45 protein-coding genes, 1 tRNA gene and 1 pseudogene (1 of these 47 cut by a window edge) are annotated in these 57,671 nt (G+C 71.7%); 30 read left to right on the forward strand and 17 right to left on the reverse strand.

What is annotated here, in order from left to right; translation table 11 throughout:
* A partial coding sequence (locus AZE13_RS16595; RefSeq protein WP_066931997.1) for a Gfo/Idh/MocA family oxidoreductase occupies positions 1 to 740 on the reverse strand: 740 nt, incomplete at its 3' end.
* Positions 741 to 987: 247 nt separating this feature from the next.
* On the opposite strand from AZE13_RS16595, the gene AZE13_RS16600 reads away from it, so the two are divergent.
* On the forward strand, positions 988 to 2,082 hold the full coding sequence (locus AZE13_RS16600) for a LacI family DNA-binding transcriptional regulator (protein ID WP_066931762.1): 1,095 nt from the start codon (positions 988 to 990) through the stop codon (positions 2,080 to 2,082).
* An 11-nt stretch (positions 2,083 to 2,093) separates the two neighbouring features.
* Here the strand turns inward: AZE13_RS16600 and AZE13_RS16605 are convergent, their stop codons facing one another.
* From AZE13_RS16605 to AZE13_RS16625, 5 genes are all read right to left on the reverse strand, one after another.
* The gene (locus tag AZE13_RS16605; RefSeq protein WP_066931764.1) at positions 2,094 to 3,020 is read right to left on the reverse strand and encodes a 2-dehydropantoate 2-reductase; all 927 of its coding nucleotides are present in this window, start codon (positions 3,018 to 3,020) and stop codon (positions 2,094 to 2,096) included.
* 130 nt (positions 3,021 to 3,150) lie between these two features.
* Positions 3,151 to 3,345 (reverse strand): helix-turn-helix transcriptional regulator, encoded by a 195-nt coding sequence (locus AZE13_RS16610; RefSeq protein ID WP_066931766.1) that lies wholly within the window; start codon positions 3,343 to 3,345, stop codon positions 3,151 to 3,153.
* Between the two features lie 169 nt (positions 3,346 to 3,514).
* Positions 3,515 to 4,936, reverse strand: a complete 1,422-nt coding sequence (locus AZE13_RS16615) for a sugar porter family MFS transporter (protein ID WP_066931767.1) — start codon at positions 4,934 to 4,936, stop codon at positions 3,515 to 3,517.
* 2 nt (positions 4,937 to 4,938) lie between these two features.
* A complete protein-coding gene (locus tag AZE13_RS16620) occupies positions 4,939 to 5,967 on the reverse strand; it encodes a Gfo/Idh/MocA family protein (protein ID WP_066931769.1) in 1,029 nt (342 codons plus the stop codon).
* 56 nt (positions 5,968 to 6,023) lie between these two features.
* Positions 6,024 to 6,944, reverse strand: coding sequence for a sugar phosphate isomerase/epimerase family protein (locus tag AZE13_RS16625; RefSeq protein WP_066931772.1), 921 nt, complete (start codon positions 6,942 to 6,944; stop codon positions 6,024 to 6,026).
* A gap of 304 nt (positions 6,945 to 7,248) precedes the next feature.
* Here AZE13_RS16625 and iolC point away from each other — a divergent pair, with 304 nt between their 5' ends.
* The 8 genes from iolC (at position 7,249) to AZE13_RS16665 (ending at position 18,812) form a co-directional block, all read left to right on the forward strand.
* Positions 7,249 to 8,244, forward strand: coding sequence for a 5-dehydro-2-deoxygluconokinase (gene iolC / locus AZE13_RS16630; protein WP_066931774.1), 996 nt, complete (start codon positions 7,249 to 7,251; stop codon positions 8,242 to 8,244).
* A gap of 43 nt (positions 8,245 to 8,287) precedes the next feature.
* Positions 8,288 to 9,175, forward strand: coding sequence for a deoxyribose-phosphate aldolase (locus AZE13_RS16635; RefSeq protein WP_066931776.1), 888 nt, complete (start codon positions 8,288 to 8,290; stop codon positions 9,173 to 9,175).
* Positions 9,176 to 9,244: 69 nt separating this feature from the next.
* Entirely contained in the window at positions 9,245 to 10,165 is a 921-nt protein-coding gene (gene iolB, locus AZE13_RS16640) for a 5-deoxy-glucuronate isomerase (RefSeq protein WP_066931778.1), read from the forward strand.
* Entirely contained in the window at positions 10,162 to 12,039 is a 1,878-nt protein-coding gene (gene iolD / locus AZE13_RS16645) for a 3D-(3,5/4)-trihydroxycyclohexane-1,2-dione acylhydrolase (decyclizing) (protein ID WP_066931780.1), read from the forward strand. Before iolB ends, iolD begins: the two co-directional genes overlap by 4 nt.
* Positions 12,040 to 12,132: 93 nt before the next feature.
* Positions 12,133 to 13,626, forward strand: a complete 1,494-nt coding sequence (locus AZE13_RS16650; RefSeq protein WP_066931782.1) for a CoA-acylating methylmalonate-semialdehyde dehydrogenase — start codon at positions 12,133 to 12,135, stop codon at positions 13,624 to 13,626.
* A 246-nt stretch (positions 13,627 to 13,872) separates the two neighbouring features.
* A complete protein-coding gene (locus AZE13_RS16655) occupies positions 13,873 to 15,024 on the forward strand; it encodes a hypothetical protein (RefSeq protein WP_258527838.1) in 1,152 nt (383 codons plus the stop codon).
* A 123-nt stretch (positions 15,025 to 15,147) separates the two neighbouring features.
* Positions 15,148 to 17,955, forward strand: a complete 2,808-nt coding sequence (locus tag AZE13_RS16660; protein WP_066931999.1) for an alpha/beta fold hydrolase — start codon at positions 15,148 to 15,150, stop codon at positions 17,953 to 17,955.
* Positions 17,952 to 18,812: an ABC transporter permease gene (locus tag AZE13_RS16665; RefSeq protein WP_066931786.1), complete on the forward strand. Its 861-nt coding sequence runs from the start codon at positions 17,952 to 17,954 to the stop codon at positions 18,810 to 18,812. Before AZE13_RS16660 ends, AZE13_RS16665 begins: the two co-directional genes overlap by 4 nt.
* A gap of 94 nt (positions 18,813 to 18,906) precedes the next feature.
* Here AZE13_RS16665 and AZE13_RS16670 read toward each other — a convergent pair whose 3' ends face one another.
* A complete protein-coding gene (locus AZE13_RS16670; protein ID WP_066931788.1) occupies positions 18,907 to 19,944 on the reverse strand; it encodes an alpha/beta hydrolase in 1,038 nt (345 codons plus the stop codon).
* 308 nt (positions 19,945 to 20,252) lie between these two features.
* On the opposite strand from AZE13_RS16670, the gene AZE13_RS16675 reads away from it, so the two are divergent.
* The 3 genes from AZE13_RS16675 (at position 20,253) to AZE13_RS16685 (ending at position 24,863) form a co-directional block, all read left to right on the forward strand.
* Positions 20,253 to 22,397 (forward strand): FUSC family protein, encoded by a 2,145-nt coding sequence (locus AZE13_RS16675; protein WP_066931790.1) that lies wholly within the window; start codon positions 20,253 to 20,255, stop codon positions 22,395 to 22,397.
* Positions 22,398 to 22,590: 193 nt separating this feature from the next.
* Positions 22,591 to 23,670 (forward strand): rod shape-determining protein, encoded by a 1,080-nt coding sequence (locus tag AZE13_RS16680; protein ID WP_066931792.1) that lies wholly within the window; start codon positions 22,591 to 22,593, stop codon positions 23,668 to 23,670.
* A 143-nt stretch (positions 23,671 to 23,813) separates the two neighbouring features.
* On the forward strand, positions 23,814 to 24,863 hold the full coding sequence (locus tag AZE13_RS16685; protein ID WP_066931794.1) for an alpha/beta fold hydrolase: 1,050 nt from the start codon (positions 23,814 to 23,816) through the stop codon (positions 24,861 to 24,863).
* Here AZE13_RS16685 and AZE13_RS16690 read toward each other — a convergent pair.
* Positions 24,850 to 25,419: a CGNR zinc finger domain-containing protein gene (locus AZE13_RS16690; RefSeq protein ID WP_066931796.1), complete on the reverse strand. Its 570-nt coding sequence runs from the start codon at positions 25,417 to 25,419 to the stop codon at positions 24,850 to 24,852. The genes AZE13_RS16685 and AZE13_RS16690 overlap by 14 nt on opposite strands.
* Before the next feature lie 148 nt (positions 25,420 to 25,567).
* Between AZE13_RS16690 and AZE13_RS16695 the strand changes: the two genes are divergently transcribed.
* Positions 25,568 to 26,959: an MFS transporter gene (locus AZE13_RS16695; protein ID WP_258527839.1), complete on the forward strand. Its 1,392-nt coding sequence runs from the start codon at positions 25,568 to 25,570 to the stop codon at positions 26,957 to 26,959.
* On the opposite strand, the gene AZE13_RS16700 is transcribed toward AZE13_RS16695, so the two are convergent.
* Positions 26,928 to 29,510: an ATP-binding protein gene (locus AZE13_RS16700; RefSeq protein WP_309302198.1), complete on the reverse strand. Its 2,583-nt coding sequence runs from the start codon at positions 29,508 to 29,510 to the stop codon at positions 26,928 to 26,930. The genes AZE13_RS16695 and AZE13_RS16700 overlap by 32 nt on opposite strands.
* Positions 29,398 to 29,934 (reverse strand): annotated as a pseudogene (locus AZE13_RS38160) (AfsR/SARP family transcriptional regulator); the annotation flags it as partial. The gene AZE13_RS16700 and the pseudogene AZE13_RS38160, both read right to left, overlap by 113 nt.
* A gap of 258 nt (positions 29,935 to 30,192) precedes the next feature.
* On the opposite strand from AZE13_RS38160, the gene AZE13_RS16705 reads away from it, so the two are divergent.
* The 4 genes from AZE13_RS16705 (at position 30,193) to AZE13_RS16720 (ending at position 33,744) form a co-directional block, all read left to right on the forward strand.
* Positions 30,193 to 30,732 carry a histidine kinase gene (locus tag AZE13_RS16705; protein WP_066931798.1) on the forward strand — a complete coding sequence of 180 codons (540 nt, stop codon included), beginning with the start codon at positions 30,193 to 30,195 and terminating at the stop codon, positions 30,730 to 30,732.
* A gap of 99 nt (positions 30,733 to 30,831) precedes the next feature.
* Positions 30,832 to 31,668, forward strand: coding sequence for a DUF4097 family beta strand repeat-containing protein (locus AZE13_RS16710; RefSeq protein ID WP_066931800.1), 837 nt, complete (start codon positions 30,832 to 30,834; stop codon positions 31,666 to 31,668).
* Between the two features lie 117 nt (positions 31,669 to 31,785).
* Positions 31,786 to 33,018, forward strand: coding sequence for a cytochrome P450 (locus tag AZE13_RS16715; protein WP_066931802.1), 1,233 nt, complete (start codon positions 31,786 to 31,788; stop codon positions 33,016 to 33,018).
* A 93-nt stretch (positions 33,019 to 33,111) separates the two neighbouring features.
* Positions 33,112 to 33,744: a response regulator gene (locus AZE13_RS16720; RefSeq protein WP_107288365.1), complete on the forward strand. Its 633-nt coding sequence runs from the start codon at positions 33,112 to 33,114 to the stop codon at positions 33,742 to 33,744.
* Between the two features lie 65 nt (positions 33,745 to 33,809).
* On the opposite strand, the gene AZE13_RS16725 is transcribed toward AZE13_RS16720, so the two are convergent.
* From AZE13_RS16725 to AZE13_RS16735, 3 genes are all read right to left on the reverse strand, one after another.
* Positions 33,810 to 34,988 (reverse strand): acyltransferase family protein, encoded by a 1,179-nt coding sequence (locus AZE13_RS16725; RefSeq protein WP_079124077.1) that lies wholly within the window; start codon positions 34,986 to 34,988, stop codon positions 33,810 to 33,812.
* Between the two features lie 410 nt (positions 34,989 to 35,398).
* Positions 35,399 to 36,601 carry a hypothetical protein gene (locus AZE13_RS16730; protein ID WP_066932005.1) on the reverse strand — a complete coding sequence of 401 codons (1,203 nt, stop codon included), beginning with the start codon at positions 36,599 to 36,601 and terminating at the stop codon, positions 35,399 to 35,401.
* A 174-nt stretch (positions 36,602 to 36,775) separates the two neighbouring features.
* Positions 36,776 to 37,372, reverse strand: a complete 597-nt coding sequence (locus AZE13_RS16735) for a CGNR zinc finger domain-containing protein (RefSeq protein WP_258527841.1) — start codon at positions 37,370 to 37,372, stop codon at positions 36,776 to 36,778.
* Between the two features lie 265 nt (positions 37,373 to 37,637).
* On the opposite strand from AZE13_RS16735, the gene AZE13_RS16740 reads away from it, so the two are divergent.
* Together AZE13_RS16740 and AZE13_RS16745 are read left to right on the forward strand one after the other, a co-directional pair.
* Complete coding sequence (locus AZE13_RS16740; protein ID WP_220127582.1) at positions 37,638 to 38,348, forward strand: hypothetical protein; 711 nt, start codon at positions 37,638 to 37,640, stop codon at positions 38,346 to 38,348.
* Positions 38,345 to 39,784 (forward strand): sensor histidine kinase, encoded by a 1,440-nt coding sequence (locus AZE13_RS16745; protein WP_079124078.1) that lies wholly within the window; start codon positions 38,345 to 38,347, stop codon positions 39,782 to 39,784. The genes AZE13_RS16740 and AZE13_RS16745 overlap by 4 nt, the downstream gene beginning before the upstream one ends.
* A 545-nt stretch (positions 39,785 to 40,329) precedes the next feature.
* Here the strand turns inward: AZE13_RS16745 and AZE13_RS16750 are convergent.
* The gene (locus AZE13_RS16750; protein ID WP_147264674.1) at positions 40,330 to 40,695 is read right to left on the reverse strand and encodes a hypothetical protein; all 366 of its coding nucleotides are present in this window, start codon (positions 40,693 to 40,695) and stop codon (positions 40,330 to 40,332) included.
* 187 nt (positions 40,696 to 40,882) lie between these two features.
* Here AZE13_RS16750 and AZE13_RS34115 point away from each other — a divergent pair, with 187 nt between their 5' ends.
* The 4 genes from AZE13_RS34115 (at position 40,883) to AZE13_RS16770 (ending at position 45,230) form a co-directional block, all read left to right on the forward strand.
* The gene (locus AZE13_RS34115) at positions 40,883 to 42,871 is read left to right on the forward strand and encodes an MFS transporter (protein ID WP_079124079.1); all 1,989 of its coding nucleotides are present in this window, start codon (positions 40,883 to 40,885) and stop codon (positions 42,869 to 42,871) included.
* Entirely contained in the window at positions 42,868 to 43,794 is a 927-nt protein-coding gene (locus tag AZE13_RS16760; RefSeq protein ID WP_066931812.1) for an NADP-dependent oxidoreductase, read from the forward strand. Before AZE13_RS34115 ends, AZE13_RS16760 begins: the two co-directional genes overlap by 4 nt.
* A gap of 292 nt (positions 43,795 to 44,086) precedes the next feature.
* Positions 44,087 to 44,728, forward strand: coding sequence for an alpha/beta hydrolase (locus AZE13_RS16765; RefSeq protein WP_066931814.1), 642 nt, complete (start codon positions 44,087 to 44,089; stop codon positions 44,726 to 44,728).
* Between the two features lie 169 nt (positions 44,729 to 44,897).
* Complete coding sequence (locus AZE13_RS16770; protein ID WP_066931816.1) at positions 44,898 to 45,230, forward strand: ArsR/SmtB family transcription factor; 333 nt, start codon at positions 44,898 to 44,900, stop codon at positions 45,228 to 45,230.
* 236 nt (positions 45,231 to 45,466) lie between these two features.
* On the opposite strand, the gene AZE13_RS16775 is transcribed toward AZE13_RS16770, so the two are convergent.
* A tRNA-Arg gene (locus AZE13_RS16775) sits at positions 45,467 to 45,539 on the reverse strand.
* Between the two features lie 311 nt (positions 45,540 to 45,850).
* Here AZE13_RS16775 and AZE13_RS16780 point away from each other — a divergent pair.
* From AZE13_RS16780 to AZE13_RS16810, 7 genes are all read left to right on the forward strand, one after another.
* The gene (locus AZE13_RS16780) at positions 45,851 to 47,698 is read left to right on the forward strand and encodes a dynamin family protein (protein ID WP_258527842.1); all 1,848 of its coding nucleotides are present in this window, start codon (positions 45,851 to 45,853) and stop codon (positions 47,696 to 47,698) included.
* A 167-nt stretch (positions 47,699 to 47,865) separates the two neighbouring features.
* Positions 47,866 to 49,968 (forward strand): YfjP family GTPase, encoded by a 2,103-nt coding sequence (locus tag AZE13_RS16785; RefSeq protein WP_258527843.1) that lies wholly within the window; start codon positions 47,866 to 47,868, stop codon positions 49,966 to 49,968.
* 286 nt (positions 49,969 to 50,254) lie between these two features.
* Entirely contained in the window at positions 50,255 to 50,833 is a 579-nt protein-coding gene (locus AZE13_RS38165; protein WP_079124083.1) for a single-stranded DNA-binding protein, read from the forward strand.
* A gap of 368 nt (positions 50,834 to 51,201) precedes the next feature.
* On the forward strand, positions 51,202 to 52,605 hold the full coding sequence (locus tag AZE13_RS16795; protein WP_079124084.1) for a Cys-Gln thioester bond-forming surface protein: 1,404 nt from the start codon (positions 51,202 to 51,204) through the stop codon (positions 52,603 to 52,605).
* A gap of 340 nt (positions 52,606 to 52,945) precedes the next feature.
* The gene (ettA, locus tag AZE13_RS16800) at positions 52,946 to 54,610 is read left to right on the forward strand and encodes an energy-dependent translational throttle protein EttA (protein WP_066931822.1); all 1,665 of its coding nucleotides are present in this window, start codon (positions 52,946 to 52,948) and stop codon (positions 54,608 to 54,610) included.
* Positions 54,611 to 54,615: 5 nt separating this feature from the next.
* Complete coding sequence (locus AZE13_RS16805) at positions 54,616 to 55,089, forward strand: acyl-CoA thioesterase (RefSeq protein WP_398780153.1); 474 nt, start codon at positions 54,616 to 54,618, stop codon at positions 55,087 to 55,089.
* The gene (locus AZE13_RS16810; protein ID WP_066931824.1) at positions 55,086 to 55,877 is read left to right on the forward strand and encodes a hypothetical protein; all 792 of its coding nucleotides are present in this window, start codon (positions 55,086 to 55,088) and stop codon (positions 55,875 to 55,877) included. Before AZE13_RS16805 ends, AZE13_RS16810 begins: the two co-directional genes overlap by 4 nt.
* A 71-nt stretch (positions 55,878 to 55,948) precedes the next feature.
* Here the strand turns inward: AZE13_RS16810 and AZE13_RS16815 are convergent, their stop codons facing one another.
* Both AZE13_RS16815 and AZE13_RS16820 read right to left on the reverse strand, forming a co-directional pair.
* Positions 55,949 to 56,353: a globin gene (locus tag AZE13_RS16815; RefSeq protein WP_066931826.1), complete on the reverse strand. Its 405-nt coding sequence runs from the start codon at positions 56,351 to 56,353 to the stop codon at positions 55,949 to 55,951.
* Between the two features lie 187 nt (positions 56,354 to 56,540).
* Positions 56,541 to 57,671, reverse strand: the 3' portion of a protein-coding gene (locus AZE13_RS16820) for an FHA domain-containing protein (protein WP_309302200.1). It continues 93 nt past the right edge of the window; only the last 1,131 of its 1,224 coding nucleotides appear in the window; its start codon lies beyond the right edge, outside the window; its stop codon occupies positions 56,541 to 56,543.

The raw sequence follows: 57,671 nt of genomic DNA on the forward strand, positions 1-57,671 counted from the left end.
AAGCGCGCGCCCTCGGAGCCGCAGACCTCCAGCCGCACATCGTGGCCCGCCCCGTTGTAACGCGTCGCGGTAACGGTCGCCAGGGTGTCGTCGTCGAAGCGCAGCAGCGCCGCGCAGGTGTCCACATCGTCGGCCTCGGCGAAGAAGGGCGCACCACGGTTGCCGCCCTGGGCGTAGACCGAGACCACCTCGCGGCCGGTCAGCCAGCGCAGGATGTCGAAGTCGTGGATGGAACAGTCCCGGAACAGCCCGCCGGAGGTGGGGAGGAAGGCCGGCGGCGGCGGGGTCCGGTCGCTGGTGCAGGCGCGCAGGGTGTGCAGCCAGCCCAGTTCGCCCGACCGCAGGGCCGCACGGGCGGCGCGGTATCCGGCGTCGAAGCGGCGCTGGAAGCCGATCTGCACCGGCACGGTGCCCGCCCGCGCCCGTTCCGCGACGGCGATGGTGCCGGGTACGTCCAGGGCGACCGGCTTTTCGCAGAAGACCGGTACCCCGGCATCCAGGGCCTGGTGGATCAGCGTGGCGTGCGCGCTGGTCGCGGCGGTGATCACCACGCCGTCCAGGCGCTCCGCGTACAGCGCCTCGATGCTCGCGGCGGCCCGTACGCCGAGGGTGTCCGCCAGCGAGGCGGCGCGCACGGTGTCGGTATCGGCCACCACGAGATCGGTGACGCCCTGGATGCTCTGGAGGGTCCGGGTGTGGAACGCGCCGATGCGCCCGGTGCCGATGAGGCCGATCTTCATACTCGGTCCTTCCGGGGGAGGGGACGGAGAGGGGAGGGGAGGTGAGAGGAGGGCGGAGAGGGGGCCGTCCTGCCCTCCTGGGAGCGGCAGGGGAAGGCGGGCGGGAATGATTGGAACGGTCCAAAGCTCCGCTTTCCCGGGAACCCTGCATGTCCGGATGTCGGCATGTCAACCCTTATGCGGAGAGCGGGACGTGCGTGGAGACGGGCGTTGACGTCGACCTGCGCCGATGGAAGGATTCCCGCCCATGGAACGGTCCAATGGTTCGGCCGCTTCGGCTGGTCCGGCCGGCGAGCGGCTGGGCGCTGTGGCGCGGCCCCCGACGATCCGTGGCGTCGCCGAGCGTGCCGGGGTCTCCAAATCGCTGGTCTCCCTCGTGCTCCAGGGCTCGCCACGGGTCAGTGACGCCAAGCGGCAGGCCGTTCTGGACGCCATCGACGAGCTGGGCTACCGGCCGAACGCCGCGGCCCGGAGCCTGGTCGCGCGGCGCACGCACACCGTCGGCGTACTGCTGAACGACATGCGCAACCCCTGGTTCGTCGAGCTCCTCGACGGCCTCGGCTCGGTGCTCCAGGCGCACGGGCTCCGCATGCTGATGGCCGACGGCCGGCTCGACCGGCGGGCCGGACAGGATTTCGCCCGGACGTTCCAGGAGCTGCGCGTCGACGGCCTGGTCGTCGTCGGCATGCTCCCCGACACCGACGGGCTCGCCGAGGTCGCCGAGCGGCTGCCGACGGTCATCGCGGGCAACCATGAACCCCGGTTGCCGCACGCCGACATCGTCGCCAACGACGACGAGCGCGGCGCCCGCCTCGCCACCGAGCACCTCATCGCCCTCGGCCACCGCCGGATCGCCCATATCGCCGGTCAGGGCCTGGTCGGTGAGCTGCGCCGGCGCGGCTTCGAGGCCGCCGTACGGGCCCACGGCCTGGCGGCGGAGGCCGTGGTGGAGAACGGTGACGGGACGGAGGAGGGCGGCTACCGCGCCGCGGTCCGGCTGCTCACCGCGCCCCCGAACCCCTCGCCCGATGGCTCAGGCGGCGCTCGACGCCCCACCGCGGTCTTCGCGTTCAACGACATCTCCTGCGTCGGCGCGCTCTCCGCCGCGCAGGAACTGGGCCTGGACGTGCCCGCCGGCCTCTCCCTCGTCGGCTACGACAACACCTACCTCGCCCGTATCCGGCACCTCTGGCTGACCTCGGTCGACAACGCCAGCTACGAGGTCGGCCGCCGCGCGGCGCGCTGCCTCCTGGACCGTATGGAGCGCCCCGACGCCCCCGCCGTCCGTCAACGCGTCGCCCCGGAACTGGAGATCAGGGGCTCGACCGCGCCCCCGGCCTGACCGGACGTGCCCTACGCCGCCTGCCCGCCCCGCAGCTCGCGGTCCACCGCCCGCAACAGCGTCAGCAGCATCCGGTTCAACGGGGTGGCGATGCCGTGCCGGTCACCCGCCCGTACCACCGCCCCGGTGATGAACTCATGCTCCATCGGACGGCCCGCGAGACGGTCGTAGAGCATCGAGGAACCGCCGTCCGGAGGCGCCTGGGCGTACAGCTCCAGCGTCCTGGAGACGTCCTCCTCGCCGATGTCCGCACCCTCCGCCCGCGCCACGGCGGCGGCCTCGCGCAGCAGATCGCGGGTGAGCGCGGCCATCTCCGGGTCGGCGAAGATCCCTATCCGCTGCTGGAGGAGGGCGGTGATCGGGTTGGCCGCGATGTTGGTGAACAGCTTGCGCCAGGCCGTCGTCGCGAAGTTCTGGGCGCGGTGCACCCGCAGGCCGGTACCGTCCAGCAGTGCCGCGAAGCGGTCCGCCAACGCCCCTGCGGGGACGTGGAGTTCACTGGCGACGTGGTGGCGGATCCGGCCGGGCGCCACGCGCTCCGCCGAGATGTAGACGGCCGTGGGAAGGACCGGGGTGCCCTCGGGTACGAACGGGGCGACGCGTTCCTCCTGGTGGATACCGTTCTGCAGGACCGCGACCGCCGTGCCCGGACCGCACAGCCGCCGCAGCCAGCCTTCGGCGCCCGCGGTGTCCTGCGCCTTCGTGGTCAGCAGCACCCAGTCCACCGGTGTCACCTGAGCCGGGTCGCTGACGATACGTACCGCCGCGGTCCGGACCTCGCTGCCGCTCTCGACGCGGAGGCCGTCCAGCGGGCTGCGCACGCAGAGGGTGACGTCGAGGCCGGCCCAGTGGGCGAGTGCGGCGGTGTAGCCGCCGATCGCGCCGGCGCCGATGACCGCGATCCGGGCGGGCGCTGCGGCCCGTATTTCCTGGGACATACCACGATCGTAGAGCCGTGGCGGGAGGGCATCACCGGGTCCACAGGGGGGGCGGGCACGCCCGGGCCCCGGCGCCGGAGCGGACGCCGGGGCCCGGAGCCCGTTCAGGCGGCTTCAGCTTCGGGCGGCTTCAGCGCCGGCCACGTGCGCCGGGCCGCTGGGCCACCCATGTTCTGACGGTGTCGGCGAACCAGTACGGTCTTCCGCCCTCCACCAGGTCCGGTTCCGGCAGCAGCCCGTGCTTGCGGTACGAGCGCACGGTGTCCGGCTGCACCTGGATGTGTGCGGCGATCTCCTTGTACGACCAGAGCCTGCGGTCGGTCATCTCTGTCACCTCCATGGACAGGGGAGCACTCAGCCTGTGCCCGGACAACGACGCTGAGTGACCATGAGGGAGGGGCTGTTGACCGGCTGTGACGGAAGGCTCGCCTGACCGTGACAGCCGTGATGGGGAGCGGACAGCTGTGACAGGAGGTGAACGCACGGCCGGCCGGTCAGTCGTCCGCCCGGCCCGCCCCGGCCGCCCTCCGCAGCTCCTGTTCCAGATCCTCCAGCGCCAGCCCCTTCGTCTCCGGCGCGTACCGCTTGCAGAAGGCCAGGGACAGTACGCACATCACGCCGAAGCACCAGAAGGTCGTACTCGCCCCGACCGCGTCCAGCAGCACCGGGAAGACCAGCGCGACCGCGAAGTTGACCATCCACATCACGAACACCGCGGCGCCCATGGCCAGCCCGCGCACCGTCAGCGGGAACATCTCGGCGAGCAGCAGCCATACGCCCGTGTTCAGCGTGCCCTGCATGAACGCCATGTACAGCACCATCAGGACGAGGACGAGAACACTGACGGCGGTGGAGTGCGGGAGGTGGAACGACGCGCCGAGCAGCGCGAGCGAGACGGCCATCCCGGCCAGCCCCGCGATCAGCATCGGCCGCCGCCCGACCCGGTCGATCAAGGACATCCCGATCGCGGTGGCGAGGACCGAGACCGCGCCCACGGCGATGGTGGCGGTGATCGAGGCGCTGGTACCCAGCCCCGTCGAGGCCAGGATCTTGGGTGCGAAGTACACCACGGCGTTGACGCCGGTGATCTGCTGGACGGCCGCCAGACCGATGCCGACCAGCAGCAACCGCCGTACCCACGGTGTGCGCAGCTGCCGCCATGCGCCGCGCTGCGCGTCCGCCTCCAGGCCACGGGCGTGGTCGATACGGGCCAGCTCGGCGGGTACGTCCTCGGCCGGCAGCGTACGGCGCAGCACGCGCCCGGCCTCGTCCTGCCGCCCCTTGCTGATGTACCAGCGAGGCGTGTCGGGAAGGAAGAAGAGGCCGATGAACAGCGCCACCGCGGGGAGCGCCGCCAGGCCCAGCATCCAGCGCCAGGCCTCCCAGTGCGCCAGGGCCGCGTTGACGAGGTAGGCGAGCAGCTGGCCGCTGACGATCATCAGCGAGTTGAAGGACACCAGCCGGCCGCGGATGTGCGGAGGGGCGATCTCGGAGAGGTAGAGCGGGGTGATCACGGAGGCGCTGCCGACGGCGAGGCCGAGCACGAAGCGCGCCATCGTCATGAACGGGACGGTGGGCGAGACCGCCACGGCCACCGCGCCGCCGATGAACACCGCACCCGCCCACAGCAGGGAGTTGCGCCGCCCCAGCGCATCGGACATCCGGCCGCCGGCCAGGGACCCGAAGGCGGCACCGATCAGCAGTGCGCTGGTGATGATGCCCTCGCCCAGGGAGGTGAGCCCGAAGTGGGCCTCCATGAAGGGGAGAGCGCCGGATATCACTCCGGTGTCGTAGCCGAAGAGGGCGCCGCCGAGTGCGGCGATGGCGGCGATGCCGACGATGAAGCGCTTGGCGCCGGGGGCCTGCGGACCGATACGCGGGCGGGCGGACGCCTCCTGGCTGGTCGGGGCAGCCATCGTCAGCCCCGGCTCCGGTACAGGTCCGGCCGCTCGACCAGCTCGACCGTGACCCGCTCACCGCTCTCCTGGGCGCGCACCCCCGCCTCGCACACCGCGGCCGCCGCATAGCCGTCCCAGCAGCTCGGGCCCTCGACCTCGCCGCGCCGGGTGGCGTCCACCCAGCGCTGCACCTGCCGGTCGTACGCCTCCTCGAAGCGCTCCACGAAACCGGGGGTGATCGAACCGCCCCACTGTCCGGCGGAGTTGACGAACACTCCGTGGTCGTCGCCGATGCGGGCGGTGCCGCGCTCGCCGACCGCCTCGCAGCCGACCTGGTAGCCGAAGGAGCAGTTCTGGAAGAGCTCGGTGTCCACGACCTGCCCGGCGGCGGTCTCGAAGAGGAACAGCTGCGGGTCGCTCAGCCCCTCGGGGGCGTTGCCGCTGGGTGCCGGCCGCAGCACCCGCACCGCCGTGATCTCCTCGTCCAGCAGCCAGCGGGTGGTGTCGATCTCGTGGACGACCGAGTCGTTGACGAGCATGGCGTTGGTGAAGCCGGGCGGGGTGGCGGGGCTGCGGTGCTTGTTGTGCAGCATCAGCGTCCGTCCGTAGGTCCCGGCGTCCAGAAGGGACTTGAGCTTCAGGTATCCGGAGTCGTAGCGCCGCATGAAGCCGACCTGGACGCGCCGGTGGCCGAGTGCTTCCTCGGCGCGCAGCACCCGCAGCGCCGACGCCGCGTCGGGGGTCAGCGGTTTTTCGCACAGCACGGGCAGATCGCGCTCGAAGGCGGTGAGCAGGGCGGCCTCGTGGGCCGGTCCGGGGGAGGCGATCAGTACGGCGTCCACGGCCGGGTCGGCCATCGCGGCGGCCGGGTCGGTGCAGGGCGTACAGTCCTCGATCCCTGCGGCGACGGCCTCCGCCCGGTCGGCGTCGATGTCGGCGACCGCCGCCACCCGTGCCCCGCTGATCACCTCGTTGATCCGGCGCACGTGGTCGGCGCCCATCCGCCCGGTCCCGATGACGGCGACGCCGAGGGTTCCCTTCAGGCTCATGTCCGGTATCTCCTTGTTGCGTGGGGGTGTTGGCTGAGGGGGAGGGAGGGGTCGGCTCAGGCGCCGCAGGAGCGCAGGAAGCGGCGGGTGCGCTCGGCGATGGGGAGCGGCTGGTCGGGCGGGCAGGGGTACATGTCCTGCTCGACGATGGCGAAGAGGTCGACGTCCAGCTGCTGTGCGGCCTCCAGTACGGGCGGCAGCGCGGGCACCCCGAGCGGCGGTTCGCACATCACGCCCTGCCGGACGGCCGGGCCGAACGGCGTGCCCTTGGCGACGACATCGCGGAGGATGTCCGGGTCGACCTGCTTGAGGTGCAGATAGCCGATCCGCTCACCGTAGGTGCGGATCAGCTTGACGCTGTCGCCGCCGCAGTACGCGTAATGCCCGGTGTCCAGGCAGAGGTTGACCAGGCCGGGGTCGGTCACGTGCAGGAACCGCTCGACGTGCTCCTCGGTGTCGATGTGGGTGTCCGCGTGCGGGTGGACGACGATCTCCAGCCCGAACTCGTCCTGTACGCGCGTGCCCAGCCGCTCCATGCCGGTGGTCAGGTGCTTCCACTGCTCGATGGTGAGCTCGCGCGGCTCGATCTCCTCGGCGGTCTTGTCGTCGCGCCAGAAGGAGGGGATGACGACCAGGTGCTTGGCGCCCATGGCCTGGGTGAGGGTGGCGACCTCCGAGACCTGCGCCCAGGTCTTGTCCCATACGGACGGGCCGTGGTGCATCGAGGTGAAGATCGTGCCGGCCGAGACCTTCAGGCCGCGGCGGGCGATCTCGTCGTGCAGGACGGCGGGGTCGGTGGGCAGGTAGCCGTACGGCCCGAGTTCGATCCACTCGTATCCGGCCTCGGTGACCTCGTCCAGGAACCGCTGCCAGGGGACCTGCTGGTCGTCGTCCGGGAACCATACGCCCCACGAGTCGGGGGCGGAGCCGACGCGAATGCGGTCCAGGGCGGGCGGGGCGGCATGGGGCAGAGACATGCTGCGGCTCTCCTCTCGCCGGTCGACGGTGACCGGGAGGCGCTGTGCTGGGTTGGTGGGCACAGCCTGTCTGCCGCCCCGGGGAGTGTCAAGACTTCGTCCTGACATAAGGACTTAAGGACTTTGTCGCGATCGGGGCGGGCGGCGACGGCCGGTGGCGGCGTCGGATGGTGACGTCAGAATGTAAGGACAAACTGTTGACAGGGGTTGATGGTCGGCGTTAGACCTTTCCCCAGGGCGGAAGCCTTCGACGGACCATCCTCCGGGGGATACCCCCACCATCGGCCGACCCGAAGGGGCGTATATGACCGAGCCGTACGACCTGATCACCATGGGCCGTATCGGAGTGGATATCTATCCGCTGCAGACCGGCGTGCCGCTGGCGCAGGTGGAGACGTTCGGGAAGTTCCTGGGGGGCTCGGCCACCAACGTCGCGGTCGCCGCCGCCCGCCTAGGGCGCCGCACCGCCGTCATCAGCCGCACCGGGCATGACCCGTTCGGCGACTACCTCCATCAGGCGCTGCGCGAGTTCGGCGTGGACGACCGCTGGGTGAGCCCGGTCGAGGAGTATCCGACTCCGGTCACCTTCTGCGAGATCTTCCCGCCGGACGACTTCCCGCTCTACTTCTACCGTCGGCCGAAGGCTCCCGACCTGGTCATCCACCCGGAGGAACTGGACCGGGACGCCATCGCGGCCGCGCGGATCTTCTGGATCACCGGGACGGGGCTGTGCGAGGAGCCGAGCCGGGGCGCCACCCTCGCCGCCCTGGAGGCCCGGGCCAAGGCGGGCCCGACCGTCTTCGACCTCGACTGGCGGCCGATGTTCTGGGGCGGCGAGGGCGGTGCCTCCAAGGACGGCGGGGCGACCGGCGCCGCGGCGATGGACACCGCCCGCCCGTACTACGAAGCCGCGCTGCGGTACGCCACCGTGGCCGTCGGCAATGTGGACGAGGCCGAGGTGGCGACCGGGCTGCGGGAGCCGAAGGCCTGCGCACAGGCGCTGCTGGAGCTGGGCGTGGAGCTGGCCGTCATCAAGCAGGGGCCGAAGGGCGTCCTGGCCGTGCACCGTGACGGGCGGGTCGCCGAGGTTCCGCCCACGCCCGTCGAGGTCGTCAACGGGCTGGGCGCCGGGGACTCGTTCGGCGGGGCGCTGTGCCACGGCCTGCTCTCCGGCTGGGACCTGGAGCCGATGATGCGTTACGCCAACGCGGCCGGCGCCATCGTCGCCTCCCGCCTCGCCTGTTCGTCCGCGATGCCCACGGCGGACGAGGTCGACGCCTTCCTCGCGGACCGTCGCTGACCACCCCCACCCCACCGGTGCACTCAAGAAGGTGAGTTGAGCCTTGAACCCTCGGATCAGTGACCTCGTGACGCTGCGGGCCCGGCGGCCCGGAGCCGTCGCGGAGGCCGCCGCCCGCCGCACCCGTCGTCCGCTCATCGGCGACAGCGGCCGGCTGATGATCATCGCCGCCGACCATCCGGCCCGCGGTGCGCTCGCCGTCGGCGACCGCCGGCTCGCCATGGCCAACCGCCTCGATCTGCTGGAGCGCCTGGTCCTGGCGCTGTCCCGGCCCGGCGTGGACGGGGTGCTGGCCACCGCCGACATCCTGGAGGACCTGCTGCTGCTCGGCGCCCTCGACGGCAAGGTGGTGATGGGCTCCATGAACCGGGGCGGCATCGCGGGCGCCTCGTTCGAGATGGACGACCGGTTCACCGGGTACCGGCCGCAGGACCTCGCCCGGCTCGGGTTCGACGCGGGGAAGCTGCTGCTGCGCATCGACTACGACGACGCCGGGTCGCTGTCCACGCTGGAGGCCACCGCCCGCGCCATCGACGCCATGGCCGAGCGGGAACTCCCGGTCTTCGTCGAGCCGTTCCTCTCCTCCCGGATAGAGGGCAAGGTCCGTAACGACCTCAGCCCCGAGGCCGTCACCCGCTCCGTCGCCATCGCCTCCGGCCTCGGCGGCACCTCCGCGTACACCTGGCTCAAGCTGCCGGTGACCGACGACCCCGCGGCCATGGCGCGGGTCTGCGAGACCACCACCCTGCCCACGGTGCTGCTCGGCGGCGACATCGGCAGCACCGTCCAGGACCAGCAGGCCGCCTACGAGAAGTGGCACAAGGCGCTGCGGCTGCCGACCGTGCAGGGGCTGGTCGTCGGGCGCTCCCTGCTCTACCCCGCCGACGGGGATGTCGCGGCCGCCGTGGACACCGCCGTCGGCCTGCTGTGACCGCCGGACCGACGGCCGCTGATCACCCGACGTCGATGACTGTCAGTGGTGAGTAGGAGACTTGTAGTTATGGGTGCTGAGGACATGAACTTCACCGACTTCCACGTCAAGGCGGGGCAGGCGGACGGCGGACCGTACGCCGTCTCCATCGATCCCGAGCGGGCCGGCTGGGGATACTCCTCCCTCCACGTCCTGGAGCTGCCCGCCGGCGGTCACCACTCCTTCGCCACCGGCGACAGCGAGTGGATCGTGCTGCCGCTCTCCGGTGGCTGCACGGTCGTGACCGACGGCGGTGAGACCTTCGAACTGGCCGGACGGGAGAGCGTGTTCCGCGGCGTCACGGACTTCGCGTACGTACCGAGGGACGCGCATGTGCAGATCGCCAGCGGGGCGGGCGGCCGGTTCGCGCTGACCGGGGCGCGCTGCGAGCGGCGGCTGCCGGCCCGTTACGGGCCCGCGTCGTCCGTCCCGGTGGAGCTGCGCGGCAGGGGCAACTGCTCCCGCCAGGTCAACAACTTCGGGGCGGCGGACGCCTTCGAGTGCGACAAGCTCATCGCCGTCGAGGTGCTCACCCCCGGCGGCAACTGGTCCTCCTACCCGCCGCACAAGCACGACGAGTGCCGCCCGGGGGAGGAGAGCGAGCTGGAGGAGATCTACTACTTCGAGATCGAGCCCGCGCACGGCACGGACGGGGTGGGGTATCAGCGCGTCAGCCCGTCTGGGCACGGCCGGGGCACCGATGTCCTCGCCGAGGTGCGCAGCGGCGACGCCGTCCTGATCCCCGACGGCTGGCACGGCCCGTCCATCGCCGCACCCGGCCACACCATGTACTACCTCAACGTGATGGCCGGGCCGGGGGACGAACGCCAGTGGCTGATCTGCGACCACCCGGACCATGCCTGGATCCGCGGCACCTGGCCCGATCAGCCCGTGGACCCCCGCCTCCCCCTCTACCAAGCCCCCACCGCCCCTTCCGGAGACGCCCGATGACGACTCGACGGCTCACCGTCGCCCAGGCCCTGGTCGAGTTCCTGGGTCACCAGTACACCGAGCGCGACGGCAGGCGCCACCGGCTGATCACCGCCTGCTGGGGCATCTTCGGCCACGGCAACGTCGCCGGCCTCGGCCAGGCCCTGCTGGAGTCGGGCCCGGACACCCTGCCGTACCTCCAGGGCCGTAACGAACAGGCCATGGTGCACGCCGCGGTCGGCTACGCCCGGCAGTGCGACCGGCTCTCCGCGCAGGCCGTCACCACCTCCGTCGGCCCCGGCGCCACCAACCTCGTCACCGGCGCCGCGCTGGCCACCGTCAACCGCCTGCCGGTGCTGCTGCTGCCCGGCGACGTCTTCGCCACCCGGCCGGCGGAGCCGGTCCTCCAGCAGCTGGAGGTCCCGTACGCGGGCGACGTGTCGGTGAACGACGCGCTGCGTCCGGTCTCCCGCTACTTCGACCGGGTCACCCGCCCCGAGGCGCTGATCCCGGCCGCCCTGCAGGCGATGCGGGTGCTCGCCGACCCCGTCGACACCGGCGCGGTCACCCTGGCGCTGCCGCAGGACGTGCAGGCCGAGGCGTACGACTGGCCGGCGGAGTTCTTCGCCGACCGGGTGTGGCGCGTCCCCCGGCCCGCCCCCGACGCCGGTGCGCTCGCCGCCGCCGTCCGCGCCGTCCGCGGTGCCCGCCGGCCGCTGCTGATCGCGGGCGGCGGGGTCCACCACTCCGAGGCGGAGGACGCGCTGCGCGCCTTCGCCGACACCACCGGCATCCCGGTCGCCTCGACCCAGGCGGGCAAGGGCTCGCTGCGCCACGACCACCCCGCGGACGTCGGCGGGATCGGCCACACCGGCACCGCGACCGCCGACGCGCTGGCCCGCGAGGCCGACCTGATCATCGGCGTCGGGACCCGCTACACCGACTTCACCACCGCCTCCGCGACCCTGTTCGCCGAGCCCGGTGTCCGTTTCGTCAACCTCAACATCGCCCCGTTCGACTCCCACAAGCTGGGTGCGGCCTCGCTGGTCGCCGACGCCCGCGCCGGGCTCGAAGCGCTCACCATGGCGCTGTCCGGCCACCGCGTCGCGGCGGAGTACGAGGCCGGTTACGCGGCGGCGAAGGCGGACTGGGAGCGGCGGGTGGACGCCGCGTACGGGGCGGACGACGACTCCGCGCGGCCGTCCCAGACGCAGGTGCTCGGTGCGCTGGACGCCCTGGCCGACGACACCGACGTGATCGTCAACGCGGCCGGGTCACTCCCCGGCGACCTGCACAAACTCTGGCGCGCCCGGTCCCGTCGGCAGTACCACCTGGAGTACGGATACTCCTGCATGGGCTATGAGATCCCCGCCGCGATCGGCGTGCGGATGGCCGCCCCGGACCGGCCGGTGTGGGCGCTGGTCGGCGACGGTACGTACCTGATGAACCCCACCGAGATCGTCACCGCGGTCCAGGAGGGCATCAATATCAACATCGTGCTCATCCAGAACCATGGGTATGCGTCCATCGGAGGCCTCTCCGAGCAGACCGGCGGTGAACGGTTCGGCACGGCGTACCGCTTCCGCGCCGGGGACGGTACGTACACCGGCGCGCCGCTGCCGGTGGACCTGGCCGCCAACGCCGCCTCGCTGGGCATGGCCGTCCTCCGCGCCGGCACGGTCGGCGAGCTGCGCGCCGCGCTCGCCGAGGCGCGTGGCGCGAACCGGCCCACATGTGTCTATGTCGAGACCGAATCGGCTGACACTGTGCCGGGCGCGCCGGAGGCCCAGGCCTGGTGGGATGTGCCTGTTGCCGAGACCGCGACCCGTCCGGCGGCGGTCGCCGCCCGTGAGGAGTACGAACGGTACGCCGCCGGGCGCCGCCGCCACCTCTGACCCGTTGCCCCGTCCGGGTCCCACCGACCCGTCCGGGACCGCCACCTCTGAAGTCGTCACCTCTGAAGTCGTCACCCCAGAAAGGCCCCCAGAATGAAGACCATCAGCCACTGGATCGGCGGCAAGCCCGTCGAGGGTGTCTCCGGCAACTTCGGCCCGGTCTACAACCCGGCCACCGGCGCCCAGGAGAAGCAGGTCGCCTTCGCGTCGGCCGAGGAGGTCGACGCGGCCGTCCGCGCGGCCCGGGAGGCGTACCGGACCTGGGGCACCAGCTCGCTGGCCAAGCGCACCGCGGTGCTCTTCAAGTACCGCGAGCTGGTCGACGCGCACCGCGAGGAGCTCGCCCGGCTGATCACCGCCGAGCACGGCAAGGTGCACTCCGACGCGCTCGGGGAGGTCGCCCGCGGGCTGGAGATCATCGAGCTGGCCTGCGGCATCCCCGAGAAGCTCAAGGGCGAGCTGTCCACCCAGGTCTCCACCCGGGTCGATGTCGCCGCCATCCGGCAGTCCCTGGGCGTGGTGGCCGGTATCACGCCGTTCAACTTCCCGGCGATGGTGCCGATGTGGATGTTCCCCCTCGCCATCGCCTGCGGTAACACCTTCGTCCTCAAGCCGAGCGAGAAGGTGCCCGGCGCCGCGTTCAAGCTGGCCGAGCTGGCCGCCGAGGCGGGCCTGCCGGACGGGGTGCTGAACATCGTCAACGGTGACAAGGTGGCCGTCGACGCCCTCCTCACGCACCCGGACGTCGCCGCGGTCTCCTTCGTGGGCTCCACCCCCATCGCCCGGTACATCCACACCACGGGTACCGCGCACGGCAAGCGGGTGCAGGCGCTGGGCGGCGCCAAGAACCACATGCTGGTGCTGCCGGACGCCGACCTGGACCTGGCCGCGGACTCCGCGATCAACGCCGCGTACGGCTCGGCCGGTGAGCGCTGCATGGCCATCTCCGTCGTCGTCGCCGTCGGTGAGACCGCCGACCCGCTGATCGGCAAGATCAAGGAGCGCGCCGACCAGCTGCGGATCGGCCCCGGCGACGACCCGGCGTCCGAGATGGGCCCGCTGATCACCAAGGCCCACCGCGACAAGGTCGCCTCGTACGTCACCGGTGCCGCGGCCCAGGGCGCCGACGTCGTCATCGACGGCACCGGATTCACCGTCGACGGGTACGAGGACGGCCACTGGATCGGCATCTCGCTGCTGGACCACGTCACACCCGAGATGGACGCCTACCGCGACGAGATCTTCGGCCCGGTGCTGTCGGTCGTCCGTGTGGAGACGTACGAGCAGGCCATCGAGCTGATGAACAGCTCGCCGTGGGGCAACGGCACCGCGATCTTCACCCGGGACGGCGGCGCGGCCCGCCGCTTCCAGCTGGAGGTCGAGGCGGGCATGGTCGGCGTGAACGTCCCGATCCCCGTGCCGGTCGGCTACCACTCCTTCGGCGGCTGGAAGGACTCGCTCTTCGGCGATCACCACATCTACGGCAACGACGGCGTGCACTTCTACACCCGGGGGAAGGTCGTCACCACCCGGTGGCCCGACCCGGCGGACGGCGGGATCAACCTGGGCTTCCCGCGTAACCACTGACGTCCGAACCCTGACGTCCATCACCCCTGACGTCCATCACCACTGGCGTCCGTAATCACTGACGTCCACGCCGGGCTCCCCGTCGGCCGATATCCGGCGGGGAGCCCGGCATGTCCGCTTCCGGGGCGCGGAGTGCGGGGCGTGGAGCGCGGGGTGCGGGAGACCGGGCGGCGGCGCGTTGCTACCGTGCTCCTTCGCCGGGCGACGACTTCGCCGAGCAACGACACCACGGGGGACACCGACGTCATGGCACAACCGATGGCGCTCGCCAAGGGCGCCCGCATCACCGGCGGGGCGTTCTGCCTGCTGTTCTTCCTCTTCACGGCCTACTGGCTGGCCGTCGACCTCGGCGAGTTCGGCCTCGACGGCGTCTGGGAGTCGTGGACGTTCCAGCGGTCCGACGGGGTCAACCAGGTCATCGGCCCGCTCCAGTTCGGCCTCGCCCTCCTGCAGTTGATCGCGGCGCTGGCGGCGTTCACCGGGATCCGGGCGGCCGGCGGGATGCTCGCGGTCGCCACCACGTTCACCTTCGCGACCGCTCTGCAGGCCCTCGTCAGTGTCGGCAACCACACCAGCACCAACCGGTGGTTCCGGCACGCCGAGACGGCCACCGACACCTTCGACGGTGTCTTCATCAGCAGCGGCCTGCTGTTCCTGCTGACCCTCCCCGCCGGGATCGTGCTGCTGGCCGGTATGCGCCCGTGGCCGCGTGCCACGCCCAGCGACCCGCCGATGCGCCCGGCCCGGGTGGCCGGTGTGGTGTGCGGTCTGGTGCTCGGTGCGATGGCCCTCGTCAACGTGGTCTGGCAGCTCTACATGCTGGTGGAGGGCGGCACCGGCTCCTTCGAGATGCTCTACCTCGGCAAGGGATCCCTCAGCACTCTGCTGAGCCTGGCTCCCGGCTGGTCGGCGCTGGTCTTCCTGCTGCTGACCGTGCCGGCCGGGCTCAACACCCTGATGCGCGGCGGCGCGGCCCGCGGTCTGGTCATCGGGCTGTCGATCGTGACGCTGCCCAGTGCCCTCGTCGCGATCGTCGGGATGGCCGCCAACGGCGCCCTGTTCTCCTTCAACGGGCCCATGCCGGGCCTGACCGTCATCAGCCATATCCAGCTGCTGCTCGACACGCTCGGCTCGGCGGCGCTGCTCGCCCTGATGGCCCGCGGTGAGCCGGCCGCCCCGGCGTGGTACCCGCCGTCCCCGGCCCCGCAGTTCGCCGCCCCCGGGTTCGTCCCGCCGCCCGGTCCCGGTGCGCAGATGCCGCCGGCTCCTGGCTGGCAGCCGCCGCCCGGGCCTGCTGTGCCGCCCGTCCCGCCGGGGCCTTCCGCGCCTCCCGCGCCTCCCGCGCCTCCTGTGCCTCCCGCGCCTCCGCAGGGTGGATTCGGGCCGCCGCAGTACTGACCGCCGGCCACCTGTGTACCGCGTCCGTGGTACGCGGCGGGCGGTCCCTACTCCCAGCGGAGACCCCCGGGTTCAGACCGGAGGACGGGCCGATTGTCAGAGGCCGTACTTAAGATGCGCGGTATGGATCTCGGAGGTCTCGGACTGCGCGCGAGCAAGCGCGGCGGGCTGCGCGGCCGGCGACGGTACGCCGTCGTGGGCGCGCTGGCCGCGCTGGCCGTGTTGATCGGGGGCGGCGCCTGGGCGGCCGCCTCCGCCGAGGCGGCGCCGCCCGTGCACCGCGAGGACCGGCTGCTGAGCATGCCGGAGCGGCCCGGCAGCGAACAGCGGGTGGGGATCGACACGTCCTTCTTCACCGCGCCGGGCGGCTCCGGCGGGCGGCGGCCCGCGGTGCTGCTCGGGCATGGTTTCGGCGGCAGCAAGGCCGACCTCCGGGCGGAGGCCGAGCAGTTGGCCCGGGACGGGTACGCGGTGCTGACGTGGTCGGCGCGCGGTTTCGGGAAGTCCACCGGGAAGATCGGGCTGAACGACCCGGAGGGCGAGGTCGCCGATGTGAGCCGGCTGATCGACTGGCTGGCCAAACGCCCCGAGGTGCAGCTCGACAAGGCCGGTGACCCCAGGGTGGGCGTCGCCGGCGCCTCGTACGGTGGGGCGGCCGCACTGCTGGCGGCCGGCCACGACCGGCGGGTCGACGCCATCGCCCCGCAGATCACGTACTGGAACCTCGCCGACGCCCTGTTCCCGAACGGGGTGTTCAAGAAGCTGTGGGCGGGGATCTTCTTCACCACGGGCTCCGACACAGGCTCCGGCACGGGCTCCGACCCGCGCTCCGGCACGGGAGCCGGCACAGGCTCGGGTGCGGGCAGTGGTACGGGCCCGGGTGCCGGCCCGGCCGGTGCGTCCACCGGCGGCTGCGGGAGGTTCGAGCCCGCGCTGTGCCGGATGTACGAGCGGGTCGCGGTCGGCGGCAGACCGGACGAGGCGGCGCGCCGGCTGCTGGCGGCCCGCAGCCCGTCCGCCGTGGGCGACCGCATCACGGTGCCGACGCTGATCATGCAGGGGCAGAGCGACTCGCTGTTCCCGCTCGACCAGGGCGATGCGATGCAGCGGGCGATCCGTAAGAACGGGGCGCCGGTCGACGTCGACTGGATCGCCGGCGGGCACGACGGCGGGGATCGCGAGACGGCCCGCCTCCAGGCCCGTACGACGGCGTGGTTCGACCGGTACCTGAAGGGCGAGAAGGGGGCCGACACCGGGCCGGCGTTCCGGATCAGCCGGACCGGGGGAGTGGACTCCACCAACGGCGCGATGCGACTGCGCGGCGCCGGGGCGGATCGCTACCCCGGCCTGGAGAACGCACCCCGGACGGTCCGGCTGTCCGGCCGCACCCAGACGTTCCACAACCCGCCCGGCGGCGGACCGCCCGCCCTCTCCGCGGTGCCCGGCGCCGGTGCGCTGGGCAGCCTCTCCGCCCTCGGCACCGGCGGTCTGTCGCTGGACTTCCCCGGCCAGCACGCCCGTTTCGAGTCGGCGCCGCTGGCCGACTCCGTCCATGTCACCGGCCGTCCCGCCGTCACGGTGCGGGTACGGTCCGGCTCCCGGGACGCGGTGCTCTTCGCCAAGCTCTACGACGTGGCCCCGGACGGCCGCCGTCAGGTCCTGCCGTCCCAGCTCGTCACGCCGTACCGCGTCGAGGACGCCCGCGAGGGCCGGACCGTACGGCTGCGGCTGCCCGCCGTCGACCATGAGGTCGCGGCCGGGCACCGGCTCCGGCTGGTGCTCGCCGCGACCGACCTCGGATACGCCTCACCGGCCGAGCCGGCCAGGTACACCGTCTCCCTGGAGGACGGCGCCCTGAGCGTGCCCACCGCACCCGAGGTGCGCGGTGCGGCCGCCCCGCTGCCGGCCTGGACCTGGGCGCTGCCCGCCGGTGCGGCGGTGCTCGCCGCGCTGCTGCTGTGCACCGCCCGTCGCCGCCGGGCCGCGGCACCGGCGCCCGATCCGGCGCTCGCCGCCGTTCCGTTGGAGATCAGCGGCCTGAGCAAGCGGTACGCCGGGTCCCCGGACAGGTTCGCCGTACGGGAGTTGTCCTTCCGGGTGGAGCCGGGGCAGGTGCTCGGCCTGCTCGGGCCCAACGGCGCCGGCAAGACCACCACACTGCGGATGCTGATGGGCCTGATCACTCCGGACGCCGGTGAGATACGGATCTTCGGGGAGCCGGTCCGGCCGGGCGCGCCGGTGCTGTCGCGGGTCGGGGCCTTCGTCGAGGGCGCCGGTTTCCTGCCACATCTGTCCGGCCGCGCCAACCTCGACCTGTACTGGCAGGCCACCGGCAGGCCCGCCGCCGACGCCCATCTCGACGAGGCGCTGGAGATCGCCGGCCTCGGTGACGCCCTGGACCGTGCGGTGCGTACATACTCCCAGGGCATGCGGCAGCGCCTGGCCATCGCCCAGGCCATGCTCGGCCTGCCGGATCTGCTGATACTCGACGAGCCGACGAACGGGCTGGATCCGCCGCAGATACGCGAGATGCGCGAGGTGATGATCCGTTACGCGGCCGCCGGGCGCACCGTCATCGTCTCCAGCCATCTGCTGTCCGAGGTCGAACAGAGCTGTACGCATCTGGTCGTCATGGACCGTGGGCAGCTGGTGCGGGGCGGGCCGGTCGCCGAGATCATCGGCTCCGGCGACACCGTGCTGGTGGGTGTGGCGGAGCCGGTCGGTGACGCCGTCGTGGAGAAGGTGGCCGCGCTGCCGGGTGTCGCCTCGGCGGTCCGCGCCGAGGACGGCCTCCTGGTCCGGCTCGACGGTGCCACGACCACCCAACTGCTCACCGAACTCCTGCGGTTGGAGGTCGCGGTGGACCGTATCGGACCGCACCGGCGTCTGGAGGACGCCTTCCTCACCCTGATCGGAGGTGACGCCCGATGACCGCGACCGCCGGCGCGGCGGCGCCCGGATACCGGCCGCGCCGCACCCTGCCGCTGCGGGTGGAGGCCCGCCGTCAGCTGCGGCGCCGCCGCACTCTCGTCGTCGGCACGATCCTGACGCTGCTGCCGTTCGTGCTGGTGGTGGCGTTCGCGATCGGCGGCGATCCGGACGGCCGCGGCAACGGCCGGATATCGCTGATGGACACCGCCACCGCCTCCGGCGGCAACTTCGCCGCCACCACGCTGTTCGTCTCCGCGGGGTTCCTGCTGGTGATTCCGGTGGCGCTGTTCTGCGGTGACACGGTCGCCGCGGAGGCGAGCTGGTCCTCGCTGCGCTATCTGCTCGCCGCGCCGGTGCCCCGGTCCCGGCTGCTGCTGAGCAAGCTCACCGTCGCGCTGCTGTTCAGTGCCGCCGCGATGCTGCTGCTGCCGCTTGTCGCGCTGGCCGTGGGCACCGCCGCGTACGGCTGGGGGCCGCTGCAGCTGCCCACGGGCGGGGCGCTGCCGGCGGGGGAGACGGTGGTGCGGCTGGCGGTCGTGGTCGGCTATGTCTTCGTCAGCCAGCTGGTGACCGCGGCGCTGGCGTTCTGGCTGTCGACGGTGACGGACGCACCGCTGGGCGCGGTCGGCGGCGCCGTCGGGCTGACCATCGTCGGCAATGTCCTCGACCAGGTCACCGCCCTCGGTGACTGGCGGGACGTGCTGCCCACCCACTGGCAGTACGCCTGGGCGGACGCCCTGCAGCCCCGGATGGAGTGGTCCGGGATGATCCAGGGCGCGTCGGTGTCGGTGGCGTACGCACTGGTACTGGGCGCGCTGGCGTTCCGGGGGTTCGCACGGAAGGACGTGGTGTCATGACGGCGATACGGCCCTGACGGCCATCACGGCCGCCGCCCCTGCCGGCGGGGGAGCGGCGGGACCGGCCGCCGCCGCTGTCAGGTGGCCGCCGCTGTCACGTGGTCGGCCCCTGCATGTGTGCGCTGACCCAGCGCATGGTGCCCTCGCTCATACCCTTCACATACGTCGCCGCGCTGTGCGTGCCGCCCGGCACGATCTGCAGCCGGGTGTGCACCGGCCCGTGCCCGTACCGCGCGATGAACTTCCGCACCTTCGGCAGCACCGTGTACTCCTGGGACCCGTCCTGGAAGGCGAGGTCGACCTCGGGGCCGCCGCGTGCGGCCAGCCGACGGGCCAGTACCTCCGGGTTGTTCGCGCGCTCCGCCGCGGCGTGGCCGTTCCACAGCGGCGAGTCGGGCACGATGTCCGGCCCGTTGGGGATCGCCACCTTGAACGTTCCCGGGTTCTGCAGCGCGTTCTTCAGCGCCGCGAAACCGCCCGAGGAGGAGCCCATGATGGCCCAGGCATCGCGGGTCCCGAGGGTGCGGAAGTTCTGCCGTACGAGGTCGGGCACGTCCCGGCTGAGCCAGGTGCCGATCTTCGGCTGGCCGGGTATGTCGCTGCCGTCGTAGTACTGCCGGTCATCGGGGTTGAGCACCGGCATGACGACGATGAACGGCAGGCTGGTGCCGTTCCTGGACCACTGCGCGAGGTTCTCCTCCAGCTTGAGGTCGGCGCCGATCCAGTAGTTGACGGGGTAGCCGTAGGAGCCGGGCAGCGCCAGCATCACCGGGAAGCCCTTGTCCGCGTTGCGCTTCTCGTAGTACTCCGGCGGCGCCCACACCCACACCTTGCCGGTGAAGCCCGACTTCGGGCCGTGCAGGGTGGTCACGCCGATCGGGGTGTTCCCGCCGTCCCCGCCGACCCGGCGCTGTTCGGTGAAGGTGATCGGGTGGGTGGGCCACCGCACCAGTGGCTGCTTCCCGGGCGCCGTGGCGTGCAGCGCGCCGCCCGGCCCCCCGCCGTCGCCGAACCGTACGGGGGAGGAGGCGTGGGAGGAGGCATGGGAGGCGGCGGTGCCGCAGCCCGCGGTGGCGGCGAGCACGGTGAGGGTGACCAGCCCGGTCACCGAACGGAACAGGGCTTTGCGCACGGGCCTTCTCCTTGCCGACACACCGAACACGGCGGACTCACCGGCCGCCTTCCGGCCGGCCGGGAGCTGTGCTGTCCCGGCCGATCCGTCAGAGGGGGCCGGGACGGGCCGGGGTTTCGCTCCCGGGGTGTCGGATTGCTCGCACCGACCGTCCGGAATCCGGACGTCTCCTCGGTGACCTGGGGGGTTTACGTACGGAGGAAGGCGGGTTTACCGGGATTTTCCCAGTGGGAGCCGGAGACAGGGTGCCGGGGAGACGCACGTACGGCCGCCCCGGAACGCCCGCCTCCGCCCCGTATCCTCTGGCTATGACCTGGTCGCGTGCGCTGAGAGAAGCCGCCCGCTCCGGGCTGGCCATCGAGCGGACCAAGCTCACCCCGCTCATCGCGGTGCGCGGCACGGCCGGCGTCGCGATCGTCATCGGGCTCTGCCTGTGGTTCGGTGACGCGACGCTCGCGGTCTCCTCCGCCTTCGGCGCGTTCTCCTCCGGCCTCGTCACCTTCCAGCGCAGTATGCGGCCCCGTCCGGTGCTGGCGCTGGCGGTCGCCGGTGCCCTGGCGGTCTCCACCTTCCTCGGCTACCTGGCCGCCGCCCATGTCGTCGTCTTCGTCCTGCTGCTCACCGGCTGGACCCTGATGGCCGGGATGGCCTGGGCGATCGGCCCGGTCTCCGGCCTGGCCGGCACCCAGACCGTGGCGATGATGCTGGTCACCGTCACCCTCCCGACCTCGGTTCCGGGCGCGCTGGAGCACGCCGCCCTGATTTTCTTCGGCGGCGTCGTCCAGGCCACGCTCATCGTCGTCTTCCCGGTCCGCCCCTGGGGCATCCAGCGCGATGCGCTCGCCGACGCCCTGGCCGCCGAGGCCGACTACGCCCGCCGGCTGCGGCACAACCCCGTCGCCCCCTTCGACCCGGTGCCCCTGATGGACGCCCGGATCGCCGCCACGGTGACACCGCGTCAGGCCCGGCACCGGCCCGTTCAGCTGCACGGCCCCCGAGGCCTCGCCGAACGTGTCCGGCCGGTCCTCGCCTCGCTCGCCGACCCGGTCGTCGGCGCTCCCGCGGACGGCCCCGAACGCGACCGCGCCCGCGCGCTGCTGGCCGCCGCGGCGACCGTCCTGGACGCCGTCGCCCACGCCGTACGGCACGCCAAGCCGGTACGGCTGCCCCCGGAGGCGATGGCCACCCTGGAAGTTCCGGCCACCGGGCCGATGCTGAACGGCGCCGCCCGCCGCTCGGCCTACCGGCTGATCTCGCTGCTCGCCGACGCCGTCGAGTTCACCGACGAGCCGGTCCGGGCCACCCGCCCCACCACCGAGGCGGAACGAGGGCGGGGCGGGCGGGAAGAGGGCAGTCATCTGCTGCGCCCCAGCGTGCCCAGGCTGGTACCGGTCGCGCTGCGTGCCCTGCGGCGCGAGACCCGCTGGTCCTCGCACGTCTTCCGGCACGCGGTGCGGGTCGCGGTGGTCGCCGCGGTCGGCTATCTGCTCGGCACGGGGATGCCGTTCGGACACGGCTACTGGGCACCGCTCGCCTCCGTGATGGTGATGCGCCCCGATTTCGCCCAGACGTACTCCCGGGGCGTGGCCCGTTTCAGCGGCACGCTCGTCGGCGTCGCCATCGGGGGCACTCTGATGGCGCTGGCGCACCCCGGCGCGTACGCCAGCGCCGTGCTCGCCGTGGTCTGCGTCTGGCTGATGTACCTGCTGATGCGCACCGGCTTCGCGGTGACGTCGGCCTGTGTGACCGCGTACGTCGTCTTCCTGCTGGGCATCGCGGGGGCGGGCTGGGAACAGACCGTCGCGGAACGCATCGTGCTCACCCTCGTCGGCGGACTGCTCGCGATGCTGTCGTACGCGCTGTTCCCCGCCTGGGAGACGCCCCGGCTGCGCGACCGCCTCGCCGAGTGGCTGGCGGCCAACGGGCAGTACGCACTGGCCGTGCTGGACCGCTATGCCCGTCCCGCCGAGGGCCGTCCGCGGCAGGTCCGGGAGGCCCTGCTGGATACCCGGGCGGCCCGTGTGGCCTGGGAGGAGAGCGAGGCCCGTGCCGAGAAGGAGCCTGTACGGCACCGCGGCCTGTCGCTCGGTGCGGCGAAGGCGGCCAGCGCCGCGCTGGCCACGATGGGCCGGGTCACCATGATCATGGAGGCCCACCTACCCGACCGGAACGCCGAACCGGTCATCGGCGCCGCCGCGTTCGCCGGCGAGCTGCGCCCGTCCCTGGAGCGCGCCGTGCAGGCCGTACGCGACGGGGGCGACCTGGACTGGAGCGCGCTGCGCACCGTATGGGAACGGTGGGACGCGGCGGAGGAGAACCAGGGGGTCGCGCTGCGCGCCTCCGATCTGCTGCTCGACGCGCTCGACGAACTGGCGGAGGCACTGTCGGGCGAGCCGGGCGATCCTGGCGACCCGGGCGATCCTGGCCAACCGGGGGTACGGGATGTCGCGTGAGCCGGCGTACGGGATACCGCATAGGTTGGGCGTACGGGATGCCGTATAAGCCGGGGGCACACAACGGCGCGAAGCCGGGAACCATCTCGCGCCCCCAGTAGTCTTATTAATTGCCCGCATTGAACCCCATTGGTGCCCGATGGGGATTTCTGCGGCAATCCCACCCCGTCGCGAGAGAGCACACGAACTCCCCATGGCGTCCAGCACTTCGTCCGGTACGTACGACATAGGCATCGACCTCGGCACCGCCAACACCCTGGTGTACGCCCGTGGCAAGGGTGTGGTGCTGAACGAGCCGTCCGTCGTCGCCGTCAACGCCTCCGGTGACGTCGTCGCCGTGGGCCTGGAGGCCAAACGGACCATCGGCCGCACGCCGTCCGGGATCACCGCGATGCGCCCCCTGAGGGAGGGCGTGATCGCCGACTTCGAGGCCGCCGAGCAGATGCTGCGCGCCCTGATGAAGAAGGCCCTGCCCAGCCGCCGGTTCAGCAAGCCGAGAGTGGTCATCTGCGTCCCCTCCGGGATCACCGGTGTCGAACGGCGCGCGGTCATCGACTCCGCCCGGGGCGCCGGAGCCCGCGAGGTGCACCTGATCGAGGAGCCGATGGCCGCCGCGATCGGCGCGGGCCTCCCGGTGGACGAACCGGTCGGCTGCATGGTGGTGGACATCGGCGGCGGTACGACCGAGGTCGCCGTCGTCTCCATGGGCGGCCTGGTCACCTCCCAGTCCGTACGGGTCGCCGGTGACGCCATGGACGCCGCCATCTCTGGCTACGTCAAGAAGAAGCACTCCCTGGCCATCGGTGAACGCACCGCCGAGGACATCAAGATCGCCATCGGCTCGGCGGCCTGGACCCCCGTGGACGTCGACGAGGACGGCGAACCGGAACGCCCCGGCTCCTACACCGTCCGCGGCCGCGACCACGTCAACGGCCTGCCCCGGATCCAGGAGGTCACCGAGGAAGAGGTCCGCGAGGCCCTCGCCGAACCGGTCGAGGCGATCGTCCAGGCCGTCCACCGCACCCTCGACGAGTGCCCCCCGGAGCTGTCCGGCGACATCATCGAGCGCGGTATCGCGCTCACCGGAGGCGGCGCGCTGCTGCGCGGCCTGGACCGGCGGCTGCGCCAGGAGATGGGTGTGCCCGTGTCCGTCGCCGACGAGCCCCTGGACTGTGTGGTCAACGGCACCGCCAAGTGCGTCGACGAATTCGCCACACTGCACGGACTGTTGACGGGGGCGAAGGAACAACCGAGGAAGAGCGTGCGTTTGTAAGGGGGAAAGGCCGGAACGGGCGCCGGGGCAGCGAGCGGGGTGATGATCACTCGCACGGGGTGATGACCCCCGCACGGGGGTGATCGTCACTCGCAGCCGCCCCGGCCGCCCTCCCGGGCCGTCTCACACCTTTCGGAGGACGCATGCCGCAGTCGTCGCCCGTCACACCACCGCCCCAGCAGCGGCCTCAGGACCCGCTGCCGGATGCCACCCACCGCACGGTGGAGGTCCCCGGCGGCCGTATCCATCTGGTGGAGCAGGGCACCGGACCGCTCGTCCTCATGGTCCACGGCTTCCCCGAGTCCTGGTACTCCTGGCGCTACCAGCTCCCCGCGCTCGCCGCCGCCGGTTACCGGGCGGTCGCCATCGACGTCCGCGGCTACGGCCGCTCGTCGAAGCCCCGCGACATCACGGCCTACGGGATGCTGGCCCATGTCGGTGACAACGTCGGGGTGTTGCGCGCCCTCGGCGAGGAGACCGCGACCATCGTGGGCCACGACTGGGGCGCGCCGATCGCCGCCCATTCGGCGCTGCTGCGTCCCGACCTGTTCACCGCCGTGGCGCTGCTGAGCGTGCCCTACTCACCCCCGGGCGGCCCCCTGCGGCCCACCGAGGTCTTCCGGCAACTCGGCGGTGCGGAGGAGTTCTACATCAACTATTTCCAGGAGCCGGGCCGGGCCGAGGCGGAGATCGAACCGGACGTCCGGGGCTGGCTCGCGGGCGTCTACGCCGGACTCGCGGGCGAGACCAGGGCCGCGTCGGTCACGGGCGGCGCGCGCGGCGCTGCCCCCGTCCTGACCGTCCCTCCGGGCGGCAAGCTCTCCGACCGCTTCCCGGCCGACACCGGCCCGTTCCCCTGGCTCACCGATGCCGACCTCGACTTCTACGCGAGCGAGTTCGAGCGGACCGGCCTGACCGGTGGCCTCAACCGCTACCGCAACGTCGACCGCGACTGGGCCGACCTGGCCGCCTGGCACGGCGCCCCGATCACTCAGCCCGCCCTCTTCATCGGCGGCGAACTCGACGCGCCCACCGCCTGGTTGGCGGACGCCATCAAGGCGTTCCCGGCCACCCTCCCCGCCCTGTCCGGCTCCCACGTCCTCGACGGCTGCGGCCACTGGGTCCAGCAGGAACGCCCCGAAGAGGTCAACCGCCTCCTGCTCGACTGGCTGGGATCACTCACCCACCGCTGACCGGCGCTTCCCCGCCCGGATCCGCCGACGTGGCCCGGCCCGCGCGGCGGGCCCGGTGCCGGCGCACCGCATCGCGGTTGGCGCAGCCGGGTGAGCAGTAGCGCTGGCGGCCTGCCCGGCTGAAGTCGGCGTACGCGTTGCCGCATTCGGCCAGCGCGCACCGTCCCAGGCGGTGCATCCCCAGCCCGGTCAGATGCAGCGCCGTGCCCACGGCACCGATCGCCCTCAGGACGCCGCCCAGCCCGATCCCGTCCTCCCGGTAGTGGATGTGCCAGCCGCCGTCGGCGTGGTCCGTGAGCCGGGGGTAGGTGGAAGCCTCGGCGAGCAGCACATTGAGCAGCTCGGCGCGCCGTGCGTCCGTAGGGGCGTCCACTACCTCGGCCCATCGCCGTACGAACCTCAGCACCTGGGTGAGGTCTTCCTCCGTAACGGGCCGGTCGATCGCCATCCCCGCGGCCAGGCACCGCTCGACGAGCTCGGGGACGTCGACCGGCGGGGTGTTGGTGAGCTCCACCACAAACCGGACCAGGTCTTCCCCGTAAGGGTTCAGCTGCATAAGACCATTACAGCAGGCTGAGGCCATGGACAAGGGCCTGAACAGGATCAAGAGCCAGTGCAAGAGCAACAGCGGGAGTGGCAGAGAGGGCAGGGCGAAGGACGTAAGCAAGGGGTCATTACCGGGCCTCCGTAAGTGGCTTCCGCTGGTGGCCACTTGCCTGGGCACCTTCATGCTGCTGGTCTACGCGACGATCGTGACCGTGGCGCTGCCGAGCATGGCGGACGGCCTCCACGCCGGTTTCGGCTCGCTCCAGTGGATCGTCGACGTCTATACCCTCGCGCTCGCCGGTCTGCTCCTCGGCATGGGCTCGCTCGGCGACAGCCTGGGCCGCAAGCGCCTCTACGTCCTCGGCCTGGCCTTCTTCACGGCCGCCACCCTCGTGTGCGGTCTGGCGCCCGACGTCCAGGTGCTCATCGCGGCCCGGGCGGTCCAAGGGGTCGCCGGCGCCGCCATGTTCGCCACGCTGCTGCCGTTGATCGGCCTCACCTACACCGGCCGTGACCGGCCCAAGGCGTTCGCCATCTGGGGCGCGGTCGCCGGTGCCGCGGGCTGTGCGGGAAACGTCGCCGGCGGGATCCTCACGCGCTTCCTCTCCTGGCAGTGGATCTTCTTCGGCGCGGTCCCGCTGTGCGTCGCCACGCTCGCCCTCTCCGTCAAGGTGCTCGCCCGCGACGCCGGCAGCCCCACCCCCATCGACTGGTGGGGTATCGCCACCTTCACCCTGGCCGCGCTCAGCCTCACCTTCGCCGTCATCCAGGGCGGCGAGAGCACCTGGTCGTCCCCCGCGACCCTGCTCGCCTTCACCCTGGCCGCCGTCCTCCTCGCGGCCTTCCTCCTCATCGAGCGGGCGATCGCCCACCCCATGCTCCCCCTCTCCCTCTTCCGCAAGCCCGCCGTCAACGGCATGCTCATCGCCGCGGGCGTCTACTACTTCTCCGCCTTCGGCTTCCTGCCCGTTCTCGCCCTCTGGCTCCACGACGCGGCCGGCCTCAGCTCCTTGGAGACCTCGCTGGTCATCACCGTCCAACCCGCCGCCTTCTTCGCCACCTCCGCGCTCGTCGGCAGCGCCCTGCACCGCATGCCCGCCCGCTGGTCCCTGGGCGGCGGCACCCTCGTCGTCGCGCTCGGCAACTTCTCCTTCCTCGCCCTCGCTCCCGCCTCCTCCTGGCCGGCCCTCCTCCCCGGCCTCGTGCTCACCGGCCTCGGCGCGGGGCTGGTCTCACCCGTCCTCCCCGCCACCGCCATGGCCTCCGCACCCGCCACCCACACCGGCACGGCCGCCGCCGCGGCCAACAGCGCCCGCCAACTGGGCCTGGCTCTCGGCATAGCCCTGCTGGGCACCGTCTTCCACCAGCACGCCGCCGCCACCGCCCCCACCTCGCGGACGGCGTACGCCGATGCCCTGCACGCCGTCTTCCTCACCGCGGGAGCCATCGCCCTGGCCGGCGGCCTGGCCGCGTTCCTCCTCCTGGGCCGGCACGACCGCACCCGACCGGAGTTCACCGTCAGCGGAGTCCGCCGTCCTCGCACTCCCTGAGTCCCGCGACCGCCAGCGCGTGTTCCTGGGGGTGCTCATCGGCTCCGGGCAGGGCGAGCGCGGTCCGGAACTGCTCCCGCGCTTCGGTGAAGCGGCCGGCCGTGGCGTAGGTGCGGCCCAGCCGGCAGCGAATGTGCATCTCCAGCCGGTCGCGATGGGGTTCCGTGACCGGGGAGAGCGCCTGCTGCCGGGAGAGGGCCTGGCGGTGGAGGGCTTCGGCGGCGCGCAGGTTTCCGCCGCCCTCCTCGGCCGTGCCCAGCCGGGTCAGGATGAGCGCGTGCATGAGGACGTCCCCGACCCGCTGGGCCAGGTCGGCCGCCTGGCGGTACAGGGGGCCAGCTTCACCGTACCGACCGAGGCCGAGGTGGACGTCGCCGGCGCAGGCCAGGACCCTGCTGATCATGCGAGGTCGGCCGTTCTTCTCGGCGTGGACGAGCGCCTCGGAGAGGCGGGCCAGCGCCTGCTCGCCGTGCCCTTGCGTGTGATGGACGATGCCGAGTGTGCAGAGCCCGGCCGCGGCGAGCCAGTTGTCGTCGGACCGCTGGGCCAGCTCCACCGCCGTGGTCAGCGAGGGAACGGCCGACTCGGCGCGGCCCAGGTTGAGGTCGGCGGCTCCGAGGCCGGCCAGGGCCCGCGCCTCTTCGCCCTGGTCCGCGCGGCGGCGGCTGAGGTGCAGTGCCTCGGTGAACCAGGTGCGCCCGAAGGGGTGGCGGCCCTGGTAGAGGTCGTTGAGGCCCATGCAGTTCCGCAGCGCGGCGGCCATCCGGCCGTCGGTGGCCTGGTCCGCATGCGCGAGCGCGGTCTCCAGGGCCGTGCGGCACTCGTGGTAACGGCTCTGCCGGGTGAAGTAGTCGCTCAGGGCCTCGGCGATCCAGCACGCGTAGTCGGCCTCGCCGAGCGCTGCGGCGTACCCGACGACGTCGACGAGTTCCCCGCCGGCCGAGTCCAGCCAGCCATCCGCGTTCTCCCAGTCCGTGAACGGCGCTGCGGCGGACGGGGACCCGGCGGACTGCGGCCCGGTGGGCCGGGACCCGGCGGGCTGCGGCCCGGTGGGGAATCCGCCCGCGCCCACATCGCCGGCGGTCCGGGCCGCGTCCAGGTAGAGGCGGAGTGCTGCGGTGCGGACCGCGCCGGCTTCGGCGGGCACGGCTTCCGCGAGCCGTCGTGCGTGCACCCGCACCAGGTCGTGCAACCGGTAGCGGCCCGGCCGGGGTTGCTGCAACAGACTCGCGTCGACCAGGCTCTCCAGGATCCGCTCGGTGTCGCGGACCGGCCACCCCAGCATGGCCGCCGAGGTCAGCGGGTCGAACTCGACCGTCGGCGACAGGCCCAGGGTGCGGAACCCGAGCTGCTGCTCCGGCGTGAGCTGTTCGTACGAGAGGCGGAAGGCCGTCTCCACGCTGCGGTCCCCGGCACTCAGCTCGCCGAGCCGCCGCTCGTCGCCCGCCATCCGCTCCACCAGGTACGCCAGCGTCCAAGCGGGACGGGTCTGCAGCCGTGCTCCGGTGATGCGCAGCGCCAGCGGCAGCCCGTCGCACAGCCGGACGAGCGTACGCGTCGCCTCCGGCTCCCGGTCCGCGCGCTCCTCTCCCACGATGTGCCTGAGCAGGGACAGCCCCTCGCCGGTCGGCAGGGGCTCCAGGGTGACGCGCCGGACGGCGTCCAGTCCGGCCAGCCGTCGCCGGCCGGCCACCAGCACCGTGCTGCCCGGCCCGGCCGGCAGCAGCGGCCGGACCTGCCGCGCGCCGGGCACATCGTCCAGGACGAGGAGCAGACGCAGTGCGCTGGTCGCGGCCCGCCATGCCGCGGTGAGCTCGTCGAGGTCGTCGGGCACCTGGCTGTCGGCCGCGCCGACCGAGCGCAGCAGCCGCCGCAGCACTCGCTGCGGTGCGAGCCGCTGCCGGTCCGTGCCGTGCGTCCGCAGGTCCACGAACAGGCAGCCGTCCGGGTGGTGGGCGCGGAGCGCGCGGGCCGCGTGGACGACGAGTGCGGTCTTGCCGACCCCGGCGGTGCCGTCCACCGCGACGATGGAGACGGATCCGGGCGGCGGGGGCGCGGTGAGCAGCGCCAGTTCAGGCTCCCGTCCGATGAGGTGGCCGGTGTCGCCCGGCAGTTCATTGACCGCATGGCGAGGCCGGGGCTGCGGCTGGGGATGGGGCTGGGGCTGGGGCTGTGATCGGGGCCGGGGCCGGGGCCCGGGCTGCGGCGGAGGAGTGGCCGGGCGCGCCGCAGCGTGGCCGAGGAGCTGCGCGTCGTCCCGGCGCAGCACCGCCTGGTGTACCCGGCGGAGTTCCTCTCCGGGGCTGACCCCGAGTTCGTCGCGCAGCCGCGCGCGCATGTCCTGATAGGCGTTCAGCGCGGCCGCCTGGTGCCCGCTGCCGCCGGACCAGCCGCTGCCGCTCGCCCTGTGCGTACGGCCCCGGGAGCCCGGCCAGGGGCTCACCCCGGAAGAGGGCGAGCGCCCCGGACAGCCCGTCCAGCGCGGCGGACGGGTCACCGGATGCCCGCGCGCGCCGTGCTGCCTCGACCTGCTCGGCCAGCTCCGCCACATCGAGCCGCACACGGTCGCCGACGAAGCGGTACCCGCCCGGGCCACTGCGGATCAACGACCCCGTGGCCGTCCCCGTGCGGGACGCCGACCGCCCGGCGCCTTCCGCGTCGTCTCCGCCTTCCGCGCCTTCCGCGCCTTCCGCGCCGTCTGCGTCCTGCGCGCCGTCTGCGTCGTGCGCGTCGAGCGCCTTCCGCAGCGGATAGACGTAGCTCGGCAGTACGCGGCGGCCGGACCTCGGCGGCTGGGCGTCCCATACGTCGGCGAGCAGCTGCTCGTGACTGACCAGCGTGCCCCGCCGGAGCAGCAGCGCGGCCAGCACCGCCTGCCGCCGAACCGGCCCCAGGTCCAGTGGCGTCCCGTCGCGCCAGGCCCGCACCGGCCCGAGCAGCGCTATCCGGAGCCGCTGCGAAGATCCCCCGTCCATCCCGAAGCCTCCGATCCCACCCACACGATGCTGTCGGCATCATCGAGATTTCACGCGCATTTCAGCGTCTCCCGCCGGGTCTTGGCAAGACACCACCGAGAACCGCCCGAACCGTCTCCGATGCCGGGTTCGCCGACGAAAACGGGGTGATGCGAGGTTCACGTTCGCTCGGTCGGCTGCCGTTGCCGTGACGCCATGGGTGTCATTGTGGCGCCATGGCACCTTGCGTTGGCGTCGCCGTGATGTCATAGTGGTGTTATGGACCTCACGCCTTACGTCGACAACCTCCGGCACGAACTCGCGGTCGCCGCGGACACGGGCGGGGACGAAGTCCGAGCCCTGGCCGAGCGGCTCACCACGCCACTGGAGTCGGCCGCCCGGCTGACCTTGCTCAACGCACTGTCCGCCGCCATGGGAGAGGTCACCCGTGACCTGGCGCCGGGGTCGGTCGACGTGCGGCTGCGGGGGCTCGATCCCGAGTTCGTGGTGACACTACCGTCGGTGGCGGAGGTGTACGAGGACGCCGGGGAGCGGGAGGGCGCGCCGAGCAGTGCGCCCGTGCCCCTGGCTCCGGCGGAGGGCGAGGAGGGGGGCGGTACGGCGCGGATCAACTTCCGTCTGCCCGCCCACCTCAAGACCCGGGTCGAGGAGGCGGCCGGGCAGGAGGGCCTGTCGGTCAACGCCTGGCTGGTGCGGGCCGTCGCCGCCGCTCTGGAGCAGCCCGGTGAGCGCGGTGGCCGGCCGTCCATCCGCAGCCGCCACCGCGGCCAGCAGGGCTATACGGGCTGGGTCCGCTAGCCGGCCCCTCCCGCTCGCACACACGCACGTCACACATCCACCCTCAGTGCCCGCTTGACCAGCGGGGACGCACTCCACAGTCAAGAGGACGGCACAGCCATGCCAAAATTCGACACCCCTGAACCGGTCTCCGTCACCCTCGAATTCGAGGTGGGCTCCGCCCGGATCGTCGCGAGCAAGCGCACGGACACCGTCGTCGAAGTCCTGCCGACCGACGACGCCGAGGACATCGACGTACGGGCCGCACAGCAGACCAAAGTCACCTGCTCGGACGGGAAGTTGCTGGTCAAGGGGCCGAAAAAGCGCTCCCTGTTCGGCAAGAGCGGCTCGGTGGACGTGAGTATCGAGCTGCCGGCCGGTTCGGACCTCCGGGGCAGCTCGCCCATGGCGGACTTCACCTGCGAAGGCCGCTTCGGCGACTGCCGATTCAAGACCTCGCTCGGCGACATCGTGATCGACGAGGCAGCGGCGGTGGATCTGCAGACCAGTCACGGCACCGTCCGCGTGGACCGGGTGACCGGGGACGCGGAGGTCGTCGGGGCGGGCCGGATCGACATCGACGTGATCGCGGGCGCCGCAACGGTCAAGAACGCCAATGGCGAGACCGTGATCGGCGAGGTCACGGGTGAGCTCAAGGCGAACTCGTCCAACGGCCTCATCTCCGTCGACATCGCGCATGCCGGGGTCGACGCCAGGTCCGCCAATGGCGGTATCAGGATCGGTGACGTGGCGCGCGGTCAGGTGGTGTTGCGGGTAGCCGCCGGCGATATCGAGGTCGGCATCCATGAGTCCTCCGCCGCCTGGCTCGACGTGCGTACCGAAGTCGGCAGCGTACGGAACTCCCTCGGTGCGGCCGAAGGTCCCGGCGGTTCCGACGAGACGGTCGAGGTGCACGCCCGCACAGGGGTCGGCGACATCGTCATCCGGCGCCCCTGACCGCACGGCTCGTCCGCCGCCGTACTGCCCACATCCGCTCCACCGCTCCACCGCACTGCTCCCCTGCACCGCACTTCACCGAGCGTCAGCACGCAGAACTCAGCACCGGAGGACACCATGCACAGCGAACTGCCGACAGCCCCCGCCCAGGAAGTGGCGTCGCACACCGAGCCGGTGACGCTGCCGACGGAGCGGCACACGGGCTGCCCCTTCGACCCGCCCGCCGAGCTGACGCGGATGCGCGAGGAAGCGCCACTGCGCCGGATGCGCTTCCCTGACGGGCACATCGGCTGGCTGGCCACCGGCTACACCGCGATCCGGTCCATACTCTCCGACCAGCGCTTCAGCTCACGCTACGAGCTCACGCACTACCCGCTCGCAGACGTCGGCGAACTGTCCCCGGCCCCCCTCGGCGACCTCACCGGCATCGACGCCCCCGAGCACGCCCGCTACCGGCGCCTGCTCATGGGCAAGTTCACCGTCCGCCGAATGCGCCGGCTGACCGAGCGCGTCGAGCAGATCACCACCGAGCACCTGGACGCCATGGAGCGCCGAGGCGGCCCGGTGGACCTCGTCGAGGCGTTCGCCCAGCCCATACCCGCGCTGATGATCTGCGAACTCCTGGGAGTGCCCACCGGCGGACGGGAGGTCTTCCAGCGTCATGCGACGACCCTGCTCGACCAGAAGACCACCGACGAGGAGAAGGGTGCCGCCGGTACCGCGCTGTTCGAGACCATCCACGAGCTGGTCCTGGCCAAGCGCACCGACCCCACCGACGACCTGCTGAGCGACCTGACCGCGGCCGATCTCACCGACGAAGAGCTCTCCGCCCTCGGTGCCTTCCTGCTGGGCGCGGGCCTCGACACCACCGCCAACCAGCTCGCGCTGGGCACCTTCGCCCTGCTGAGCAACCCGGAGCAGTTCGCCGCCCTGCGCGACGACCCGGGCCTGGCCGACCAGGCCGTCGAGGAGCTGCTGCGCTATCTGAGCATCGCCGACCCCATGATGCGCGCGGCCCTGGAGGACGTCGAGGTGGAAGGCCAGGTGATCAAGGCCGGGGAGACGGTCATCTGCTCGGTGCAGGCCGCCAACCGCGACGCCCGGCGGTTCCCCGAGCCCGACCGTCTCGACCTGCACCGCAAGGCCACCGGCCACCTCAGCTTCGGCCACGGCGCCCACCAGTGCCTGGGCCAGCAACTGGCCCGCGTCGAAATGCGCGTCGTCTTCCCCGCGCTGGTCACCCGCTTCCCGACGCTGCGGCTCGCCGTCCCGTCCGAGCAGATACCGCTGCGCGAGCAGATGAACATCTACGGGGTCCACAGCCTCCCCGTCACCTGGGACCAGGAGTAGCCCCAGGCCCCTCACCCCTCATCCCGGGGAGGCCGGTTGATGACGTTCGCGGAATCGGCGGCACCCCGCGTCCGGCCGGTCGATGATGTACAGATGTCCGACGCCATGTGGATCAAGATCATTGGCACGATCCCCGCCGTTCTGTGGGTCGCCTTCGCCGCCACGGTGTACTTCACGTTACGCGGGACGATCATCCAGCGTCTGGTTCCTCGATTAACCGCACTGCGTGCTCTGGGAGTTGAGGTCGAGCTCGCCGGTGAGCTGCTCGACCGAGCGCAGGACGAGAGCCGGCCCGGCGTCACGGCGACCGCCAGGCGCATGGCGCTGGGCCGGCTGGAGCACGCCGCCGAAGTGCTCCAGGGCGGCAAGGTGTTGTGGGTGGACGACCACCCTGAGGGCAATGCCGCTCTCCTGGAGCTCTTCCGTGCCGCCGGCATGCACATCGATATCGCCCTGTCGACCGAGGAAGCCACACCCTGCTTTCGCCGCACGCCGTACGACATGATCATCAGCGACCTCGACCGGGAAGGCGACCCACAGGCCGGCATCACTATGCTGCGCGTGCTGGAGCGGTACCGGATCGATGTCCCTGTGCTGATCTACGCAGGGAGGTTCGACCCCGAGAGGGGAGTCGACCGCAGGATCTTCGCCGCCACCACCGCCCCCGTCGAACTGGTCCACTACGTCATCGATCTCATGGAGAGGTCCCGCCTCGGTTCATTGTGATCGCGGGGGGGGGCTGTGCGGCAGCCGCCATGACGACCCGCCATGGCCCCCGGAGGGCTACTGACCTAGACCGACTCGAATGTGCGGGCCTGCGGTGATGTCCGGTCGCCTTCCGCCGTGCCGGTCCCGTTGGGCGTGTGGGGCGTGGAGCGCTGGGCGGGTTTGCGGCGCGGTGTGACATGCCGGCGGACGTCGTCGATGCCTCGGCGCATCGTGGTGCGGAGCCACTTCCCGAAGGGACGTTCGACAAGGCGGTGAATGAGCCAGGCGGTGGCCAGCATGAGCGCGGTCACCGAGGCCACCAGGACCGGGGCGGGGATGCGGTCCCGATAGTGGTGGATGAGGGTCATACCGATGTTCAGGTGGATGAGGTAGAGGGGGTAGGTGAGCGCTCCCGCGGTGGTGAGCCACCGCCACTGGATCCGGTCGAAGGCGCCGAGTGCGATCGCTCCGACGAGGGCGAAGGCGATGATGATGATCAGGCGGGCGGGCCAGGTGGGCAGGGCGTCCACGGCGGCCTCGCCGAGGTTGGTGGCCAGGCGGTAGTCGATATAGCGCTGGGCGAGCAACAGCTGCAGGATCACGATCGCCCACAGGACCGCGTTGGACCGGTGACGGTACATCAGGTAGAAAGCGATGCCCGCGATGAAGAACGGTGCGTACTGCGGCATGGCGAACGCGGTGATCAGGGGGGTCTTCAGGACCGGCGCGAGGGCGGCGGCCGCGGTCCACACTCCGCACAGGATCAGGCAGTTGCGGTAGGTGACGCCGAACAGCATGACCACAGCCATGATCAGGTAGAACTTGAGCTCCACGAAGAGCGTCCAGTACACCGGGTCGACGTCGGGCGTCTCATTGCCGCCCTGCAGCATGGTCAGATTGGTGATGACCGTGTCCCAGCTGCTGGGGGAAGCGGCCTCCGGCCAGAGCTTCACCACCACCGTGGTGAGCAGGAGGCCTGCCCAGTAGGCGGGGAACAGGCGTGAGACGCGGGAGACGGCGAACTCGCCCACCGTACGGCCCCATACGCTCATGCAGATGACGAAGCCGCTGATCAGGAAGAAGACCTCCACCCCGAGCCACCCGTACTGGGCTGCGTGGTGGGCGGTCGGAAAGATCGTGTCCGGGCCATGGCCCCATGGCCGGGCCAGGGCGATGTAGTGGTAGAAGACCACCATCAGTGCGGCCAGCAGCCGCAGCCCGTCAAGTGTGGCCAGCCTGTTCCCCGAGCGGCGCTCGGCCATCGTGCAACCCTCCAAGCGCCCGGGTCAGGAGCGCTGCGTATCGGAAGTTGCTCACAGGACGCAAAGAACCTATGAGCAACTTGTGCGCCGTTCAAGTGGTCACGGCAGGTGAACGGCCGGCCCTGCGGCGGGTGGCGATACCCACGGTCGGGATCACGAGCGAGAGCCCGGCTGTTTCGGCCGGGCCCGCGGACAGCTGCCCCCCTCCTCCCTATCAGCCGAGGCGCACCACGCGGGAAACTTCAGCCGCGTCCGGCGCAAACCCGTGCCGCACGCCCCTGCGGCACGACCGCCATAACCCCCCTGCAACCCCCACAACCCCCTCAAACCGGCGCTCCCCACCGGGGGGGGGGACGGTGTCGCAAGTCCAGCGCCGCCCCTCCCGTACAGGCTGTCACCCGTACAGACTGTCAGCCGCGTCCAGTGAATTTCTGGCCGACCCCGAGCCGGCGCAGGTTGGCGAGGACCTGCGGATCCTGCGCGTCGAGCCAGTCGCAGAGCTGCCGGAAGGAGACCATCCGGACGTCCTTGTGCTTGCTGTCGGCGATGTGCTTGATCGTCTCCTCGATGGCATCCATGTAGATGCCGCCGTTCCACTGCTCGAAGTGGTTGCCGATGAAGAGCGGGGCGCGATTGGTCTCGTACGCGCGCTGGAAGCCGCTGATGTAGGCGTCCGTGGCCTGCTTGCGCCAGCGCGGGTAGTTGGCCGGCGGGCCCTTGGTGGAGTTCTTGGACTGGTTGTACATCATGTTGAAGTCCATCGAGAGGACATCGGAGGAGAGGCCGGGGAACGGTACCCCCTGGAGTGGGAAGTTCCACAGGCCCTGCTTCTTGTCGGGCCAGACCTGGAGGCCGCCGGGGGAGCTGGCGTCGTACCGCCAGCCGCGCTTCTTCGCGGTCGGCAGCAGGTTGTCCTGACCCTTCAGGCAGGGCGTACGGCCGCCGACCAGCTCCTTGGTGTAGTCGAAAGGCAGCGGTTCGAGGTCGGTGAAGCCGGTGTTCGTACGCCACTTGGTGACGAAGTCCACGGCCTGGTCGATCTCGGAGTCCCACTGCGCGGGGGTCCAGTGCTCGACCGAACCCTTGCCGTCGCAGAAGTGGCCGTTGAAGTGGGTGCCTATCTCGTGGCCTGCCAGCCAGGCCGCGCGCAGGTTCTTCAGCGTCTCCCTGATGTGGGCATCGGTGAGGTAGCCGATGGCGGAGGCGCCGACGGGGTTGTTCGGCGGCCGGTACAGCCGTTTCTTCGACTCGGGCAGCAGGTACAGCCCGGAGAGGAAGAAGGTCATCGAGGCGTTGTGGTCGCGGGCGACCTTGAGGAACCGCGGGAAGAGGCCGTTGCCCACCTCGCCCGCCCCGTCCCACGAGAAGACCACGAACTGCGGCGGTTTCTGGCCGGGCGCCAGCCGCTCCGGCTGGGGCGGCTGCTTCGGCTGCTTGCCGGTGTACGCGGTCGAGCCGTCGCCGATCGGCTTCGCCTTCTCCGTCTGCCCGGGCTTGGCCGCGACCTTGTCGGCGTCCGACGTCCCGGAGAAGGAACAACCGGCGGAGAGCGCTGCTGCCGCTCCTGCTCCTATCCCGAGTCCGAGCATGCCCCGTCGGCTGAGTTCGCGCACGGCGTCCCCCATCGCATTCGTTTGGCCTGAAGTCGTCGCAGGTTGCCCAGTGAGAGGGGGGAACGGATGCCCGGGTTCCGCCGCGACGGGGAAAAGTCACGGGCCGGACGGAGGGTCCACGGCTGGTCGACGCAGGGTGGCCGACGCGGCGCCGGAGGGTCGCGAAGCGATTACCTATCGGCTGTGCGCTGCTCGTGGGCCCTGCGCAGGTGTGCCGGGCGGAGGGGGCTGGGTCTGCTTGCGGCGGCGGTGGGCTGCCACCCGTGCGCGCGAGGCGCAGGTGCTGGAGCAGTAGCGGCGAGGGCTGCCGGGGCCGGTGCCGAGGTAGAAGCGCCGGCAGCGCGGGGCGGCGCACTCGCCCCAGGGCACGCGGCCGTGCTCGGTGAGGATCTGGGCCAGGGCCAGGGCGCCGGCGGCGAGGAACCAGTTGTCCCAGGTGGCGTTGTCGCCGCGGTCGACGTGGAGGTGCCAGGGGTGGCCGCCGTGACGGGACAGGCGGGGCACTGCGGCGTGTTCGGCCAGGAGGGCGTTGAGGGCGAGGGCGGCTCGCTCCGTATCGGTTTCGGCGAGGATCCCGGACATCCGGATGACGGCGCCCCGCAGCGCCTGGGCATCGTCGTCGGAGAACGCCGCTCCGGTCAGGTCGTCCTGGTCTTCGCCGTGGCGTGCGAGCAGGTGCATCAGGTCGGCGCGGGGCAGGCCGGGGTCGTCCCGCAGTGCGTTGGCGAGGTCGACCAGGCGCTGGGCGGGCTGAAACCCCTGTCGGCTCACGGCGACCCCCTTGTTCTGCCTGGTTCTGCCTTGTCCGCCTTGTTCTGTGCTGTCGTGCATTACACCGCACCGGCAGCGGGAGCCTGCTGTGTCGCAGGCTTCCGGCGCCCGCAACGCGCTTCCCCGTCGAGCGGAATATCCCTGATGTACGGTCTGGTGGTATTACCCGGGAGCGGTGAGCCGATGATGAGCTGGTCGTCGACGGTATCGGCGAAGATGTCGGCGCATCCCGTGACGGCTGGAACCCCGACGGCTGGAAGACGTCTTGTCCCCTGTGAACACCATGTCCCTGCGACGCCGCTCCCGCTTGGCGGGCGTGGCCGCACTGCTGGTGGCCGCCGTGTCGGCAGCCGGGTGTGCCGGTGGCGGGGGAGCGGTGAGCGCTGTGTCCGCCCCGGCCCTGGCCGGACCGAAGCGGTTGTGGTCCGACCGTCCCGTGATGCCCCCGCCCTCTCCCGAACCCGTCCAGCCGGCGGAAGAGCCGGTCCGGCTCCGCGGGATCCCCGGTGCCGCCGCCGGCATCCGCGCGGTGAACCCGGCCGATGTGGTCGCGGCCGACTACCGGGCCCAGCGGCCGCCGGAGGACTCGTACGAGCCCGGCGCGGCAGTCGTCAGCAAGATCCGCGGGTGTACGGCCGGGAAGCCGGACTGTCCGCTGCGTGCGCCCGTCTACCAGGACCTGACCGGCGACGGCGAGGAGGAGCTGATCCTGGCCGTCGACGCGTCCCCGGGCACGCTGACGCTGCGCGTGTACGCCCTCCTCGACGGGGTGGTCACCCGCGTCCTGAACGCCGTGCACAGTCCGTTCTCGGTGGAGGTGGCGGGCCGCGACCTGATCGTGCGGGAGCCGATCGCGTCCCAGGGAGGGTACGAGGTGCGCACGGTCTACTCCTGGGATGCCGGCACCCGTACCTTGGTCCAGCGCACCGCTGAGGTCCGCCAGGTCCCGGCCGGTTCTCCGGGGGCTCGGCGATGAGCGGCGGCCGACGGCGTACGGGCGGCCTGCCGCGGTGGCCATGGGGCTCGCGGTCCCGGGATGCGGGAGGCTCGCGGTCCCGGGATGCGGAAGGTTCGCGGTCCCGGGGCGCGAGAGGCACGCGATTCCGGGGTGCGGCCGGTACGCGATTCCGAGCCGCGCGGGCCAGGGGGGTCTGGCTGCGGACGCTGTCCGGGAAGTTCTCCCTCTTCCTCGTCGCCACCTGCTGTGTCGTCGCGCTGGCCATCGGCGTCCTGGTGCACGTCCTGGTGAGCCGGCAGGTCGTCGACAACGCGCGCACCGAGGCGCTGCGCCGCCTCGACTCCGCGGCCCGCTCCTACGTCGCCGGGGAGCCGCTGCCCGGTGATGCCGCCGTGGACCCTCCGCAGCTCCCGCGTCCGCTGCGCGAGCGGGCGCTGCACGGTGCGCGCGGCACCCAGCTGGGCGAGTTCGAGGAGGTGCCCACGATGTGGGCCGCCGTCGGCGCGGACGACAAGGTCCTGGCCGCCCGTTTCGACTACCGCCCCAGTGCGCGGACCCTCGACGGGCTCGACCGGGCGATCGTGATCTCGGCGGGCGCGGCCATCACCGGCACACTCCTGGCCGGGCTGTTCGCGGTCTCCCGCGTCACGCGCAGACTGCACCACACCGCCGCCGTGGCCGACCGGATCAACGAGGGCGACCTGGACGCCCGGGTCGCCGACCCGGAATCCACGCGTGACGCCCGCTATCAGGACGAGGTCGCTGCGGTCTCCCGCGCCCTGGACGCGATGGCCGCCACCTTGCAGCGCAAGCTGCACAGCGAGCAGCGGTTCACCGCCGATGTGGCCCATGAGCTGCGGACCCCGCTCGCCGGGCTGCAGGCGTCCGCCGATCTGCTGCCGCCGGGCCGCCCCACCGAGCTGGTCCGCGACCGGGTGCAGGCGCTGCGCCGCCTCACCGAGGATCTGCTGGAGATCTCCCGGCTGGACTCCGACACCGAGCGGGCCGATCTCGCCGCCCACGATCTGGGAGAGCTGGCCCGGCAGACGGTACGGGCCAGTGGGCTCGAGGTCGAGGTCGTCGTCGTACACGACCAGTGCGTGGTCACCGACCGGCGGCGGCTGGAGCGCGTACTGGGCAATCTCCTCGCCAACGCCCACCGGCACGGCCGCCCGCCCGTGTCCCTGACGGTGGACGGCCTGGTCCTCACGGTCCGCGACCACGGCGACGGGTACCCCGATTCCCTCCTCACGGAGGGACCGCAGCGCTTCCGCACCGAACCCCGCCGCAGTGGCGGCGGCAAGGGCCACGGCCTGGGGCTGACCATCGCCCTGGGCCAGGCCCGGATCATCCAGGCCGACCTGTCCTTCGCGAACGCACCCGACGGGGGCGGCGCCGTGACCACCCTCACCCTGCCCGCCGCCTGCGCCCTGCCGGACCCCGGACCGCTCTAAGGAGCACGGGCCCGGCAACTGCCACGCCGAACTGATCATCCATGCGCCCGTACTGATCATCCATGCGCCCGTCGAGCGCGCCGCCGAGACCGTCCCGCACCCGCGAAGGATCGCCGAGCGGGCCCTCGGGGCCAGGGCTGCGGGTCTGCTTGCAGATGCCGCCCGGGCCGCGCACGACTGGCCGGGCCGGGACGCAGCGGCCGGGGCAGAGGGAGCGCGTCTGCCGCTCACTGGCTGAAGTCCACAACCCACCCTGGGCCGACGGCCCGATGCCTGTTAGCATGAGGATTAATTCGATGTTTCACGAACAACGAATGAAATTCCACCCACCGACCTGTCCAGCCAGGAGCCAGTTCATGAGTCCGCCTTCCCTGCGCGCCTTCGTCCTGCAGCAGGTCCTGGACGACCATGCCCGTGTCCCCGCAGTCATCGGGCGGGACGCGGGCGATGTGATCACCCCGGATCGCACCTTGCGCGATGCCGCACTCGCCCTGCTCGTGCTGCCCGGTCCCGGCGACCGGGACCTCGCGATCCAACTTCTCGCTTCATTGAGGGAGTTCGACGACTCCGAGTACCCCGGCAGTCACGAGCTCCTCGATGTCACCGGAGCCGCCCACCCGGTCGGTGGCGTCCGCACGCCCGCAGATCAGGCACTGGCCGCATGGGCCCTGCACCGGGCGGGCGCCCTGCTCGGCGATGAAGGGCTCGCCGCCGTGGCACGCGACCGCCTGCGACAGGTCACGGAGGCGGTGACCGAGCACGGCTGGTCGGCGCGCCTCGACCGGACCGGGGCCGTAATCCTGGACGGCGCGAGTCCGCTGGATCAGGCCGCGGTCCTGGTCCTGGCCGCCGACGCGGTGGATGACGGGGCGCCCGAGTGGTCCGCTTTCCTCGACGCTGCCGCTCTGCATCTGGAAAGGTACGTCGCCGATGACGGCGTCTGGGCTTGCCTGACCCCGCGCGGCGGACCGGACACCGTGCACGGCCACCGCGTCCGCGCCTCCGCCCTGGCCTGGTCCGCGTTGCACGAGCGCGGCCGGCCCGCCGGCCCCGGCCGAGCCACCGCGGCCCCAGCCCTTCGACAACGACCTGTCCTGGGTGACGAGCGCGCCGCTGTCCGATGGTCTCGTCGACATCCCGGGTTATCTGAGCTGGCTGCGGTCGACCGCCTCGGGGCTCGGCTACGGTCTGACTCCGTACCGGGCGCCGCTCAGTCTCAGGTCCGACCGCACCGCGCAGACGTTCTCCATACTGCACGTGGTCTCCGACCTGTTGGCCCTGGGCGAGCCGGTGCCGGACGTACCGGGCGCGCTCACCAGGGTGTTCGCCACTCAGAACCCGGACGGGGGCTTCGGCGAGCAGCCTGGCCTTCCCTCCGAAGCTTTCACGACGTACTGCGCCGTGCTTACGGCGATCGTGCTGGGCGGTGGCGACCACCCAGCGTTCGACCGCGACGCGTGCGTGGAGTTCGTGCGGGCCTGCCAGCGTCCCGAAGGCGGGTTCGGCAACGCGCCCGGCTACCCTCCCGACGCCTGGCACTCCCACCTGGCCGCGCTCACGCTGGTCGCGCTCGGCGCCCGGCCGGAGCGCGAGGACGACCTCGTGGCGTTCCTCCTGAGCTGCCAGAACCCCGACAGGGGCTACGGCAATCTGCCCGGCTCGCCGTCGGACACGTTCGCCACCTTCCGAGTGGTGGACACCCTCGTTGCCTTCGGCCTTCGTCCGCCGCGCGCGAAACAGACGCGGGCCCTCGGAGACCACCGACGAAGGGTTCATCGCGATCCAGGCCCTCCACATGCTCGAAGGGAAGCTCAACCGCTCCTGGGCGGTGATGATGACATGACCAATACTTCCTCGACCTCGACCTCGACCACGGCTACACCGGCGGCGAGTACCGACCAAGCCGGTCCCTCGTCGCGGACCGTCGCCCTGCTCTCCTTTGCCACCATGTTCGTGATCGGCACGGACACGTTCCTGGTCGCTCCCCTGCTGCCGACGCTGGCCCGCACCTTCGACGTGTCCTCGGACGTCTCCGGCTGGATGGTCAGCGCCTATGCGCTCGGCTATGCGCTCTTCGCGCTGATCGCCGGACCACTGTCGGACGGACGTGACCGCCGCCGCGTGCTGCTGACCGGGCTCGTCGGGTTCATCGTGATGACCGCGCTGTGCGGCTTCGCGCAGGGCTTCTGGACGATGATCCTGTTCCGGTTCCTCGCCGGAGTGAGCGCCGCGTTCGTCTCCCCGCAGATCTGGGCCTCCATCCCGGTCCTGGTGAAGCCACAGCAGATCGTACGCACCATGGGCTTCGCCACAGCGGGCCTGTCCATCGCGCAGTTTGCCGGCATCCCGCTCGGCAGCTGGCTTGCGGCGGCCTCCTGGCATCTGCCGTTCTGGGTGATCGGTGGGGCTTCCGCCCTGCTGTGGTTGCTGCTCGCCCGCTACTTCCCGTCGGTGCCGGGCCGCCCGGGGGGCGCCGGTCGTGGCCTCCGGGCCCTCTTCGGGCCTTACGGCAGGGTGTTCGGCGGCGGTCGGCTGCGCTGGTTCCTCCTCGGCTACCTGCTCTTCCAGACAGGCAACTTCGAAGCAATCTCCTTCTTCGGCTCGTGGTTCACCAAGGACTTCGAGCTGAGCGTCGGCTCGGTGGGCACCGCCATGATGGCCGTCGGTGCGGGCAACGTGGTCGGCTCTCTGTTCGGCAGCCGTCTCGTGCAGCGCCTGGGGCTCTACCGCTCACTGCTGAGCGGCGTCCTCACCATGGCTGCGCTGTACTGTCTGGTGCCGTTCTCGCCGAACCTCGCCACGGCCCTCGTGCACCTCGCGCTGGTCATGATGGTCGCAGGGTTCGTCTTCCCGGTGTTCATGAGCATCCTGCAGCAGGAGACCGAGACCGCTCGCGGCACGGTCTCCTCGCTGGCCAACGCGGCCATGTACATCGGCACGACCATTGGCGGCGCCGTCGGCGGCGTCCTGCTGACCAAGGCTGACGGCTTCTACGGCGTCGCCGCTTTCGCCATCGCCGGGTACCTGGTGTCGCTCGTCGTGTACGCAGCGGCCGGGGCTTTCCGCCGACGGGAGGCCGACGCGTGAGCTCAGCCGTTCTCTTCGACCGGTACGGGACCCTCGACGAGCTGTACGCCGCCGATGTGCCCGTTCCTTCCCCGGGCCCCGGCGAGGTGGTGGTCCGCTACACCGCGATCGGGGTCAATCCCATCGACTGGAAGATTCTGCGAGGCGACTTGCGGGCGCATGTTCCGCTGGGCCTGCCCGGCGGCTGTCTCGGAGTCGAGGCGGCGGGCGTGGTCGTCGATGTCGGGTCCGGCGTCCGGCGCTTCCGGGTCGGCGACCCCGTCATCCGCCACGGACGGCCCGGCACATACCGGACCTACGAAGCCGTACCCGCCTCCCAGGAGTCCGATGAACTCACCGCCCAGCCCGGTCGGTTCTCCGCCGAACAGGCCGCAGTCCTGCCTGTCGCCGCAGGCACCGCGTACTCGTCCCTGCGCCAGATCGGGCTGCGCGCCGGAGAGCGACTCGTAGTGCACGGAGCATCCGGCGGGGTGGGCCTCGCCACTGTCCAGCTCGCTGTGCTGACCGGCGCCGCCGAAGTGGTCGGCACTGCATCGGCCCACCACCACGAGCTGCTTCGGCGGCTCGGAGCGACACCGGTCGAGTACGGAGACGGTCTCCTCGAGCGGCTCGCCGAGCTTGGTCCGTTCGACGCCTCGGTGGACTGTGCCGGCGGAACTCAACCGACCGAGACCGCAGTGCGCCTGGTGGACGACCCTGCGCGCCGGGTCACGATCGTGGCGGACCCGCAGACCCAGGCCGCCGGAGTGCCGTATCTCGAACACGTACCACTGGAGTTGGCCTCCACGCTCGACCTGATCGGCCACAGCCCCTTCGAACTGCCTGTCACGGCGCGCTTTCCGCTGTCCCGGGCCGCGGAAGCGCTCACGCTCGGACGGAAAGGCGGCCTCGGCGGAAAGATCGTGCTCATTCCCGAGGCGTGACCGGCGGTGAGTGTCCTTCCCCGGGCCGCGAGAGACCGTCAGCCACCGGCCAGGCTCGTCAGCCCCGCCGCGCTCCCATCCTGACTACTAATCACCATATATCTATCGAAAAGGGCTCAGAAAATGACCTATCGCTACGACGCTGACCTCGTCGAGGCCGCCGGAAACTTCGGTGTCTTCGACCTGACCAACCCCGCGGAGACCCGCGCCAACCTGATCGCGGCAAGCGCCGGCCGCCCCGTCCCCGACACCACCGGGGTCGAGGTGACCGATCTGGAGATCCCAGACTTGCTTGGACATCGCCCGACGGGTCAACGCGGTCGTCGTATCGGTCGGCTACCGCCTGGCGCCGGAGCACCCCTACCCGGCCGGCGCCGAGGACTGCTACGCGGCCTTGCTGTGGCTGGCCAAGAACGCGGGCGAACTCCGCGTGGACGCCGCCCGGATCGCGGTCCACGGGATCAGCGCCGGCGGCGGCCTGGCTGCGGCTGTGACCCTCATGGCCCGCGACCGCGGCGGCCCCGCCCTCGCCTTCCAGTACCTCGACCTGCCTGAGCTGGACGACCGGCGGGACACGCTGAGCATGCGGCGGTTCACCGACACCCCTGGCTGGAACGCGCCGAACGCCGAGATGAGCTGGCGCCACTACCTGGGCGAGCGGGCGGGCGGCGACGACGTGCCGGTGTACGCGGCTCCCTCTCGCGCCGAGGACCTCGCGGGGCTGCCCGCGGCGTACGTCGTGGCGCTCGAGTACGACCCGTGCCGCGACGAGGCGCTGGCTTACGCCGAGAAGCTGTTCGCCACGGGCATCCCCGTCGAGGTGCACGTGTTCTCCGGCGCCTACCACCTGGCGTATCTGATCCCGACGGCAAAGGTGTCCCGGCGGCGGGCCGAGGAACGGATCACCGTTCTGCGGCACGCCTTGCACAGCTGAGCAGGCGGGTTCCGGGAGCTTGCGATAAGGGCTTGCCCTCACCGCAAGCCCCGGAGGGGTACTCTCCGACCCAGCAATGTTCTATCATCGTAGAAACTTGAATTAAGCATTGCCGAGGCTTTACCCGGGGGAGTGGGCCACGAGGCACGTGTCGACAAGGAGGTCGTGAATGCGTACCGAGCTCTACCACCCGGACCGGCGAGACATCTCTCTCGACAGGGTGCTGCACGCCCTGAGTGATCCGATCCGTCGCGACATCGCACGAGTCATGCACCAAGAGGGCTCCCGGGTCTGTGGACAGCTCGACTACCCGATCGCGAAGTCGACGCTTTCGCATCACCTCAAGGTGCTGCGAGAGGCCGGGGTCATGTACACCGAGGTGCGGGGCACCAGCCGAAAGATCACGTTGCGGCGCGATGATCTCGAAACCCGCTTCCCCGGCCTACTGGACGCCGTGCAGGTTACGGCTCCCGCTCCCGAGGAAGTGTCGACGGACGCGTGAGCGGTGGCCGGGTCACGTGAAACTCCCCGCCGGCAGAAGGCTTCATCGGCGAGCCGTCGTTCCACGCCGGAAGTCTTCGGCCCGTATTCGACACAGCCACCCGTCGAACGCCGGTGACAGCCGGACAGCGCCGGACCCTCCCCTGCTCGCCAGGGGAGGGTCCGGCGCTTTCTTTTTGCTGGCCGCACCTGCTCTGACCAGCAAAAAGACCCTCCCACGGGGAGGGTCTGGCGGGGCGCCCCCGGCAGGACTCGAACCTGCGGCCAAGTGCTTAGAAGGCACCTGCTCTATCCACTGAGCTACGGGGGCCGGGTGTGGACGTGGATCACGGACCGCGGTCAAGAATAGAGGTCCGGGTGCCTCGTCCCGGTTGCTTCACCTCCGTGGCACGTTGTGGAGGTTCGGTGAAGCGGTCCCGATAATCGCAGGCAGGTGCGAATCCTGCACTGCTTTTGGCGTCTCGCGCGTCGGGTGTTGTGCACTCGTTATGCCTGTGTCCCATGTGTCGCGGCCGTCCCATGCGTCACTCGTCCTGTTCTGTGCGGGTTCTCGCGGCGCGCACAAAGGGTTATACGCTTCAAAAAGCTAACGAAATTGGGCATTCTGCACATGTGGTGACCTTGGACGTACGACCTCGGCTGATCGACGCACTGTCCGTACTGCGTGACCGCGTCGATGCCGCACGCTTTCCGCTGCCACTTCGGGGCGCCGCCCGCGCCCGGCGCAACCGGGACGAGCTGCTCGCCCAGCTTGATGACTATGTGATTCCCCGGCTTCGGTCACCTCAGGCACCGCTGCTGGCAGTGATCGGCGGGTCCACCGGGGCGGGCAAGTCCACCCTGGTGAATTCGCTGGTGGGGCGGCGGATCTCGGAAGCCGGGGTGCTGCGTCCGACGACACGTACCCCGGTGCTGGTCTGCCATCCCGACGACGCTCCCTGGTTCGCCGGGCCGCGGGTGCTGCCGCAGCTCACCCGGGTGTGGGTACCCGAGCAGGATGACGGGGGTGAGATCCGCGAGGCCGTGGGGGAAGTCGTAGGGGCAGGGGGAAGGGGTGGGGGAGGAGAGGCGAGAGAGAGGGGAGAGAGGGGAGAGGTTGGGGTGGGGACGGTGCGGATCGAGACCGATGTGGCGTTGCCCAGTGGGCTGGCGTTGTTGGACGCGCCGGACATCGATTCGCTGGTCGCGCGCAATCGGGAGCTGGCGGCCGAGCTGATCTGTGCGGCGGATGTGTGGGTGCTGGTCACCACCGCCGCCCGGTACGCGGACGCGGTCCCCTGGCATCTGCTGCGTACGGCCAAGGAGTACGACGTCACGCTGGTCACCGTGCTGGACCGGGTGCCGCACCAGATCGCCGCCGAGATCTCCGGGCGGTACGCGGAGCTTCTCCAGCGGGCCGGCCTCGGCCACGTACCGCGGTTCACGATTCCCGAGCTGCCCGAGTCGGCGGGCGGGGGGAGCGGGCTGCTGCCGGCGACGGCCGTCGCGGCGTTGCGGGAGTGGCTGGAGTGGCACGCGGAGGACCCAGTGGCCCGTACCGCGGCCGCGGAACGTACCGCGGCGGGCGCGATCGCCGCACTGCGCAGCCGGCTGCCCGCGCTCGCCGGGGCCGCCGCCGCCCAGCACGCCGCCGCGCTACGGCTCGCCGGACGGGTCGAGGACGCGTACGAGGGGGCCGCGGAGCGCGTACGGCGCGAGGTGGCGGCCGGCGAGGTGCTGGCGGGAGACGCGCGAGCCCACTGGCGGGATCACCGGCTCGGCGGGCGGGCGGACGACCTGCTCGAGGCGCTGACCCACGGCCTGACATCGCTGCTGACCTGCGCGGTCGAGGAGGCCGACGAGCGGGCCGCGGATGCCTGGCGGCGGGATCCCGCGGCGGCGGAGGTCGTGCGGGCGGCCGCCGCCGATGCCGCGGGAGCGGGCGGACGGCTGGGGGTGATCGTGCGGCGCTGGCGGCGCTGCCTGGAGGAGCTCGTCGAGGAGGAGACCCGGGCGGTGCGGACCGGGCAGGCCGGTGAGCAGGGGGGCACCGTGGATCCGGAGCTGCCGGCGGCACTGCTGGCCACCGCGTTGCTCGGCGGTCGGCGCGCCCGTACGGCGGGCGAGAACCTCGCCGACCTCGTGGGGGCGCAGACCGCGCTGCGGCTGTGCGAACGGGGCGGCCGGTTGCTGACCACGTATCTGGAGCGGGCCGTGGACGGTGAGCGCGAGCGGCGGCTGGCGCCGCTGGACCAGCTGACCGTTCCCTCGAAGCAGCAGGCCGGGCTGATCGCCGCGCTTTCCGTGATGCAGCGGGAGAAGAAGGAAGAGGAGAGGGAGAAGGAGAGGGAGCGGGAGTGGGAGTGGGAGCGGGCGAGGGAGGAGAGGGAGCGGGTGCGGGAGTGGGAGTGGGCGGGCGGACGGCGAGTGGGGGACGGGGCCGGATGGGGGACGGGGCTGGAGTTGGCCAAGGAAGAGGTGTCGGGGTGAGTGGGGTCGGCGGACCGGTGAACGCCTCTGGAGAAGCCGGACAAGCTGGAGAAGAGCGTGGGGGTTCGGGCGGGCAGCCGGGGGGACGGGCGGCGGCGGGCGGCGGCGCATGGGATGACGGGCTGATCGCGCGCCGAGCGCGGGCAGCAGGCGCGACCAGGGCTGGGGTGGCGGCGGAGGGCGCGTCGGGGGGTGAGGGAGCGGGGGGCGAGTCGTGGGTCGCGTCATGCGCCGAGTCATGGATCGAGCCGCAGGAGAGGCCGCGCGTCGATCTCCGTACCGGATCGGGCGATTCACGTACTGGATCGCGGGGGCGGTCGGTCGTCGCTGCCTCCTGTGCCGCCGTCCGCACCGGTTCGCCGGCTGGATCTTCGTATGCCGGATCACGTGGCGCATCGTGCGAGAGGGCGTACGCCGATGCCGAGGCGGTGATTCAGCCGCGGGTGCCGGCGGATGGGGCGGGCGGGGCGGATAGCGCGGGCGGGGCAGGGCTGGGGGAAGTGGAATCGGAGGGGCTGGAGAGTGGGGGAGATGTGAGGGGGGCGTGGGGTGGGGGAGATGCGAGGAGCGTGTGGGGTGCGTGGGGCGGGGGCGCGGTGGGGTATCGGTGGGTCGCGGACGGGGGACGGCCCGCCCTGGGCGGGCGGCTGCGCGAGCGGCTGGAGGCGTTGCGGGAGCTGCTCGCGCTGTCCCGGAGCCGGCTGGACGGGCGGACGCTGGAGGCGGCGGGGCGGGTGCTGGAGGTGGCCGACGAGCGGTACCGGCTCTCCGGTGAGCACACCGTCGTCGCTATCGCGGGGGCCACCGGCAGCGGTAAGTCGTCGTTGTTCAACGCGCTGGCCGGGGCGAATCGTTCCCAGGTGGGGCCGCGGCGGCCGACGACCGCTGAGCCGGTGGCCTGTGTGTGGCCGGGCGGCAGGCCGGGCGCGGAGGGACTGCTGCACCGGCTGGGGGTGCCCGCGCACCGTCGGCACGTCCCGGCGGACAGCGGCTCCGAGCTGCGCGGCCTCGTGCTGATCGACCTGCCCGACCACGACTCCTCGGCCACCGAGCACCGTGCGCAGGTGGACCGGATGCTGGAGCTGGTGGACGCGGTGATCTGGGTGGTGGATCCGGAGAAGTACGCGGATGCGGTGCTGCACGAGCGGTATCTGCGGCCGATGGCGGGCTACGCCGAGGTGATGTTCGTCGTCCTCAACCAGGCGGACCGGCTGCCCGGGGACGCCGCCGACCAGGTGGTGGACGATCTGCGGCGGCTCCTGGACGAGGACGGGCTGGCGCTCGGCGAGCACGGGGAGCCGGGGGCGGCGGTGTTCGCGCTGTCCGCGGCGACCGGCCGGGGAGTGGCGGAACTGCGGGAGGCGCTCGGCGGGTTCGTCGCGGAGCGGGGCGCGGCGGACCGGCGCCTGGCGGCGGATGTGGATGCGGCGGCCGAGCGGCTGCGGTCCGTGTATGTGGCGCGGAGCGGGGTGGGGCTGACGGAACGGGCCCGGGAGGAGTTCGATGACCAGTTGGCCGAGGCGGTGGGGGCGGCGGCCACCGGGCGCGCGGCGGAGCGGGACTGGCTGCGGCACGCGGAGCGGGCGTGCGGGTCGCCATGGGTGCGGATGCGCATGCGGGGGCGGCGGGAGCGGCAGGGGAGTACGGGCGGTGTGGAGGGCGAGGAGGCCGGTGCGGTGCGGCGCGGTGCGGAGGGGGGCCGTACGGGGCCGGGGGAATCCGCGGCCGATGGCCGGGTGGCGGCGCGGCCGGTGGTGGAGCAGGCCGTACGGGCCGTGTCGGGTGAGGCGGCGCGTGGGCTGCCGGCGCCCTGGGCGTTGGCGGTGCGCGAGGCGGCGGAGCGCGGTGCGCGCGGGCTGCCCGAAGCGCTGGACGGGGTGGCGGACGAGGTCGAGGAGTCGCTGCGGGGCGGGCCGGCGGTGAAGCCATGGTGGTGGACGGTGGCCGCCAGCCTGCAGGTGCTGATGTCCGCGCTTCAAGTCTTCGGAGTGCTGTGGCTGTTGGGTGCGGTCACCGGGGTGGGGGGTGCGGTGGCCTGGGTCTCCGGGCTGCTGTCCGCGGTCGTCGGATCGGTGGGCGGGCCGGTGCTGGCGTGGCTGTGCCGGGTGGTGGCGCGCGGTCCCGCCAGGCGTTACGGGCAGGATGCCGAGCGGCGGTTGCGGAGTGCGGTGGCGGGGCGTGGGCGGGCTCATGTGCTGGAGCCGGTCGCTGCCGAGCTGTTGCGCTATCGCGAAGTGCGGGAGCAGTACGCGGTGGCGTCGGGCGGGTGACCGTTCCACGGTCGGGCGGGTGACCGTTCCACGGGAGTTCCCGGAAATTCCTGGGAGTGCCCGGAAGCGCCCGGAAGTTCCGGGAAGTTCCGGGAAGTTACTGGGATGTTGCGCTGTGGGACCGCTGCGAAATCATCCTGGAATCACTCAGCCGAGTGGCCGGGTTATCCACAGTCGGCCGCTCGTCCACAGGCCTCCGCAGCGGCGGCCGGATGTGAGGAACATGGGGTCGACGCAGCGCGAGCGGTAAAGGGCCGGTGCGCGGAACGCGGGGGAGGCGTGTGCGGTGAACGACACGATGGTGACGCTGGTGGGGAATGCCGCTACGGCGGTGGAACACCGGCTGACGGGGGCGGGTGTGACGGTGGCCAGGTTCCGGCTCGCGGCGACGTCCCGGCGGTGGAACAAGGTCCAGGAGCGCTGGACCGACGGGGAGACGAGTTTCTACACGGTCCGGTCGTGGCGCGGGCTCGCGGACAACGTCGCCGCTTCGGTGGCGGTGGGGGAACCACTTGTGGTGCAGGGGCGGTTGCGGCTGAGGGAGGGGGAGCAGGCTCCCGAACGGGGTGGTCGGCGCTGGTTCTCGGCCGAGGTCGACGCCGTCGCGATCGGCCACGACCTCTCGCGCGGCACCGCGGCGTTCCGCAGAGCGACGAGGACGGCCCGCATGGGAGCAGACGTTGCCGTGCAGCCGCAGCCGCAGCCGCAGCCGCAGCCGCAGCTATCGGACGCCTCAGAACCGTCAGCAGAGCCGTCAGAACTGTCAGCAGAACCGTCAGAGCTGTCAGAACTTCCACCTCGCACCGGCCCTTTGGCTCTCGGGCGGGTGCCGGGCGAAGTACCCGGACCGGCACTGACAAGGTGATGGGTGAGGTGCAGGGCGGGGCAAGGCGGATGGTCGGGGGTGAGCGGACGGATGGCGTCCAGGTGATCCGGAGTGATTCACCCCAGAAGGTGGCAGTGTCCTGAAAAGTCCCTGGAGATTTGTCGATAAGGCCAGGTCAAAGTGCCCATGTTCGGTAACGATTGCGATTCGGATCGCTTATGGGAGGGCATTGGTGGGGACCCTGAGGCGCCTGCTTCATAGGATCACCAGCAGCACTCACGGGGGCTCACGGGGATTGACGTTGGCTCATGAGGGCCGAAAAACAACAACGTCCAGCTGTTGAGTTCTTTGGGATCTTTCGGCGAGGCACCGTCCCCACTCGACCGCCTCGCCCAGAGGGGAAATTCATGCTTTCGATGAAGGGGCGGGGCGCAGCCCGCCTTGCCGCCGCGGTGGTGGCCTCGGGCCTCATCGCGGCCGGCGCGATAGCCACCGCGGGGACCGCAGTGGCGGATGAGAACACCCCGGCGCAAGGGGGTGCCACTGCCACGCTCGGTGGACTGAAGACCTTCGACCAGGCGGTCGTGCACGGTGAGGGTGGAGAGCAGCGCATCGGCGCGGGGCTCTTCGAGATGTCGGTGGACAACGGCGGCACGCTCCAGACGTACTGCATCGACATCCACAACCCGACGCAGCAGCAGGCGCGGTACCAGGAAGTGCCGTGGAGCGCCTCGTCGCTGCACAACAACACGGACGCCGGCAAGATCCGCTGGATCCTGCAGAACTCCTACCCCCAGGTGAACGACCTCGCTGCGCTGGCCACCAAGGCCGGGGCGGGCAACCTCACCGAGAAGACCGCCGCGGCTGGTACCCAGGTCGCGATCTGGCGCTTCTCCGACCACGTCAAGGTCGACGCGCTCGACCCGGCGGCCGAGAAGCTCGCGGACTACCTCGAGAAGAACGCCAAGAGCGTGGCCGAGCCCAAGGCTTCGCTGAAGCTGGACCCGTCGGCCGTCTCCGGCAAGTCCGGCAGCAAGCTCGGTCCGGTCACCGTGCACACCAACGCCGACAGCGCGACGGTCTCCCCGGCCGCCGGTGCGCCGGCCGGCGTGAAGGTCGTCGGCAAGGACGGCAAGCCGGTCACCAGCGCGACCGACGGCACCCAGCTGTTCTTCGACGTGCCGAAGGGCGCCGCGGACGGCAGCACCTCGCTGACGGTGCAGGCCGCCACCAAGGTCCCGGTCGGCCGTGCCTTCACCGGTATCGGCCAGCACGCCAAGAGCCAGACCCAGATCCTGGCCGGCTCCAGCGAGTCCACGGTCTCCGCGGCCGCCACGGCCTCCTGGAAGAAGCAGGGCGCCATTCCGGCGATCACCGCGGACAAGAACTGCGCCAAGGGCGGCGTGGACGTGACGGCCAGCAACAAGGGCGATGAGGCGTTCCGCTTCCAGCTGTCCGGCAAGGACTACGAGGTCGCGCCGGGCGCGTCGAAGACCGTGACCGTTCCGGTGGCCGAGGACCAGGCGTACGAGATCACGATCAAGGGCGCGGGCGGCTTCAAGAAGACCTTCACCGGCGTGCTGGACTGCAAGACCGCCGGCAGCGGTGGCGCCAAGCCCACCCCCCAGCCCAGCAGCCCGGCAGCCTCGGTCGGCGGCAGCACCGGTGGCGGCCACGGCACCGACCTCGCCGAGACCGGTGCCAGCAGCTCCACGCCGATGATCGCAGGCATCGCGGTCGGCCTCGTCGCGGTCGGCGGCGCGGCGGTCTTCTTCCTCCGTAAGAAGAAGACGGGCACCCAGGCTCAGTAAGTAACGGGCACCCAGGCCCGGTAACCGCGGTCGGCGCAGGCCGGCGGCGTCCGGCGGCACCTGCCCGCCCGTGACCTTCGGCGACCTCCCCGTCGCCGAAGGTCACCGCAGGCCGCCCGGCCGGTGATCGGGTGGCCGTAGAGGGAACATCCTGCGGCCCCGGAGCGTTGATTCGCTCCGGGGCCGCTGGCATCCACCCCTTGGCACCCGTTTTCTCCGAGGGCCGGCCGTACGGCAAGATGGGGTGTATCTGCCTCCTCCCATGGCCCCGGCGACGCCCGGTCCTGGGGCGGTGCCGCACACAGACTCTGATCGATCCCAATCTGCCGGACGGTTTCTCTTGGCTGAGTACATCTACACGATGCGCAAGGCGCGCAAGGCGCACGGCGACAAGGTCATCCTTGATGACGTGACGCTGAGCTTCCTGCCGGGCGCGAAGATCGGTGTCGTGGGTCCCAACGGTGCCGGTAAGTCCACGGTGCTGAAGATCATGGCCGGTCTCGAGCAGCCGTCGAACGGTGACGCGTTCCTGTCGCCCGGCTACACCGTCGGCATGCTCCTGCAGGAGCCGCCGCTGGACGAGTCGAAGACGGTGCTGGAGAACGTCCAGGACGGCGCCAAGGAGGTCATGGGGAAGCTCAAGCGCTTCAACGAGGTCGCCGAGCTGATGGCGACCGACTACTCCGACGCGCTCATGGAGGAGATGGGCAAGCTCCAGGAGGACCTGGACCACGCCAACGCGTGGGACCTGGACACCCAGCTGGAGCAGGCCATGGACGCGCTCGGCTGCCCGCCCGGCGACTGGCCGGTCACCACCCTCTCCGGTGGTGAGCGCCGCCGCGTCGCGCTGTGCAAGCTGCTGCTGGAGGCCCCCGACCTGCTGCTGCTCGACGAGCCCACCAACCACCTGGACGCCGAGTCCGTGCAGTGGCTGGAGCAGCACCTCGCGAAGTACCCCGGCACCGTTGTCGCCGTCACCCACGACCGGTACTTCCTCGACAACGTGGCCCAGTGGATCCTGGAGCTGGACCGCGGCCGCGCCCACCCGTACGAGGGCAACTACTCCACCTACCTCGACACCAAGGCCACCCGTCTCAAGGTCGAGGGCCAGAAGGACGCCAAGCGCGCCAAGCGTCTCAAGGAAGAGCTGGAGTGGGTGCGCTCCAACGCCAAGGGACGGCAGGCCAAGTCCAAGGCCCGTCTGGCGCGTTACGAGGAGATGGCCGCCGAGGCCGAGAAGACCCGGAAGCTGGACTTCGAAGAGATCCAGATCCCGCCGGGCCCGCGCCTGGGCAATGTCGTCGTCGAGGTCAACAACCTCAACAAGGCCTTCGGCGAGAAGGTCCTGATCGACGACCTGAGCTTCACACTGCCGCGCAACGGCATCGTGGGCGTCATCGGCCCCAACGGCGCCGGTAAGACCACCCTGTTCAAGATGCTCCAGGGCCTGGAGACCCCGGACTCCGGCACCATCAAGGTCGGTGAGACCGTCAAGATCTCCTACGTCGACCAGAGCCGCGAGAACATCGACCCCAAGAAGACCCTGTGGGCCGTGGTCTCCGACGAGCTGGACTACATCAACGTCGGCCAGGTCGAGATGCCCTCGCGGGCGTACGTCTCCGCGTTCGGCTTCAAGGGCCCGGACCAGCAGAAGCCGGCGGGTGTCCTGTCCGGTGGTGAGCGCAACCGGCTGAACCTCGCGCTCACCCTGAAGCAGGGCGGCAACCTGCTCCTCCTCGACGAGCCGACCAACGACCTCGACGTCGAAACTCTGTCGTCGCTGGAGAACGCGCTGCTGGAGTTCCCCGGCTGCGCCGTGGTCGTCTCCCACGACCGCTGGTTCCTCGACCGCATCGCCACACACATCCTGGCGTACGAGGGCGAGTCCAAGTGGTTCTGGTTCGAGGGCAACTTCGAGTCGTACGAGAAGAACAAGGTCGAGCGGCTCGGCGTGGAAGCCGCCCGCCCGCACCGCGCCACGTACAAGAAGCTCACCCGGGGCTGACCGCCGTGCGGCACTTCTACTCCTGCCCCCTGCGCTGGTCGGACATGGACGCCTTCGGCCATGTCAACAACGCGGTGTTCGTCCGCTACCTCGAAGAGGCACGGATCGACTTCATGCGGCGTCTGGCGCCGGGGGACGGGAGCCCGGCGTTCTCGGGCGGCTCGGTCGTCGCCCGGCACGAGATCGACTACGTGCGCCAGCTGGTGCACCGGCACGCCCCGGTGACCGTCGAGCTGTGGGTGACGAAGATCAGTGCCGCGTCGATGACCGTGGCCTACGAGGTGAAGGACGAGGACACGCTCTATCTGAGAGCCTCGACCGTCGTCGTGCCGTTCGACTTCGCCGAGGAGCGTCCGCGCCGCCTCACCGCGGAGGAGAAGGCGATCCTCAAGAAGTACCTGGACGGCCAGGAAGAGCCGGACGGCCGGGAACGTTCCGGCGACCAGGAGTCGTTCGAGGAGGGAACCGTCGCGGTATGACGGTGCTGCGCCTGGCCGATGCGGGGGAGGCGGCGGACCTCGCCGCCTTCCTCGCCCGGCTGATCCACTACGACCGGGCCGCGGTCGTGCGCCTGCAGGCCGGCGGCGGCGTACTCGCCGTCTTCGGCCGCCCGCCGTCCTTCGAGGTGCTGGCCATCCGCACGGTCCGGCTCGCCGGGGATCACACCCTCGACACCACCGTCTCGGCCGGTGAACTCCTCGACGGCATCGACGAGCCGGTGGCGACGCTCACCGTTCCCGCCGGTGTCACGGGACCGCCCTGGACCGGTGTGCTGCCGCCGCGCGGCGGCTGGCAGCGGTTGCCGGGGCTGCCGGCGCCCGAGGCGCTGGTACGCGCGGTGGCCGCCGCGGTCGCCGAATTCCGCGCCCGGGCCGAGGCGTTGCCGCCCCAGCACCGCACCCGCGCCGAGCGCGACCGTATCGGCCGGGAGATCTGGTCGCGCAGCCTCGGTGACACCCACCTCCCGCTGCGCGCCGCGCACGCCGCCCAGTCGCTGGGCTTCCTCCGCCCGGCCCGGACCGGCGCGCTCGCCGGCGGCCGTACCGCGAACGGAACCGAGGCCCCGAGTTCCCAGGTTCCGGGTTCCCAGGCCCGGAGTTCCCAGACCCCGGGTTCCCAGGTTCCGGGTACGCGGCCTCAGCAGCTGAGTCTGCTGTCCGCGGCCGGGTGGCTGCGGCTGAGCACCCCGTACGGATCGATCGCCGTGCGGACCGGGGACCCGGCCGGGCTCACGGGGCTGTCGGGGCTCACGGTCACACCGGTCTGAGGCACGAGCGCGGCGGTGAGGTGACGGGAGTCACGGGGGCAGCAGGATTTCCGCGTGGCGTCAGGGGTTCGTCAGTCCGCGGTGTTGATCATTGAGGCGGCGGCGTAGGTGAGGTAGTTCCACAGCTGCGTCTCGTGTTCCTCGGACAGGCCGAGGGAGTCCACTGCGTCCCGCATATGGCGCAGCCAGGCATCGTGGGCGGCCCGGTCGACGGTGAACGGGGCGTGCCGCATCCGCAGCCGGGGGTGCCCGCGGCCGTCGCTGTACGTACGGGGTCCGCCCCAGTACTGCATGAGGAAGAGGGCGAGCCGTTCCTCGGCCGGCCCCAGGTCCTCCTCCGGGTACATCGGCCGCAGCAGCGGGTCCTCGGCGACTCCCTGGTAGAAGCGGTGCACCAGGCGCCGGAAGGTCGCCTCGCCGCCGACCTGCTCGTAGAAGGTCTGCTCCTGAAGTGTGCCGCGCGGAATCTTGTTCACCCGTCCATGGTGGCAGACGCCCCGGGCTAGGACTTCGGTCGTAGGGCGGCCGGTGCGGGCGGGTGCGAAGCGGTGCGGGCCGGCGCGCACGACGAACGAACGGGGCGCGATCAGCCGATCACGCCCCGTTCGCCCTCCGTTGTCCGCCCGTTGATCGTCCGATGCCGTCCGAATGCCGTCCGGCGGGTCAGCCGCGGCGGAGGGTGAGCGTCGTCCAGGCGCCGACGTGCACCCGGTCTCCCTCATGGAGCGGCACCGGTACGTACGGCTGGACCGGCTCCTCGGCGAGGTTGATCGTCGTGCCGTTGGTGGAGTTCTGGTCCACCACCGCCCAGCTGCCGTCCTGCTGCTGCACCAGCAACGCGTGCTGATGCGAGACGCCCGGATCCTCCGGCGTGCTGCCCAGGTCGATGTCCGGGGATTCGCCGGTGCTGTTGCGGCGGCGGCCGACCGAGAGCTGGCCGTTGGAGAGTGGGAGCACCTGCTCGGGGGAGTACGCGGGCAGGTTGAGGCCCGCCGCCTCCGGGCCGCTGCGGCCCATCATCGCCATGAAGTACTCACGGTCCGGCGCGATCGCCACCACCCAGCCGTCACCGACGACCGGCGCCGGACCCTGCGGCGGTGCCACGGGGCCGGGGCCCTGGCCGGGGCCGCCGTTCCACTGCTGGTCCGGTCCGGGTGCCTGCTGCGGCGGCAGCTGCTGCTCGAACGGGGCCTGCGGCGGCTGTGGTTCGTACGGGGCTTGCGGCTGCGGCGGGAACGGCGCGGTCGGCTGCTGCTCGAACGGGGCCTGCGGGCCGGGGCCCGGCTGCGGCGGTGCCATCGGCGCGGGTCCGGCCTGGGCGGCGCCGGGAGGCATATGGTCGGCCGGCGGCGGTCCGGGCTGGGCGGCCGGCGGGCTCAGCGGCCAGTCGTCGCCGCTCTGCTGCTGTGGCGGCGGGGCGGGCTGACCGGCCGGGCCGGGGCCGGGCATACCGGGCGGCGGTCCTGGGTGGCCGGGGAACCCACCGGGTCCGGGCTGGCCGGGGCCGCTGGGGCCGGGCATGCCCTGGTGCGGGGGTGGGGTCTGGGCCGGGCCGGGGCCGGGGGTGCCCGGGCCGGGTGCGGGTGGCGGGAAGCCGTAGCCGCTCTGGCCGCCGTGGGTGTCGGGGCCGGGCATGCCCTGTGGTGGGGTGGGGGCCGGGGGTTGGCCGGGGCCCGGTGCGGGTGGCGGGAAACCGTAGCCGCCCTGGACACCGGGCGTGCCCTGGCCGCCCTGTGAAGAGGGGCCGCCGGGGCTGGGTGTACCGGGGAAGGAGCCGGGCTGCTGGTCGGGGCC

The organism is Streptomyces sp. NBRC 110611, assembly GCF_001590865.1.
Lineage (GTDB): Bacteria > Actinomycetota > Actinomycetes > Streptomycetales > Streptomycetaceae > Streptomyces.

Coding starts and splice junctions, on each gene's coding strand:
- AZE13_RS16720 (WP_107288365.1), top strand. CDS start 33,112: ATGTCCGACGCCATGTGGATCAAGATCATTGGCACGATCCCCGCCGTT.
- AZE13_RS16795 (WP_079124084.1), top strand. CDS start 51,202: ATGCTTTCGATGAAGGGGCGGGGCGCAGCCCGCCTTGCCGCCGCGGTG.
- AZE13_RS16680 (WP_066931792.1), top strand. CDS start 22,591: ATGGCGTCCAGCACTTCGTCCGGTACGTACGACATAGGCATCGACCTC.
- AZE13_RS16660 (WP_066931999.1), top strand. CDS start 15,148: ATGGATCTCGGAGGTCTCGGACTGCGCGCGAGCAAGCGCGGCGGGCTG.
- AZE13_RS16710 (WP_066931800.1), top strand. CDS start 30,832: ATGCCAAAATTCGACACCCCTGAACCGGTCTCCGTCACCCTCGAATTC.
- iolD (WP_066931780.1), top strand. CDS start 10,162: ATGACGACTCGACGGCTCACCGTCGCCCAGGCCCTGGTCGAGTTCCTG.
- AZE13_RS16715 (WP_066931802.1), top strand. CDS start 31,786: ATGCACAGCGAACTGCCGACAGCCCCCGCCCAGGAAGTGGCGTCGCAC.
- AZE13_RS16655 (WP_258527838.1), top strand. CDS start 13,873: ATGGCACAACCGATGGCGCTCGCCAAGGGCGCCCGCATCACCGGCGGG.
- AZE13_RS16665 (WP_066931786.1), top strand. CDS start 17,952: ATGACCGCGACCGCCGGCGCGGCGGCGCCCGGATACCGGCCGCGCCGC.
- AZE13_RS16600 (WP_066931762.1), top strand. CDS start 988: ATGGAACGGTCCAATGGTTCGGCCGCTTCGGCTGGTCCGGCCGGCGAG.
- AZE13_RS16770 (WP_066931816.1), top strand. CDS start 44,898: ATGCGTACCGAGCTCTACCACCCGGACCGGCGAGACATCTCTCTCGAC.
- AZE13_RS16810 (WP_066931824.1), top strand. CDS start 55,086: ATGACGGTGCTGCGCCTGGCCGATGCGGGGGAGGCGGCGGACCTCGCC.
- AZE13_RS16650 (WP_066931782.1), top strand. CDS start 12,133: ATGAAGACCATCAGCCACTGGATCGGCGGCAAGCCCGTCGAGGGTGTC.
- AZE13_RS16700 (WP_309302198.1), bottom strand. CDS start 29,510: ATGTGGCGGAGCTGGCCGAGCAGGTCGAGGCAGCACGGCGCGCGCGGG.
- AZE13_RS16675 (WP_066931790.1), top strand. CDS start 20,253: ATGACCTGGTCGCGTGCGCTGAGAGAAGCCGCCCGCTCCGGGCTGGCC.
- iolC (WP_066931774.1), top strand. CDS start 7,249: ATGACCGAGCCGTACGACCTGATCACCATGGGCCGTATCGGAGTGGAT.
- AZE13_RS16625 (WP_066931772.1), bottom strand. CDS start 6,944: ATGTCTCTGCCCCATGCCGCCCCGCCCGCCCTGGACCGCATTCGCGTC.
- AZE13_RS16605 (WP_066931764.1), bottom strand. CDS start 3,020: ATGTCCCAGGAAATACGGGCCGCAGCGCCCGCCCGGATCGCGGTCATC.
- iolB (WP_066931778.1), top strand. CDS start 9,245: ATGGGTGCTGAGGACATGAACTTCACCGACTTCCACGTCAAGGCGGGG.
- AZE13_RS16705 (WP_066931798.1), top strand. CDS start 30,193: ATGGACCTCACGCCTTACGTCGACAACCTCCGGCACGAACTCGCGGTC.
- AZE13_RS16750 (WP_147264674.1), bottom strand. CDS start 40,695: ATGCAGAGCGGCAGCGTCGAGGAAAGCGGACCACTCGGGCGCCCCGTC.
- AZE13_RS16615 (WP_066931767.1), bottom strand. CDS start 4,936: ATGGCTGCCCCGACCAGCCAGGAGGCGTCCGCCCGCCCGCGTATCGGT.
- AZE13_RS16725 (WP_079124077.1), bottom strand. CDS start 34,988: ATGGCCGAGCGCCGCTCGGGGAACAGGCTGGCCACACTTGACGGGCTG.
- AZE13_RS16685 (WP_066931794.1), top strand. CDS start 23,814: ATGCCGCAGTCGTCGCCCGTCACACCACCGCCCCAGCAGCGGCCTCAG.
- AZE13_RS16690 (WP_066931796.1), bottom strand. CDS start 25,419: ATGCAGCTGAACCCTTACGGGGAAGACCTGGTCCGGTTTGTGGTGGAG.
- AZE13_RS16745 (WP_079124078.1), top strand. CDS start 38,345: ATGAGCGGCGGCCGACGGCGTACGGGCGGCCTGCCGCGGTGGCCATGG.
- AZE13_RS16610 (WP_066931766.1), bottom strand. CDS start 3,345: ATGACCGACCGCAGGCTCTGGTCGTACAAGGAGATCGCCGCACACATC.
- AZE13_RS16620 (WP_066931769.1), bottom strand. CDS start 5,967: ATGAGCCTGAAGGGAACCCTCGGCGTCGCCGTCATCGGGACCGGGCGG.